Below are 41,395 nucleotides of genomic sequence, written 5' to 3'. Positions count from 1 at the left end.
AGGGCGTCTTGTCATAGAGTAACTTGTGCAGGATTCAAACTAATTTCGATCAGTGATGGATAATTGGCCATTTTTTAAGCTTTTGAATTAAAAGAACTAAATTCAAGTTACTCAGAAGTTACTTCTTTTTTTAATATTTAGACAAGATTTTGAATGCGTCGTATCTGTTCTTTCAGACGTTTTGCTGAAACAGGGCCAAGGGCACCGACTTCCTGCGCAAAAACAGAGACCTTGAATTCTTCTATCATCCAGAAAAGATTTTCTGTTTCATTCTTTTTTTCTTCAGACACATGGGGACTCAGCTCCGAAAGGATCTCCCTGAGTGATTTTTCATAGGGTTTTATTTCAGTCTGTTTACGTTCATCCTTTGAAAAATCTTCGGAAGCTCTCTGGATTCGGATGATCATCGCTTTGAGGTAGCGGGGAAACTGCATCATCCGTTCCGCAGAATAAAGCTTTACAAAATTTTCCGGGATCAGGCGTTTCATCTCTTGATCCATTTCCGCAAGAAAAGAAATGGTCTTTACCCCCCCTTTTTTTCTGAAGGAATAAAAAACGTCACGGGTTTTCTGGGCTGCGTAAAGAACGGGGAGAACGGCTTCCATGAGCTTTCTGCCTTCCGGGATCAGACTGTTTTTTGCCTTTGACAGAGCATTGAGAAAGGCTTTTTCGGAACGGATGTCCAGTTTTGTCATGGGCGTGCAGACAGCCTCCTTCAGATTTTGTTCAAAGGCTTCCCTTCCTCCAAAATGGAGCAGGATTTCGCCTGTATCCGCAGGGAGGGTCAAGTGTTTTTTCAGTTGTGCCATCTCGGATTTTAATTCATTTTCCAGAAGACGGGCGATGGCCTTTTCATGGTGATATCTGGCTTCTGCTCTGGATGCAAAAAGGCTTCGTCCCACGCCTTTCTCCGTAGAGATAAAGGCTGTGAAAGCAGGTTCACTGGACGGATTTTCTGGATTTACGGGAATGGTTTCGGGCATTCCATCCAGATCCCTGATCGTGACGGTATCTTTTTCCCATTTTTCCCGGAGCCTTTCCAGATGCATATTTTTGCGGGTATTCTGAATGTTTTCCCTCAGAATTGAAGGATCCCTGGAGACAGACAGGACCTTTCCGCTGCTGTCCGTGAGGCAAAGCCTCATACGCAGGTGGTCAGGCAGATCGATTTCATTGAACCGTGCCGGTGCCACATCCACATTGTAGCGCTGGTAGAGGAATCTGCTTAAGGCAAGAGCCAAAGGCCTGCCAACGGGCTTCAGCTCCTTTGCAATCTCCTTTGCCGTATCTGGCAGCGGAACAAGGCGTTTGCGTATGATTTTAGGAAGACTCTTCAGCATGGCCTCAATTTTTTCGCAGAAGAGACCGGGGATCAGCCATTCTGTTTCATGGGGGTTGATTTCCGGGGACAGATCAATGGGTATCCGTACACTGATGCCATCGGAATCTTCTCCCGGACTGAAGGAATAGCTGCATGGGAAAAGTTCTTTTTTACCCAGTGAAACTTTTTCCGGGTAAAGATTCAGGGTCTTTGCATCCGTATCCCCAAGGAGGATGTCTTTTTCCTCCATACGCAGATAAGTGTCATCCCCTTTTTTTCTGATTTCACTCAAAAGGGTTCTGATGTCAAAGATACCTTTGATTTTTGGCGCGTAAAAATCAAAGACCGCATTTTCTCCGGCAAAAAGATCCCTTCTGCGCAGCCGGTCTTCCTTTGCAAGAACCTCCTCTACAACTTTCAGGTTATGGAGAAGAAAGGGTGGCCTCTGCTTCAGCTCTCCCTGGACCAGGGCGTTCTGAATAAAAATACGTGTTGCGGTTTCGGGATCTTCCTTTCCAAAAGCTACGGATTCTCTGTCCGTGAGAATGAGACCATAAAGGCTGCGTCTGCGAAAGGCCATGACCCGGCCTTTGTTTTTTTCCCAGTGGGGGTCATAAAGGCTTTCAGTAATCATGTTTCCACCGGCCTCCACCACCCACAATGGATCTATGGAAGCAAGGCAGCGGGCAAAGAGTCTGGATGTTTCCACCATTTCCGCCGCAACAATCCAGTCAGGATTTTTATTGAAGAGCCCTGAGCCGGGAAAAATCATTACTTCCCGGTTTCTGGAAGCGAGCAGGGTGTTTTTTTCTTTTCTGCGGGCAATATTGGATAAATGTCCGGTCAGGATAGCCTTATGAATGGCTTCGTATCTGGGGCTGAAGGGGCTGGAAACATCAGGTGCTGTTTCCGGTGGCTGGGTTTTTTCGGCTTTAATATCCGTTTCTTCAAGCATTTCAAGAATCTGAAGGGATAAATCCCGCCATTCACGCATGCGCTTAAAGGACAGAAAAAATCGTTCCGTAAATTTTTTCAGGGGCGAGATCCCAAGGCTCCCCCGGCTTTCTTCGATAAATTTTTTCCAGATATTGAGCAGGGTGATAAAATCGGAAAGGGGATCCACAAAAGCTTTCTGGGCCTGAAGGGCCTGCTGTTTTTTATCTTCGGGTCTTTCCCTCGGGTCTACGGCTGTGATGCCCGCGGCAATTATGGCTACATCTTCAACACATCCGAGCTCTTCTGCTGCCACAAGCATGCGGGCAATTCTGGGATCCAGCGGGATGGATGCCATGCGCTTTCCAACAGAAGTCAGGGCAAAGCCGGAAGCTTCTTTTTTCGTGGATTTTACAGGAACGATGGCACCGAGTTCCTGCAGAATATCGTATCCGTCCTTGATTAATCTGTCTGCGGGTCTGTCCACAAAGGGAAAGTCCCGTATATCCCCCAGACGGAGGGCTGTCATTTTTAAAAGAACATCGGCAAGGTTTGCCCTGAGGATTTCAGGGGTGGTAAAGCGTTCTCTGGCTTCGTAGGATTCTTCGGAGTAAAGGCGGATGCAGATTCCGTTGGCAACACGTCCGCAGCGTCCTTTCCTCTGGTCCGCACTGGATTTTGAGATGGGTATAATGGGAAGGCTTGTGCTGCGCATACCCGGAATGTACCGGGGAACTCTGGCCACACCCGTATCCACGACATAGCGGATGCCGGGAATGGTAAGGGAGGTTTCCGCAACATTGGTGGCAACCACAATTTTTCTGCCGCTGGCTGGCTGAAAGACCCTGCGCTGCTGTGAACCTGTCAGGCGGGCATAGAGGGGAAGGATGACAGCTCCCTTATAATTCCGTCCGCTGAGCAGGTCACAGGCTTCCCTTATATCGTATTCCGTTGGTAAAAATACAAGAATATCTCCAAACGGGCCTTCCGTCACAAGGTCATCAATGGCCCTTGCCACCTGATCGGCAAGGGAGGGGCTGTCTTTTTCTTCTTCTTCGGGCTGGGGCTGATAACGGACCTCAACGGGATACATGCGACCGGATACGCTGATAATGGGAGCGCCACCGAAGGCAAGGGAGAATTTTTCCGTATCAATGGTGGCGGATGTGATGATGACTTTCAGGTCTTTTCTTTTCTGGGTAACACGAATGAGAAAACCCAGAAGAAAGTCAATATTCAGGCTGCGCTCATGGGCTTCATCGATGATAAGGGTGTCGTACTGATTCAAAAAAGGGTCCGACAGGGTTTCCGATAAAAGCATGCCGTCGGTCATAAGTTTGATGATGGTGTCTTCTCCGGTCTGGTCCCGGAAACGGACTTTGCAGCCAACGGCCTCACCCAGAGCTGTATGAAGTTCCTCGGCAATGCGCTCGGCCACACTCAAGGCGGCAATGCGGCGGGGCTGGGTGCAGCCGATGCGTCCGTAGTGGCCCCGGCCTGCTTCAAGGCAGAGTTTGGGAAGCTGGGTGGTTTTGCCGGATCCCGTTTCACCGGCAATAATGACAACGGAATTGTCCTGAATGGCCTTGATAATGGTATCTTTATGGGCGGTGATGGGGAGGTTTTCGTCAAAGGAAGGACGGGGAAGCTTCTTTTTGCGTCCATGAAAACGTTCTTTTGCCTCTTTCAATTGTTTTTCAAGGGAGAGGAGATCCTGTTCCTGTTTTTCAGGTGGCAGTTTTGTAATCTTATGGCGGAAGTGATGAATTTTTTTGCGGATTGCCATGCGATCCGCAATCAGGATTTCTGACGAGGCCCTGTGGATACGGTTCAGTTTTTTTTCTGTGGCGCTGTTATTTACTGGCTTATATGTTGACAATGTGAAGACCGCTTGTGTAGGTTAGAAGAAAAATAATTTTTGAAAACTATCCGTTCAAGTGGGGATGCATCTTGTTTGGGATCGTCCCAAAAAAGACGGGGCAAGTCTAATATAGCATTCAGGTGAAAACCAGTCTTTTTAAGGTGTCCGTGGTATTTCAATGGCAAAGGTTCTGTAGCAAAGCCTTTTGGCTTACAAGTTTTTTGGATCGGACAGCATATGCTTAAAAAAATATATTTTTGTTTTTTATTGTTGTTTCTGGTCAGACCTGCCGGGGCAGAAGCCATGGAGAAACTTCATGTGGGTATCCTTGATCTGCCACCTCTCTATGAAGTGGGAGCGGATGGAAAGCCCGGTGGTGTTTTGCTGGAGTTTTTGACCCGTATACTGGATCAGGCGGGATACAGTTATGATATGGCCGTTTACCCTCCAAGGAGACTTTACTGGAACATTGCCGAAGGCCGGTGCCATGTCTTTCTCGGGGTCAAAAATGTTCCTGAACTGGAGGGCAGGGTACTTTACAGCAAAAAAAAAATAACAGACATTGATATGAGAGCCTATGTTCTTGGTGAAAGAAAACTGCCGGAAAAAAATGAAGATCTTTACGGGAGCCGGGTCATCGTTATCCGGGGCTACAGCTATGGCGGTTTTATTAATGATCTGAGAAACCCTGATAATGGTGTGGAACTGATGGAGGCATCGGATCATATCCATGCCTTTCGTCAGCTTGCTGCGGGCAGGGGAGATTACCTTCTGGATTATCGGCGTGCAGCAGAAAATGCCATCCGGGTCATGGCCATGGAAGAAGAGGTGCGGTCCACCTCCCTTGAATTGATAGGGGTTTTTCTCAAGGTGTCAAAGCAGGTAGAGGGTGCGGATATTCTGATGCAGAGGCTGGAAGCCGCATGGGATTATCTTGAATCCGACATTATTATTCCTGGGTCCGTCAACTGAATGGCAAGGCAGAAAAGGTGCTTTGCATCGAAGTTTTATTGGTTTCTTTCTGGCAATACGGATATTCCGGCCATTTCCATAATACGGCGATAATGGGCAGGGGATACGGGCATAACGGAAAGCCGGTTTCCTTTTTTAAGGAGGGCCATCTCCTGCATCTGAGAATCCTTCCTTAGATTCTCAAGGAGAACGGGGCCTTTAAATATGATTTCAAGGCGCAGATCCACCTGATACCAGATGGGGTTTTCAGGTGTGCTTTTCGGATCGGGGTGGGCCGAATCCCTGTGCCATGCGCTGGCATCGGGGTAGCCTTCGCGGACGACGGAACACAGGCCCACAATGGCAGGCTGTCTGATTCTGCTGTGATAAAAAAGGACAGGATCTCCTTTTTTCATACCATCCCTGAGGTAGTTTCTGGCCTGATAGTTGCGCACACCATCCCAGCCTTCGGTCTGCTTTGGACGCAGGGCCAGATCCTGAATGGAGAAGGTATCGGGTTCTGATTTTACAAGCCAGCAGTTTCCGGACATGGGACCTCTTTAAAAAAGGGCAGTGGCCGGAAAAAGCCACTGCCTGTGAGCATCAGGCGCTGATGCGGGCACAGATGGCATCGCCCATGCCAGCCGTATTGACAATTTTGGATGCGTCTTTTCCGAGATCCGCTGTGTAGATACCGTCATCAAGGGTTCTGGCTACGGCATTTTCAATGGCATCGGCAGCTTCGTTAAGATCCAGACTGAATCGGAGCAGCATGGCAGCAGAAAGAATCTGGGCAATGGGGTTGGCAATCCCTTTGCCTGCAATGTCCGGTGCAGATCCGCCAGCAGGTTCGTAAAGGCCGAATTTGTCCTCATTCAGGCTGGCAGAAGCCAGAAGCCCCATGGAACCAGTGATCATGGCGCATTCATCGGAAAGAATATCCCCGAACATGTTGCCACAGAGCAGCACATCGAACTGATGGGGATCTTTGACCAGCTGCATGGCTGCATTATCCACATAAATGTGGGTAAGCGCCACATCGGGGTAGTCTTTGGCAACTTCTGTGACCACTTCCCGCCAGAGAACCATGGTGGTCAGTACATTGGCTTTGTCCACGCTGGCAACCCGGCCTTTTCGTTTGCGGGCAAAGTCAAAGGCCATGCGGGCAATGCGTTCGATTTCATAGCGGGAATAGACCATGGTGTCATAGGCTTTTTCTTCGGGACCGCTGCCTTCCCTTCCCTTGGGCTGCCCAAAGTAGATATCGCCTGTGAGTTCCCGGACACAGAGTATGTCAAAACCGTCTTTGACAATATCCGGGTGGAGGGGGCTGGCTGCGGTAAGGGAGGGGAATATTTTTGCAGGCCTCAAGTTGCAGTATAGGCCAAAATGTTTGCGCAGGGGCAGGAGGGCTGCCCTTTCGGGCTGTTGTGCAGGGGGGAGATGTTCCCACTTGGGGCCGCCGACGGAACCGAAAAGAACCGCATCGGCCCATTCACAGGTTTCAAGGGTGGACGGGGGGAGGGCTTCACCATGGTTGTCAATGGCCGCACCGCCGACGTCTGCCTGCCTGTATTCCAGTTTAAAACCAAATTTTTTCTGGACGGCATCCAGAACCTTGATGGTCTCCTGCATAACTTCCGGGCCAATACCGTCTCCGGCAAGGATGGCAATTTTTTTCAAAGGGTTTCTCCTTAGTTACAGCTTTTATGGATATGGTGAAAAGAAGCAGACTTTTTATACTTGAAATTTCTTTATCAGACTGTGCCTTTATTGCCAAGATTTTACCCTTCCCCAAATCTTTTATCAAAATCAGCCGCACCTCTTCTGTGGTGTTTATGGGGCATTTTTTAACTCTGTTTCCTCATCCATCCTGCTGACCCCATCCATGAGAAGCTTCATAAAATGGCCCATGGGTTTTTTATCCCTGTCCTGTTTGGGAAGGTCCGGGATATAGCTGAAGCGGCCCTTTTTTTCCTTTATGATCTCATAAAAAGCCTCTTTTTCGCTGTGCTCCCCATAGCGGGCGGCAACCATTTCTCCTCTGATCATGGAAATGGCCGCTTTTCCACGGGGCAGGGCAAAAACAAGCATTCCTGTTTTTTCTCCTGTTTTCAGCATCTGCAGGATTTCAGGGATCTGTGTACTTTCAAGGGAACCGCTCAGTTGTGCCGTAAGGGACTGGGTTCTGGCAAGGTCGGCTTTCTGCAGACGTCTGGCCAGTCTCTGGCTCAGGAGCTGGGCAAAATGCATCTGCAGGGCAGGAAAGGTTTCCAGCACGCGGATAAACTCCCGGCCTTCAAGGTAGAGGATATCCGTTTCTTCCATGCTTTTTATGGTGGCATTGACGGGTTCACCACTGATCAGGCTCATCTCGCCGAAAACATCCCCCCCTGACATGGTATCAAGAATTTCCCCATCCGCATCCAGTACGGCGACCTTACCGGAAACAAGAATGTAGAGGTTTTTCCCGGCCTCTCCTTTCTGCATCAGAACTTCATTTTTCTGGCATTTTCTGGTTTTTAGCCGGGTAAGGATGCTGTGAAGTTCCTGGGGGTTCAGGGTCTGGAAGATGGGGTAGCCGGAGAGGATATCCGGCAGTGTCTGGTCCCGGTGACCAACGGTCTCTGGCCCGGGGAGACGCTGCAGGGGAGCTGTTTCACGGTTTGCCAGTTGCGTTTTTGTGAAAAACTCCCGGATTTCTTTCAGTTCTGAGGCGATGGCGGCCATGCTGGCCGAAACTTCCCTCAGCAGGTGATTGGTTTCATGGAGCAGGGCAGGGGTATCCTCCCTGCGGGGTTGTGGGATCGGGTTTTCTTTATTTTCTGAATGGGGGGAAGGCTCTGGTTTTTCCGTTAAGGCCTGCGGGATTGCTGGGGCAGGCCGGGATGCAGGGGGATGATCAGGTATTTGGGTTTCAGCTTTTTCCGCTTGATCCGGGGACGGATCCTTGGGTTTTTCAGCATATTTTTTCAAAGGCCCCATGAGGAATTTCAGGAATTTTTCAAAAAAATCGGTTGGATACAGTTCTTTTTCTCCAAGATCCCTTTGCTGGATAAGATTCTGGGCTGCATTGCGGATGCATCGGGAGGCAATGCTTTGGGGGTAGCGAAGAATAAAGGCTTCCTGCTCCGCAAGGGCATCGGGTACGGCATTGTCCTTGGGAATGATGCCAATGGGGTGAATTTCCATAGCCAGATGGTTTTTGACAGCATTGACGAGTTTCAGAAGAACGTTTCTGGCCCTGTCCATGCCGGGGGCGTTGTTGACGATGACACGGACCGGAGTCTGAAACCCGTTGAGCTTCAGAACCTTGAGCAGGGCATAGGCATCGGTGAGGGAGGCGGGGTCCGGCGTGATGACAATGAGCAGCTCCGATGATGCCAGACAGAAGGCCAGCACATCCCTTGCAATGCCTGCGGCTGTATCTATGATGAAATAATCATAGGTATCCAGGGTGGAGAATTCCTGAACAAGGTAGAGGATCTGATCGCTTCTCAGGTTGGCCATGGCCTCAATGCCGGAGCTTCCCGGAAGAATATCCAGCCCTTCCGGTGCTTTAATCAGAATCTCCCTGAGGGGAATTTTTTCCAGAAGAACATCTTTGAGGGTCTTTTCAGGATGGAGCTTTAAAAGGATATTCACATTGGCAAGGCCGAGGTCTGCATCCAGCAGGCAGACTTTGTAGCCAGACCGGGCAAGATGCAGCGCAAGGTTGGTGCTGATCTGGGTTTTGCCGACCCCTCCTTTGCCGCTGCTGACGGTGATAATCCTTGTCATGGTGTGCTGATGCTCCTTGGCCGGAAGAAATAAAGAGACTCCTTAAAGACTTTTGAAGGATTCCCTTTGTTTTTTAGTAATTATTCAGTACATTTTATTTAAAAAAAATTGTTCATTATTTTGAAAGTATTCAGCACAGTTTATTCCGAACTGCCAATGCTGTAGTTGCAGCAGCGTCTTACGGCTGCAAGGCTCCGTGGCTATTTGCAAGTGACATTGCAATCGTTTCGGATCAGAGCTTTGTCCGGCACTCAAGCCAAAAACCCAAAGCCTATAATATAAACGATGCCGCCTTTTCAGGCTTTAGTGCCGGAGTGCTAATAAGAAGCGGCAAACTGTCTGAGCCGCCACAAAGGCAGCGTACCAAGGCCTGCCATGGTAATAAAAAGCTTATCCTGCCTGTGGCGGGGGGTTTTTTCCGCTTCCGCACAGGGCAAGAAGCTCTAAGAATAAGATTGCGTCACGGGCAAATAGCCTGGGGCCTGTGCATCTGCCTTGCAGGTATGGTATCTGAAAAACTGTGCTGAACAGTTACGTTTTTTATTGCATACCCGTTCCTGCGGGGGGAAAGAAAAGCGTCTGTTTTGCCCCCTTTAAGCCATAGGCAATGGTGTAAATGATCTGATCCGTATTTTCGTAAACAATCTGGTTGTTGACGGGAACACCGCCATGGGCCTGAATTTTACCTGTATCCCTGAAGCCCAGCACAGAGACTTCCACATCAAAGACCTTGGCGTCTCTGGCCCGGATGTAGGGCGTTTCCACGGGCTGGGTACTCATGGGGGTGGTGCGCACGGCAGGGTTGATGAAGTCTTTCATGAGGTTGGAGGCAAACTGGAGATACACAGGGGGCATTTCCGTGGGCGGGTTGTCTCCGGCCTGGGTGACCATGCGGAGAATACGGGCCTGGCTGGTGATGGCTTTAATGGCTTCCTGATCCGGTCCTACGGGAAGATTGACGGGATAGCCTGCAATCTGAACCAGAGTGACACTCCTTTCGCCTTTCTGGGATGCCGTAAAGTTTTCCACTTCAAGGGTTACGAGATCCTGCTGGACATCAATGACCTTTGTGGTGCTGAGGATACGGTCTCCGTCGGGGTTTCTGTAGCGGGCAAGGGTGGTCACCCACTGGCCTTTGGCAAGGGGAATTCTGACATGGCCCGGTGTGTTGATGTTCTGGGGATTTTTAAAGGCAATTTCTGCGGCCATTTTTTCAATGGCCTGCTGGGCATGGGGATCTGCCGTCGGTGTGCTGCGGACGCCGCCACAGGCGGAGAGCAACAGCAGGAGAATACAGGCAGAGGATACAAGAAAATGACGTAACATCTGGTACTCCTTTCTGAGGTTTTTTTGTTCTTTATGCGCCCAAGGTGCCATTTAAGGAAAAAAGCGGATGGATCTGCCTTTCTGCTTGTTTATCCAGATGTTTTCCCCTTACAGCCAGATCCAGCGTGGCCCTTCCAAGGGCTTTGTACAGGTCGCTGCGTAAGGGGCGTTTTTCGCTGATGGCTTCAAGGTGTCTTTTGAGGGTGCTGGTGTCTCCCCTGACAACGGGACCCGTGAGGGCAGCTTCCGCAGGCATTTTTTCCAGATTGGCAAGGGTGCCGGAAATAAGGGGAGCAAGAAAGGCCATGGCATGGCTGCCCTCAATGCCCGAGGCTTCCAGAAGGTCAAAGGAAAAATCCAGAAGGGTGACAAGGTAGTTGGAGGCCACCACCGCCGCCGCATGGTAGAGGACCTTGGCATCTGCTGCGATGGGGATTCCCTTTGCCCCCAGATCTTCTGCCATGGCAAGGCCGGTTTCTACGGCTTCGGGCATGCCCTCTGCCGTCATGAGGATATTTTTGAAGGGGTGGCCCCTGTCCAGGCTGGGAGAGAAGCTCTGCAGGGGATGCAAGGAGGCCGTAAAGGCACCTTTTTTTGCAGCGGATACAAGGAGTGCCGCAGGCTGGGAACCGCTCAGGTGAAACACCCGCTGGCCGGGGTGGAAGATGCCTTTGGCTGCAAGGCTGTCACAGGCGGATGCAATGGTATCATCGGGCAGTGCCAGAACCAGAATGTCTGCTTTTTGGCCCATTTCTTCGGGGGAAAGCAGGGGGATTTCCGTAAGCGCTGCAATCTGTTCTGCTTTTTTTATTTCGGCGTCCCAGATACCGCAGACGGACCAGCCTGCTTTTTTAAGGTGAAAGGCAAGGTGGCTTCCTGCTCTGCCGCAGCCGATGATTCCTGTTTGTTGTGTCATTTTCATTCTCCCATGTTCAGGGCGGATGATAAGGGCAGCAGATCATGATGGCAATATTTTTTTCCTGTGGCTTTGTCCTTCGGGCAAAGGAAATCGTCTTATGCTTGCTGTTGCGTCAGAATCACTCTCTTTTTTCGTCAGAATATCCGGAAGTCTGCTCCCTGATAAACTGCTCTTTTATTTTTTCATATTTTCCTTTTTCCACAAAATTTTCAAAAATCCTCTGGAGGTCTTCCACCAGATCCGGATCACTTTTTTTGCCCGTAACAAGGTAGAGATCTTTATAAAGATCGGGAAAAGCATAAACCACCCGCAGTTCTTCCGGGTCATGGCCCAGATCCTTTGCCAGCTGGAAAGCAGCGATGATATTGCCAGCCCATATATCCATGCGTCCCGCCATGAGTTTTCTCATGTTCTGCCTGTAGCTCGATGTTTTATCCAGCGTGAGCCCAAGCTCCTTCTGCCTTGCGGAAAGGTGCTGGTCCACCACGTCCTCGATCACCGTACCGATGCGATAGACAGCCATGTCCCTATCCGATTCAATGCGGATGTCCTTTCTTGTGCTGAGGGCGATGAGTCCTTCATAGGAGGGGCCTACGGGGCCTATCCAGTGAAAAAGTTCTTCCCTTTCCGGTGTTCTGGCCACACAGAATTCAAAGATGTTTTTTCCGTCACGGGTGGCGGCATAGGCTCTGGCAAAGGGAAAAAGCTGCACATGGAAGTCATAGGCCGTATCCTGAAATACACTTTGGATGACATCCATGCAGATGCCGGATATGCGGCCATTTTCCTGAAAACTGTAGGGCGGGAAATCGTCCGTCAGCATATCAAGGGTTCTGGCCGGAGAAGAAAGGGGCAGTATCAGGATAAGCATTAAAGGTAAAAAAAATCTGTGCATCTAAAATACCTCCATATTTGCGTGGTTTGTTTCTGTCAGTCCCGGCCCCCTGTATCTGGCGGTGTGCCTATGATTCATCCATGCACTCCTTAAGCTCGGCCATGGCCTGCTGAAGGTGCCCCAGTATCTTGCGGCATCCTTCAAGATCCCCGGCCTTTGCTTTTTTTTCCATATCAAAGGCGATACCAGAAAGGGTTTCTGCCCCCATATGGGCAGCAACACCTTTTAAGCTGTGGGCCTCAAAGCGTACGCCACCCGTATCGTTTTTGGTAATGAGATCCCTGATCTCAGCGATCTGGGCAGGGGCGGTTTCCATGAATTCCTGTACGATGATGTTTATGGTTTCCCTGTCGTCACCAAGGAATTCTTTCAGGGTTTTTTTATTCCATATTTTATTTTTATCATCTTCATCGGACAGGTCTAAGGCTTCATTTCCCGATCCCGCCGGGGTTTCCGGCAGCCATTTCATAAGGGCTGCCGTGAGGGCCTCCGGGTTCAGGGGCTTGGTCACATAATCGTTCATTCCCGCATTCAGGCATCTTTCCCTGTCATCCTGCATGGCATGGGCTGTCATGGCAATGATGGGTATGGCAGGATTCCGTACGCCGGACTTGGGGTGTCTGATGCATCTTGTGGCTTCCAGGCCATCCATGAGGGGCATCTGGATGTCCATGAGGACAAGGTCCCATGGTGCTTTTTTCAGGGCTTCCAGTGCTTCCAGTCCATTGGATACGGCTGTTGGTGAAAATCCGAGATTCTGCAAAAACCCGATGGCCACCTTCTGATTGATCACATTGTCTTCCACAAGAAGAATGCGGGCATGGGATTTTGCAAGGAGATCCTTTCCTGTGACGGTTTCCCTGTTTTCAGTTACCGGGTTTTCTTCTTCATCGGTTTTTTTCAGGCGGATGTAAAACCAGAATCTGGAGCCCTTTCCCGGACGGCTTTCCATGCCGATATCACCGTCCATGAGCAGCACCAGATGTCTGGAAATGGCCAGGCCAAGACCCGTCCCACCGTATTGCCTTGTGGTGGATCTGTCCACCTGACTGAATTTTTCGAATAAAAGGGGCTGTTTGTGTTCGGGAATGCCGATACCCGTATCTTCTATGGTAAAATGCAGTATGATCCCGCGGGCATCCTGCTGACCCTTTGATATGGAGATGGATACGCTGCCCTTGTCCGTAAATTTGATGGCATTGCCCACAAGATTGGTGAGGATCTGCCGGAGACGGCCCGCATCACCTGCCAGACGGGAGGGTACCTCATCTTCCTTTGAGCAGCGAAAGTCCAGGCCCTTTTCCCGGGCCTGGGGAGCCATGGCAGCCATAAAATTTTCAAGCAGTCCGTCCAGACTGAAGTCATGGATTTCCATTTCCATTCTGCCGGCTTCAATTTTTGAAAGATCCAGAATATCGTTGATGATACCCAGAAGGGAAACGGCACTGCTGCGGAGGGCCTCTGTATAGTGCCTCTGTTTTTCTGTCAGAGGGGTTTCCATGAGAAGATTGCTCATGCCGATAACCCCGTTCATGGGGGTGCGGATTTCATGGCTCATATGGGCAAGGAACTCGCTTTTGGCCATGTTGGCCCTTTCGGCCTTCAGGGCCATTTCTTTGGTTTCAGCAATGGCTTCGCTTAAGGCTTTGTTTGTTTTTTCCAGAACAGTCCGGGATTCCTCAAGGGCAATTTCCGCCTGTTTGCGCTCACTGATATCCACCATCACCGTAAGGAGGTAATGTTTGCCATGGCTGGAAATCACATCCCCTGAAAAGATCCCGTCCTTTCGCTGCCCTTTGCTGTCCTGAATCCGTATTTCCGTGTTTGTCACCCGCCCCGTTTCATTCAGGCGCAGGGTAAGGGCTTCTAGCTGTTCGGGAAAGGGGAAAAGATTCAGCTCCTGCGGGGTTTTGTTCAGGATGTCTTCTTTTCTGTAGGAAAGGGTTTGTAAAAAGGTGTCGTTGACATCGCTCAGGCGGCTTTCAGGTAACAGCCATAGGGCCATAAGTGCTGGATTGTTCTGGAAAATACGTTCAAAGCGCTTTTGGGCTTCCACCTGAACACGAATGTCTTTGGCAAGGCCGAAAATGCATTCTTTCCCGTTCCATTCTCCCCGCCAGATTCTGGCCTCCACAGACAGTTTTTTACCGTTTTTTTGCATCAGGGGGAGGAGGCAGCTTTCCTGCTTTCCCTCCAGCATGGCTTCCAGGGTGGCCCTGGCTTCTTCCCGTATTTTTTCGGGATACAGGTCGATGATATACATGCCATGGCATTCCTCCCTGCTGTATCCAAGACTCTGACGCAGGTTTGTATTGGTATAGATGATCCTGCCGCTGGGCCTTGTGACTGCCACAAGATCGCCGATGCTTTCAAAAAAATTCCGGAAATTCATCTCCCTTTCACGGATCAGTCTGCCTGTGATGAGGGAGAGGATGAGGGCGGCAGCAATGATGAAAAAGGTGTTGCGCTGGGAACTGAGGATGTCACTGATGTAATCGGTTTCGGGGATAATGACGCAGATCAGCCAGTCAATGCCGCTGTTTTCCTGAAGGGGAGAAACCTGAAGCATGTATTTTTCTTTGCCGCTTGTAAACTGTATGCTGACAATCTCCCTTATCTTGTCAGGATGATCAAGGTGGCTGTATATGGCGCGTCCTGCGTTTTTTATCCTGTGGGAGTTGCTTTGCAGAACCTTGGATTTTTTCGGGACAGAATTTTCGTTTGTCTGGAAGATGCTGGCGTCTGGTGCTGATGAGGCAAGGAGATAGCCGGATCTGTCCATGATAAAGGCTTCCCCGGTTTTTCCTATCTGCATGCCCGATAGAAAATCATGGATATGGTCCAGAAAGATATCCACGGAAACGACCCCAAGAAGTCTGTCGTCCCGGTCCCGGACAGGCTGGCTGGCGGAAAGGGCCAGCCCGTCTCCGGTAAAGAGAATGTAAACCTCGCTCCATACATGGGTTTCATAGGCCAGAGCCTTTTTATACCATGGCCGGGTTCTCGCATCAAAGTTTTGAATACGATGGAGAATCTCCCCCCTTTCTTCTGCGGTGCCCAGTCCGTACTTGTTGAACGGTCCGGCTCTGAAATCTTCCGTGGCCATGAAATAGAATCGGCCGGGCTCCCTGCCACTGTGGGCCAGTCCGCCTTCGGTATTGCCGAAATAAACGCTGCTGATCTGTGGGAAAAGCTGGAGCTGATTGTAGAAATGACGTTCAAGCACCTTCTGATCACTGACGGGGAGCAGCCCCCGCTCCATGGCATCCGCATTGATTCTGTTCACGATCTGAGGAAGGGAGAGAAAGTGGCGCAGGTGGTCTGCAATGCGCAGGGTGGTTTCTGCGGAAAGCCCTTCCATGGCTGTGCGCAGGGTGCCGGAAGCCCGGTACTGATAAAGGGTGCCAGCCGTAAAAACAGCGGTTACCATGATCAGAAGCAGGGGGATGAGGGGCGGAATCCGGAAGAAAGGGTGCCGTTTGTTTTTCATACGAGGTTCTCCGTCATGCATGGATGCGGGGTGCCGCCGTTTCATCCAGCACCTCCCGGACCTTGTTTCCCAGAATTTTTCGGGTAAAGGGTTTCTGGATGAAGTGTACCCCCGGATTCAGCACGCCATGTCTGTCAATGACATCCGCTGTGTAGCCTGAGGTGAAAATGGTTCTGAGTTCAGGGTGGATCTTTTTCAGGGTGTCGGCAAGATCCCTTCCGTTCATGTCCGGCATGATAACGTCTGTGATGAGGAGATCGATTTTTTGGCCTTTGGCAAGGCTCAGGGCTGTTTCGGGGTTCGGTGCCGCCACAACGGTGTAGCCGAGACCTTCAAGAACCCGCTGGTTCATTTTAAGTATGGCGGGTTCGTCTTCTGCAAGGAGGATAGTTTCGTGGGGACTGCCGGGGGGAACATGGGATTCTTCCGGATGGCTTTCTTCGGGCATCCCCTCGTAGCGGGGCAGATATACGGCAAAGGAAGTGCCTGCGGAGGGCCTGCTCCGGACATCTATATAACCGCCGTTCTGCTTGACAATCCCGTAGATGGTAGCCAGTCCCAGTCCCGTGCCTTTACCCGGCGCCTTGGTGGTAAAAAAGGGTTCAAAAAGGTTACGCAGGATTTCAGGCCCCATGCCCGTGCCGGTGTCATGGACGCTCAGCACCACGTATTCTCCGGGGATAAACCCCTTTTCCTGCGGGATATGATCCATGTCAAAAAGGCCTTTGCCGGTACGGATGGTGATTTCACCCGTACCGTCTATGGCGTCTCTGGCATTGACGCAGAGGTTGGCCAGAATCTGATCAATCTGGCCGGGGTCCATCATGACGGGCCACAGGCCTTCTTCGGGAAGCCAGTGCAGTTGAATATCCTCACCAATGAGGCGGTGCAGCATTTTCAGCATGCCGGAAATGGTCTTGTTCAGATCCAGAATTCTTGGAATGGCCGTCTGTTTCCTTGCAAAGGCCAGAAGCTGGCGCGTCAGATCCGCAGAGCGGTGGGCTGCCTGACGGATCTGCAGCAGATCGTTATGTACGGGACTTTCTGGTGAAAGATCATCCAGAGCCAGCTCCGAGTGTCCCAGAATGACGCTGAGCATGTTATTGAAGTCGTGGGCCACACCACCGGCAAGCCGGCCAACGGATTCCATTTTCTGGGCCTGCAGGAGCTGGGCCTGCAGCAGCTGCTGTTCTTTGTCCGCCTGTTTTCTTAGGCCGATATTGACCAGCATCTGGGCAAAAAGGGTAAGGAGTTTCTGTTCCCTGTCTGAGTAGTCGTGGTGTTTGCGTACGGAATCAAATCCGATGAAGCCAAGACATGTTTCCCTGTGCATCATGGGGACGGCCAGCAGGCTTTTGATGTCCTGGGGTTCCAGCACATCCCTTGCGCCGCCCCTGGGCAGGGCGCTGACATCGGGAATATGTACGATGGCACCTTGGGTATGGGCTTCTATCCAGTCTTCCATGGCAGAAAAGGGAACTGCCTGCAAAAGATGGATCTGTGGCTCTATGCCTTCGGCACACCATTCATGGGTGTTGGTACAGATCTGACTCTGGAAATCATAGGTGCAGATGTAGGAGCGGTCCGCTTCAACAAAAATGGCCATGTCCCCAAGGGAGATCTGGATGGCTTCATTGAGATTTTCAAGGGGAAGGTTGATATAGGTGGCTGCAATTTCCATGAGGAGTCCCTGCAGGCGGGACTGGAGGTGCAGGGCTTTTTCCGCATGCTTCCGGGATGTAATTTCTGTGCAGAAGCCTTCAATAAGAAGGGTTTTATCTTTGCGTTTTTGCATGCGGGCGTTGATGTTCAGCCATATCTGTCTGCCGTCTCTGGTTTTTGCCTGAAATTCAAAATCCTGGATTTTTCTCTTTTTCAGGAGAATCTGCAGAAGCGTTTCCCTCATTGCCGTTTGAAGGTAGAGTTCCGATGCCAGATCAAGATAGTGATCGAGAACGTCTTCGGGCTGATCAAAACCCAGCATCTGCGCCATGGCCATATTGACTTCAAGGGGTCTGCCCTCGGCTGTGGTACAGAAGATACCCACGGGGGCGTGGTGGAAAAAATTTTTGCTGAATGCCGTCCCGGCTTCCGGGATTTGATTCCGCTGGGATGGATGGGGGGCGGGGCTGGATTTTTTGTTTTTATGCCGAAGAAAATACAGGGACCTGTTGAACCAGCCCGAAGGTTTTTTCCGTAGAGAAGTCGTATGGAGAGGCTTTTTTCTGATGGACATGGGAAAGCTCCTGTGTATGCGGTTTGGGGCACCAGACAGGATTCAGGGCTCAGCTTGGGGGCTGGTCCTTTTCAGCGTGTCGAGGGGGGGCATTCAGCAGCGCTGCGGAAAGAATGCATTTTTTATATGGGCATCAGAACTTTTTATAAAAATAACCTGTTTGGGGTATGCAGGGCAAGATCTTTTTGAAAAAGCCAAAGGAACAGGGGGCGGGAAGGCGGACGGGGGAAGGTGGCATGTCAATGCTCTTGTATCCTAAATCAAAAACTCCCTGCCGGAAAACCGACAGGGAGCGTATAAAAACCAACTGCACACGTTTTAAGGTGTGCAGGGATTATCGAGTGGCTCCCCAGCACGGACTTGAACCGCGGACCCAGTGGTTAACAGCCACTTGCTCTGCCGACTGAGCTACTGGGGAGCATCTGGGTTCCACCTTGCGGTAGAACGAGGCAACTTATACGGGTTTCGTTTCTCTCTGTCAATTAAAAAAAGGTTAAAATATGTTTTTTTTATCCGCCCCTTTGCATGGGCTTGTTTTTTAAAGCCTAATTTTTTTGTTTTGTCTGTGTATCCATCCCGTCTTGCCATCTTTTTTTAAAATTCATGCCTTGTTTTCAGGAAGTAAAACTGCCGTTGCGCATAAAAAGGCTGGCGATATAAGCAGTATACAGGAAAAGCATGAAGATTCCTTCTCCCCGGTCTATGGAACGTCGTCTGCCTGTGAACATGAAAATAAAGAGCAGGATATTGGAGAGAATGACAACGGCAATATCCATATTGTTGTGCATGGAAAAGGGAAGGGCTTTGATGGATGCGCTGATGCCTAAGACAAAAAAGATGTTGAAGATGTTGGAACCCACCACATTGCCCACGGCAATGGCGGCATTGCCACGCCAGGCGGCTAACGCAGAGGTGGCCAGTTCTGGAAGGGATGTGCCGATGGCCACAATGGTCAGGCCGATGATATCCTCTGCAACATTGAAGTTTTCTGCAATGATGACTGCAGCGTCTACAATCCAGTCTCCCCCCAGCCCCAGCCCCACCATCCCTGCAATGATATACACCCAGGATTTGAAGGGTCCGTAAAAGGCTTCGGCAGGCGGTTCCAACGGGCGGTCGTTTCCCTTGCTCTGGGAAAGGTTGAAGGAATAATAGGAGAAAATGAGAAAGAATCCCAGAAAGGCAAGGCCGTCGGTACGGGTCAGCTCATTGCGAAGGGCACCGTCAAAAAAGACATCGTTTACGGCAACGGCCAGCATGATACCGGCGAGAAGGCTTAGGGGGATTTCTGCCCAGACCGTGCCCTTCTGCACTCCCAGAGGAGAAATGGCCCCAGCCAGTCCCAGAACCAGAAGGGTGTTGGCGATGTTGCTGCCCAGCACATTGCCTACGGCAATGCCGGAGTTGTCCGTGATACTGGCGTAGATATTGACAAAAAGTTCAGGCAGGGATGTGCCCAGAGCAACAATGGTCAGGCCGATGACAATGCTGGGAATCTGAAAACGGCGGGCAATGCTGATGGCGCCATTGACAAGGAGGTCGGCCCCCTTGAGGAGCAGTGCCAGACCGATGACCAGTTGCAGATAGACCATGATACATCCTTCAGGGAAAAATCATAAGGCAGCATAAAAATCCACAGCCTGCCAGGGATTCCTTTGGCAGGTCATGGATTGATATTTATGCTGTGGCCCGGAAACAGGCCGCAGGCACAGGGCAGGAAATCAGGTAGTCGGAAGATAGGGCGTCAGGTCTTTTACATGACGTGTAAGTACGGAAAAGCCTCCGGATTCAAGGCTTTTTACCGCCGGATCCAGATCCCTTGCAGCCACCCGCATCACCAGCTGAAACACACCGGGATGTTCTTCCACGGGCCAGGAGATAAGGCTTTGGATATTGATGCTTTCCGAAGACAGGATGCGGGCAATTTCCGCAAGGGCCCCCAGACGATCCCGGATCAGCACCTGAAAGCGAACGGAACCTTCGGCAATGCCGATGGCATCCAGCAGTACTTTCAGGACATCGGTACGGGTGATAATGCCCACCAGTCTGTCATTTTCCATGACAGGCAGGGAGCCGATGCGTTTTTCCTGTATGATCATGGCGGCACGCTCGATGGTGGTATCCGGCGTGACCGTTACGATTTTTTTGCGCATGATCATGGCCATGGTCACCTTACTGAGCAGGTAGTTCAGCTCATGGCTGGAAAGGGTCGTGGCAGAAGAGGCCCAGTTCTGGCGGATGTCCCTGTCTGAAACCACACCCACCAGTTTTTCTTCCCTGTTCACCACCAGAAGGTGTTCAATCCCTTTCTGGTCAATGAGTTCCCTTGCTTCGGCAAGGGGCATTTCCGGTGGAACCGTGACAAGATTTGTGCGCATGATGCGGCCGATGTACATGCAGTCCTCCTCGGGCTTTTTATTTTTATCCCAATGGCTCGGTTTCAACCCGGACCCCAAGCTCCTGAAGCTGGGCCGGTGCCGCTGTGCTGGGGGCTCCCGTGAGCAGGCAGGCGGCTTTCTGGGTTTTGGGGAAGGCGATGACATCCCGGATGGAGGTCTGGCCGGTGAGAAGCATGATCAGGCGGTCAAAGCCAAAGGCCATGCCTCCATGGGGGGGGGCACCGGAGTTCAGGGCATCCACAAGGAAGCCGAACTTGTCTTCGTAGTCCTCACGGGAAAGGCCCAGTACATCAAAGATTTTCTGCTGCATTTCAGGCTGGTGGATGCGGATGGAGCCGCCACCGATTTCATTGCCGTTCAGCACCAGGTCATAGGCCCGGGATTTGGTTGCAAGGGGTTCGGTATCAAGCTTTGCAAAATCCTCCTCCTCGGGGGCTGTGAAGGGGTGGTGCAGGGCCACAAGGCGTTTTTCCGTTTCATCGTATTCAAACATGGGAAAACGGGTGACCCAGACAAAACGGAAGGAGCCTTTGTCCACAAGGCCCAGTTTTTCAGCCAGATGGTTGCGGAGGTTGCCTAAGGCTTCATTGACCACAGAAGGGGTGTCCGCCACAAAAAAGAGGATATCATCCTTTTCCATGTTGAGGATGCGGACCATTTCAGCCTTTTCATCATCGCTGAAGAATTTGGCTATGGGAGACTGCCATTCCCCGTCTTCCTTCACCTTGATCCATGCCAGCCCCTTTGCCCTGTAGATCCCCACAAAGCGGGTAAAGTCATCAATTTCCTTGCGGCTGAAATCCGCACAGCCCTTGGCATTGATGGCTTTGATCATGCCGCCTTTGGAAGCCACATCGGCAAAGACCTTGAAACCCACGGTCTTCATCATTTCCGTGAGGTCCACCAGCTCAAGGCCAAAGCGCAGGTCGGGTTTATCAAGGCCATAGCGTCCCACGGCCGTGTCGTAGTCCATGCGTTCAAAGGGTGTCTGGATTTCCATGCCCAGTACCTCTTTAAATACGGCGGACACAAGGCCCTCGCCCACGGCCATGACATCCTCTTCGCCGACAAAACTCATTTCAAGGTCAATCTGGGTGAATTCGGGCTGGCGGTCTGCACGCAGGTCTTCGTCCCGGAAGCATTTGACAATCTGGTAATAACGGTCAAAACCGGAAATCATGAGGAGCTGTTTAAAAAGCTGGGGACTCTGGGGAAGGGCATAAAAATGTCCTGTGTTTACCCGGCTGGGTACCAGATAGTCCCTGGCACCCTCGGGCGTGCTGCGGGTGAGGAAGGGGGTTTCTATGTCCAAAAATCCCTGATTGTTCAGGAAATTTCTGATGGCCTGTCCGGTTTTATGGCGCAGGATGATATTTTTCTGAAGGTTGGGCCTTCTCAGGTCCAGATGACGGTTCTGCAGCCGGATGGTTTCGGAAACATCCGCGTCCTCTTCAATGAGAAAGGGTGGTGTGGCAGCGGTGTTCAGGATACGCAGCTCATCGGCCATGACCTCAATGCTGCCGGTCTTAAGGTCGGGGTTTGCCATGCCTTCGGGTCTTTCCACCACAAGGCCCCGGATGGCCAGAACATATTCCGAGCGTATGCCATGGGCCTTGGCATGGACCTCAGGACTGCGTTCCGGGTTGAAGACCACCTGAGTGATTCCTTCCCTGTCCCTTAAATCCACAAAAATAACGCCGCCATGGTCCCTTCTGCGCTGTACCCAGCCCATGAGGGTAACGACGGTACCTGCATCGCTGCTGCTGAGGGCTCCGAGGTGGTGGGTTCTTCGCATGTTACCGAGTATATCAGGCACGAAAAATTCTCCTTGATGAATGATCTGAAATAATAATTGAAGGATCTGTGTAATTATTCAGCACAATTTTCCTATGGTAAATCGAATGCCTATAATCAGATGCATAGACAACCGGACCATTTGTTCGTGACGCAATCCGGCACTCAATCTGAAAAACTCAAGCCCTTTACGGGAGCAAAAATGCTTCAAGGATCTTGAGTGCCGGATTCGGGAGCTTCTTGCCCTGATATTTCAAGGCTCAGAATTTCCACAAGACTGTCCAGGGGAACGGGGCGCTGTTCTCCCGTGGCCATGTTTTTAAGGCTGACCTCACCGGCTTGAAGCTCACTGTCTCCCATGATGACCACAAAGGGGGCCGCCAGTCTGTCTGCCCGTTTCATCAGGGCCTTGAGGCTTCTTCCCGAATAGTCCGTATCGGCCTCAATGCTTTTTTCCGCCAGTTGCAGGCAGAAATCAAAGGCCTTTTCCATGGCACTCTCTCCTAAGGGGATGAAAAAAACCGAGGGTGCCGGGGTCTCCGGGGGCTTTGCCTGTGTAATGACTTCAACCAGACGGTCAAAACCGATGGCAAAACCGATGGCCGGTATGTCCGGACCCCCCAGGGTTTTTACAAGGCCGTCATAGCGGCCGCCACCGGCAACGGCACTCTGGGCTCCCAGCATGTCCGTCTGCAGTTCAAAGGCCGTACGGGTATAGTAATCCAGGCCCCGGACCAGACGTTTGTTGATCTTATAGTCAAGATTTCTCCGGTCCAGTTCCCTGCGTACCAGAGCAAAATGGTCCGCACAGGCCGTGCAGAGCTGATCCAGCAGTTCAGGGGCCTCTGTCATGGCTTTTCTGCAGGATTCATTTTTGCAGTCCAGTACCCTTAAGGGGTTTTTATCTTTGCGGCGCAGGCAGTCTTCACAGAGTTCTTCCGTATGCTGATGGATAAAGGCTTTCAGGTTTTCCCTGTAAAGGGGTCTGCACTCAGGGCAGCCCAGAGAATTGATATGGGCCGATATGCCCGTGACGCCTAAGCGTTCCATGAGCTTTGCCAGCATGAGAATCATCTGTGCATCGGCATAGGGTGAGCTGATGCCGAAAACTTCCGCATCAATCTGATAAAACTGACGGTAGCGGCCTTTCTGGGGCCTTTCCCTCCGGAACATGGGACCGATGGTATAGAGTTTTCTGATGGGCTCTGTGCCAGAGAGCTTGTGCTGGATATAGGCCCTGACCACAGAAGCGGTGGCTTCCGGTCTCAGGGTAAGATGATCGCCGCTCCGGTCTGCAAAGGTGTACATTTCTTTTTCCACAATATCTGTGGTTTCACCGATGCTGCGGGCAAAAAGCTCTGTTTTTTCCAGGATGGGCAGGCGAATTTCCCGGTAGCCGTGGCTTTCAAAAAGCCTGCGGGCTTCATTTTCAATGTGCTGCCAGAGGCTGGCCTCGGGTTGAAGAATATCTTTAAAACCTCGAATCAGTTGAATCATGGACTCCCATCCTTAACAATCCGCATCCCCGAAAAAAGGGGTAAAACATAAATAAAAAAAGCCTTAACCTTTTTTTCTTATCGCAGGCCCCCGAAAGCGTCAACCGGATTCCGATAAATCCCCAGTCTTTGCCTTTGGACTTTTCTTGCCTTGACAGGGGCGGCCAGCGGAGATAGGCACAGGAAAACAGGGTTTCAGATCTTAAAGAAGCAGTTAAAAAAACGAAGGAGAAAGAAATGGCACCGGTAAGCACCAGACACCTGCTGAAAATGAAGACTCAGGGAGAAAAAATTGTTGCGGTTACGGCCTATGACTATCCCTTTGCCCGTCTGGCGGATGCGTCCGGAGTGGACATCATTCTTGTGGGAGATTCTCTGGCCATGGTGGTTCAGGGGCAGAAAACAACCCTTCCCGTTACCATGGAAGAGATGCTTTACCATACCCGCATGGTGAGCCGGGCAGCAGAAAGGGCCCTTGTGGTGGGAGACATGCCCTTTCTGTCCTATCAGGCGGACATTGGAGAGGCTGTGCGTAACGCAGGGCTTTTTCTTAAGGAAGCCGGTGCCTCTGCCGTGAAGCTGGAAGGAGGGGCCGGTGTCTGTGCCACCATCAAGGCCATGGTGGATGCGGGAATACCCGTTCAGGCCCACATCGGACTTACACCCCAGAGTGTCCATGCCATGGGAGGCTACAGGATACAGCGGGATGAGGAAAGGCTGGTGGAGGATGCCCACAGGGTAATGGAAGCCGGTGCTTTTTCCGTGGTGCTTGAAGGTATTCCTGCACCCATTGCCCGGCGGATCACAGAGGAGATCGCCATTCCCACCATCGGTATCGGGGCGGGTGTGCATTGTGACGGTCAGATTCTTGTCATGCATGATCTCCTTGGCCTGAATCTGGGGTATATGCCCAAGTTTACAAAGCTCTTTGCCGACCTGAAGGGGGAAGCCGTCAAGGGCTTTAAGGCCTATGGGGATGCCGTTCGGGAAGGCTCCTTTCCCGGTCCCGAACACAGCTATGAATAAATGCTTTCCGGGGGCCTGCTGGCAGCATCCGGAGGTTGGCCTTTCAGGCAGCCTTGGATGATATTTTCCGGATCATGTCTTCAAGGCTTTCGTAGAAGGTGCGCCATTCCTTTTCCGGCATATCCCCTGTGAGAATCCATTCAAGGGCGTAGTTAAAGCCCAGATAGTCATAGGTATAGATGCCGTGTTTCTCCCTGAGGGCATCAATGGCCGGTCTGCACATGAAACTTAAGCATACGGGGCTTTTGTGGTCTTTCAGCAGGCATCCTGTGGCCGTATGGTATTCGCAGGGGCTGACGCCAGAGTTTTCCGGCTGATCTGCGGGGCTGCCGTAAAGGCTTTCCCTTTCCCGGCGGAGCAGGTCAAAGGACGGGTGATCCAGATCATAGACCTGATAGTATCTGTCTTTGCAGCAGGCGGCCACGGGTTTCCCGGGGGAGGCTGCAATGAGTTTTGGAATGCACACGCGGGAGCAGTAATCAAAAAAGGTGTAGAAGTGGTGCAGAAGGCTTTCCGTTTTCAGGTAACGCTGCAGGCAGGCTTCGGGGCGTGTATCCATGGCTGAATCCTTGGGGCATGATATTTTTACACATTGAGGGGAGAAAACTGTTTTTTCCCTTGGTACATCCGTGGGGGGAGTATCCGGAAGGCAGGGGGGATTGTCAAGGAAAAGCCTGAAAAGAGAACCCCTGAGACCATCGGGGAGAACGGTCTCAGGGGTCAGGGTGGAGATGGCAGGAAAATCACCTGACTGCCGGTCTGGAGGGTACCGGGCAGCCGGGTGGGGGTGTTCTGCCGCAGAAGGTATGGGGAGAAAAAACCGCCTGCGGCAGGGGTGAGAAAATCAGGCAGCCCTGTGCTGCTGGCTGCAGCAGATGCCACCGCCTGCACAGCCGTTTTCACAGGAGCAATGGTCTCCGCAGTGGGCAGTCTGGGCTTCTTCGTCGGCGAGTTCCTTTTCAAGGGCTGACATAAGGTGGGGTTTGGGCAATGTGTCTGCTTTTTCAGCGATAAAGCCTTTGCCTTTGCAGTGCTCACATACACAGCCGGCCAGAAGAATGCGTGTGACGCCTGCTCCCAGAGGGATTAACTGAAAAGGAATCTGATTGTCTGCCATATAGCCCACAAGCCATTTGACAAAGAATTCATTTTTCAGGTCAATGGATGAAAAGGTTCCCTGACTGAGCTGGGTAATCATCCGTATCTGAAAACTTCGCATCACCTTGGACTGTTTTTTAGTCATGTAAGTATCTTCCTTTCCCTGCGTATGTGGCCCTGTTCTTTAAGGGTTAAGCAGCGGCTCCCACCTCATCTGCCCATGAAAGTATGTCTTCTCTGGCGTCTTCCGGCTCGCCGTCAATCTTCAGGCCTTCAGCAATAAGAAGGCCGCCGTTTTCCTTTACTCTGTCCTCAATGACATCAACGGCACCGCAGAAGTAGATGTAGGAACTGTCACCGCATCCGAATACGGCCACTTTTTTTCCTTTAAGACCTGCATTCCCGAGGGACTCGTAAAAGGGGATAAAATCATCCTGAAGCTCTATCTCCTCTTCCCCCCATGTGGAGCATCCCAGCAGCACCATGTCAAATTTTTTAAGTTCGTCAATTTCCGTTGCCGTTACATCCTTGCAGGTGACTGTAAAGCCTTTGGCAGCCAGTTGTTTTTCAATCATCTGGGCAACGCTTTCCGTGTTGCCTGTGGAGGAACCGTAAACAATGAGGGCTGTGGTCATGATACCGTCCTTTTTGGGTTGTTTTATGCGAGCCTTTGTTTTTTAGCCATGGCGAAAGTAGCAGGGCCGTATTGTGGTGTCAAGTAATTTTTTTCGGCTTGACTAAAAATAGCTGCTCAACACAATTAATCAGGTGCATAGACAACCGGACCATTTGTTCGTGACGCAATCTTATTCGGGAGCTTCTTGCCCTGTGCGGAAGCGGCAAAAACTCCCCGCCACAGGCAGGATAAGCTTTTTGATTATCATGGCAGGCTTTAGCACGCTGCCTTTGTGGCGGCTCAAACAGTTTGCCGCTTCTTTCGCACAGGCCTGCAAAGCTCTGATCCGAAACGATTGCAATGTCACTCACAAACAGCCCGATTGCCTTTTGCTGGAACCAATATTTTGAAATTAGGGCATAATCATGCAAAAAAAGGTGCTGAATAATTACGACTAAATAATCTTCTAGCGACGACTGATCCCGGTTTTTTTGCGGTGCGCAGGCTTATTCTTTGCAGGTCATGGATGAAGGGGCAAAGCGGTTGCCCGCAATAAGGGGAAGATCCGTGGGGCCTTCATCGGAGGGTGCAGGATCTGCAGCCTTTGCCAGAGCGGAGGTGATGGCGGAACGGCTGGATGAGTCCAGCATGCGGAGGCATTTACCGTGTTTTCTGCAGATATCCTTGACAAGACCGCAGGCGCCATGGCTGTTGCAGGTGACGGGGCAGAGGACGAGGTCTGAACGGCGCACACGGGCTTCCAGGGTTTGTCGGCCGCCATGGATGCAGCCGTCATGGTACTCAAAGCGACCTCCTGATTTTTCTACGGCGTGGCGGTAGAGGGACTGCATGCAGGGCCTGCCGCCGACCACGAGAATGCGTTTATCCTCCAGGGAGGGGATCTCTTTTTTTTCCGCAGATGAAATGGCCTGCCGTTTGATGGGGGCCTCTTTCTCTGTCCGGGACGGAATTTTTTCGGTCTCCGTATCGCAGCGGTATGCTTTTCTTTCTTCTTCAAGCTTTCTCACCCTCTGTATCAGGGCCTGATTTTTTTCCTGTGCGCGGCGGAGGCGTTCGCCAAGGGTTTCAATGATCTCTCTGGACGTTTCATCCTTTTCCGTTACAGCCGTGGTGCAGGCCTGCCTTGTACGGGCCTCTTTTTTCAGGGTTTGAATTTCCGCACGCAGAAGATCCTGTTTCTGCCGCTCTTCCTTCTGTATCCGCCGGGCTGTCTCCCTTTCTTCGGCCAGAAGTTTTTCAAGCCTGGCCATGGATCTCCGGGCTGCCAGCAGATCCCTTTTTGCTGTATGGCCCAGCATGTGCAGGGTGCCGAAGGCTTCTGCATGCAGGGAGGGAGAAATGTCGGACCTTGAGGCGATGATATAGAGGGGAAGCTCAAGATCTCCTGTTTCAATACCTTTGCGCCAGAGTTTACGGACTTCCTGCTCCGGCGTATGCAGCCATTCTCTGGACAGGGCATCAAATTTTTTTTTCAGGAAAGTATCAATTCTGCGGGCCACCCGTGTTTCCGTGTCAATGTTTTCCATGACAGCGGCATGGAGTCCTGCGGGACAGAGGCGGCTGACGCAGATGCCAGCTTTTTTGAGCAGTTTCTGATGATCTTCCACGGAAAGGCAGGTGCCCACCAGAGGGCATTTCATGGTCTGGGGGATTTCCCAGAGGGCAAGGAAACGGGCTTTTTGGCATATCCATGTCTGTTCCGTAGAAAAGGGGGCCAGAAGGGAGAGGGGATTGTTCGGGGGCATGGGTGTCATGGCTGCTCCTGAAAAGGGTTAAGTTTTTCAGGAATAATCCTATCAAAAAAAGTTTGTGTCAACTAAAAAAATGCGTCTGTATTATTTTTGGAGCATGAATGATGAAAATTGTACTTAAGGAAGGGCCTGTGCAGGGGGCAAAATGGCCTCATGGGGCAAATCAGCATCATTTTTTGCCTTGTCCCCCAGGCTGGGGAAGAAAAAGATTCGTCCCAGATCATCGCTGGTTCCGGGAATACCGTCCCTGCCGGAGCTGCGCAGGGAAAATCCCAGCCTGTCCTCTGTGGTTTCATAGTGCAGGGCGTTTCCCCAGCGGTCAATGGGCAGATGGTATTGGGGCTGACCGGCAAACACCTGCTTCAGCCACCGGTCCATTTCTTCCGGGGCCGGGAAGGTGCCCGTTTCCCTGTGATGTTTCTGCAGGGCCAGAGCAATTTCCTGTAAATCCTGTTGGGTGTTGATTTCATGCAAAACATCCAGGGCAATGGCCTGTAGATCATCTGCGGTGCGGGGCCACAGCACAAAAAAGGCCAGAAGCAGTGCTGCATAGGCAGGAAAGCGTAGCCATCTGATTTTTGAAGTTAAGATTTTTTCCATAAAATAAAGAATAGCAGGATGTTTTTTTTTATGCCAGCAAAAACAAAAAAACGCCCCGGAAGGGGCGTTCATTATTTCTTAGATACTGTCAGGGCTGCTTACCGGGTTTGTTTTTCATCTGTATCCGATAAAGCAGTCCGTCAACCTTACAAACTCAGCAACCGTAAGGGTTTCTGCCCTGCGCCTGGGGTCAATTCCCGCTTCAGTCAGAAGCTTTTCCGCATTTTGGGGCGTCAGTTCTTTCAGGCCGGAGGCAAGGCTGTTTCTTAAGGTTTTGCGTCTCAGGCCAAATGCCGCCCTGACCACATCGAAAAAAAGTTTTTCATTTTTTGCCTGCAGCACAGGTTTTTCAGTAAAAGTCACTTCAATGATGGATGAATCGACCTTTGGCTTCGGGTAAAAAAGATGAGCTTTGACAGAAGTAAGGATGCGGACACTTCCGCAGTACTGCATGGCCACGGAAAGTCTGCCGTAATCCCGGCTGCCCGGAGCTGCCACAATACGTTCGGCCATTTCTGTCTGTAGCATGAACACACCGCGTGCAATACGGTGGCGGAAGGCAAGCAGGCGGATAAGAATCTGGGATGAAATATTGTAGGGAAGATTTCCGATCACAAGCGTGTTACGGCCTTCGGCCAGCATGGGTTCCAGGTCCACCTTGAGAATGCTGCCGGAATGTACGGTAACATTCTTGCAGTCTGCAACACGTATTTCTGTTTCCAGCAAAGGGATGATTTCCCTGTCCAGCTCAATGGCATGGACATGAGCTGCCCTTCGGGCTGCGGGAAGGGTCATGGCGCCAAGGCCGGGTCCGATTTCAATGATTGTCTGGCCGCAGGCTTCACGGATACCCGCCCGGTCCAGAATCATTTCCGGGGTGGAGGGGTCTGTGAGAAAATTCTGCCCCATTTCTTTTTTAGGTTTCAGGTTCCAGGCTTTAAGGAGGGTCTGGGGTGCTGTCATTCTTAGGGTTGTCCTCACTGGGTAAAAGTCTTTCGGATGCAGATGCCCGTAACAGGCGCAGTGTTAGATAGTAGGTACCAATGGCCACGGGAATACCCATGATGACGCCGCCAAGGAGGGAGGCCCATAATACAGGAACTTTGCCATGAATAAGATGACCGGCTTCATGGATTTTTTCCTGCAGGGTGCCGGGACCGTTGAAATGGTAGGCAAGGGTAAGGATTTCATCAAAGCTTACACCCTGTACCCTGGTTACTGTGACACCCAGCCAGTATGCGGCGTAATAAAGAAAAGGAATGGTGACGGGGTTGGATATCAGGGTGCCTATAAAGGCTGCGGGTATGCTTCCCCGAAGCAGAAAGCCAAGGATAACGGCCAGGATGGTATTTAAGGGTATGGTGGGGGTCATGGAGATAAAAACACCGATGGCAAATCCCCGTGCAACATAGGGCTTTTCACCACTAAGCTGCTCAAGTTGTCGATAAATATGAATGAGGCGTTGTTTCGGCGTCATGGTGCCTGACAGATTGGGGTTGAACGGAAGCTTTGTTAGTGCTGCTGTCGTAACTGTTCAGCACAGCTTTCCAAGTACCATAGCTGCAAGACAGATGCACAGGCCCCAGGCATTTGCCCGTGACGCAATCCGGCACTCAAGCTGAAAAACCCAAGCCCTTTACGGGAGCAAAAAAGCCTATGGATCTTGAGTGCCGGATTCGGGAGCTTCTTGGCCTGTGCGGAAGCGGCAAAAACTCCCCGCCACAGGCAGGATAAGCTTTTTGATTACCATAGCAGGCCTTGGTACGCTGCCTTTGTGGCGGCTCAGACAGTTTGCCGCTTCTTATTAGCACTCCGGCACTCAAGCTCAATAAAGTTGTATTGTTCTAAATGATTGGCTTTTGGTTTATGGCTTGAGTGCCGGACGAAACTCTGATCCGAAACGATTGCAATGTCACTTGCAAATAGCCACGGAGCCTTGCAACAGTACGAAGCTGCTGAATAATTACCTGCTGTCTTTGTTTTTATTAAGCGGTTGTGGAACAAGGGGAGGGCAGGATCCGCAGCATTTAAAAAAACCTGATATGGTTAACATGAAATCTCTGGGCGGGCAACTGAATCTGCTGAAAAAATCTTATGTATCCCGCCGGTTCACCGCCTAAGGGATCGGTGGTGGTTTTTGCAGGTTTTCTGGGGATGATTTCTGATTGTGTATCGGAATGTGTGATAATTTTATGCGGAGGATGTTTTTACTTGATGGGCTGACTGAAAACAGGGTTTTTGGTTGCTTTTTTAGGTTTATGGGCTCTTCCTTTTTTGGTGTGAAGCAGATTTTTGTAGATGTTTTTTGGGTATAAAGAATTCTTTACTTGAATTTTTTACAGGAAAACGTATTTTTATTTCATGTCTTCTTTTGATTGCTTATATGAATTATAACCCGCATGGTATGAAGGAGTGCCCCATGGCCAGAAAGAAAGCCGCACGTCCTGTTTTAAGCGATCTTATTGAGCAGGTTCTGGATCAGCATGATATCCCGAAACGAAAAGATCTCACAGATCTGATGGGCAGGATGATTCAACTGGAAAACCTTTTAAAACAGATTCATCTGACGGTGGGGATGGATACGGCCAGTCCCCGGAAAAGCAGCAGCCGCAAGGGGAAACGTTCCGGTCTTAATGCAGGCAATGTGGTTCTTTCTGTCATGAGGGAACATGGCGGGCTGATAGAGTTTAAGGAAATCCGTGAAAAAACGGGATACGATGACAAAAAACTCCGCAACATTGTTTTCCGTTTATATAAGACAGGGAAAATACACAGGGAGAAGCGGGGAACCTACCGGGTAATTACCGACACCATAGGAGAAGATTCCCTGGAGAGCTTATGATTTTTTGTAATTATTCAGCATATTTTTCCCTGAAAGATTGTGCTTTAATTTCAAAATTTTTGTTCCAGCAAAAGACAATCGGGCTGTTTGTGAGTGACATTGCAATCGTTTCGGATTGCGTCACGAGCAAAAGGTCCGGTTGTCTATACTCCTGATTAAAGGTATTCGATTTACCAAAGGAAAATTGTGCTGAACAGCAGCTCACGCCCTGCTAGGGCGTCTTGTCATAGAGTAACTTGTGCAGGATTCAAACTCATTTCGATCAGTGATGGATAATTGGTAATTTTTTAAGCTTTTGAATTAAAAGAACTAAATTCAAGTTACTCAGAAGTTACTATTTTTTTAAGTAATGATTCAACACCCTTTTATTCTGGTAATCAGGATACCTGTCAGGCAGTGTCTTGGGTGTTGTTTTATTGTTTTGAACCTAGACTTTTTTTTATGTCTGAAGCTTTTTCTATGAGACCTGTTCTGATTTGAACAGATGAAAGGATTTTCTTTTTTCATGGATATGATAAAAGATAGAGATATAAATGGTTTATGTGAAGGCCAGCGCATTGGCGGTTATATTGTAAAAAAAACAGCCTCTCTTCCGGAGATCCGGGGAGAATACTATGCTCTGGAGCATGAATCAACGGGTGCACGGCATGTGCATATCGCCTGTGATGACAGTGAAAACACCTTTGCCGTAGGTTTTAAAACCGTACCTGCGGATGAAACGGGTGTGGCTCACATTCTGGAGCATACGGCCCTCTGCGGTTCTGCCCGGTATCCGGTGCGGGATCCTTTTTTTTCCATGATCAAGCGCAGTCTCAATACCTTCATGAATGCCTTTACGGCCTCGGACTGGACCATGTATCCCTTTGCCACCCAGAACAGGAAAGATTTTTACAATCTTTTGGGGGTTTATCTGGATGCGGCCTTTTTCCCGAAACTGGATGTCTTAAGTTTCCGGCAGGAGGGACACCGTCTGGAGTTTGATGAAGAAGGTATTCTGCAGCGTATGGGGGTTGTGTACAATGAAATGAAGGGTGCCATGAGCTCACCTTCCCAGATCATGGGCCGGGGGCTGCTCAAAGCCCTGTATCCGAATGTGACCTATGGGCATAACTCCGGTGGTGACCCGGCCTTTATTCCTGAGCTGACCCATGAAGACCTGCTGGCCTTTCACAGCCGTCATTACCATCCCAGCAACGCCTGGTTTTTCACCTACGGCAACATGCCCCTGAAAGATCATCTGGCAGTGATTGAAAAAGAAGTGCTCTCCCGTTTTACACGTCTGGATCCCAAAACCGATGTGCCTTCCCAACCCAGATGGGAAAGCCCCAGAAAGATCCGGGAAACCTATCCTGCCATTGCAGGGCCGCATCTTGAAAGGGAATGTCAGGCAGCCCTTGCATGGCTGACGCCGGATATTCTGGATACCCGTTCTGTGCTGGGATTTGTTCTTCTGGAGCAGATTCTTCTGGGGAATGCGGGAGCGCCTCTGCGTAAAGCCCTCATGGATTCCGGACTGGGAACGGCCATCTGTGACGGTGCGGGGTTTGACGGTGACAACAGGGATACGGCTTTTTGCTGCGGCATGAAGGGAATGGCAGAAGCGGATGCGGCGGCACTGGAGACGCTGATCATGGATACCCTGAAGGCCCTTGCGGAAAAGGGGATTGAAAGGGAGCTTGCGGAAGCGGCCATTCATCAGCTGGAATTTCAGAAAAAGGAGATTTCCAACAGTCCCTATCCCTATGGTCTCAAAATGATCATGGGCATGGCAGGTACCTGGTTCCATGGGGGCGATCCTCTGAAGGTGATTCAGTTTGAAGAGGATCTTGAAGCCATCCGCAGTGAGCTGGACAGGGGGTATTTTGAAAATCTGATCCGTCACTACCTTCTGGAAAATCCCCACAGGGTGCTTTATATTCTGGCCCCGGATACGGAAAAACAGCGCCTCATGGATGAAAAGGAGCGCAGGGAACTGGACGCCCTTGCTGCATCCCTTCAGGAAGAAGAAAAGAAGAGAATTCTTGAGGAGGCGGAAATACTGAAGAACCTTCAGGAGGCCGAAGAAGACCTTTCCGTTCTGCCCACCCTTGACCGTGAAGATATTGATCCGGGAATCCGCATTGTAGATCCCCTTGAACAGCAGGGGAGCCTTATGTGTTACGATGCGGCAACATCCGGCATTGTTTATGTGAATCTGGCCTTTGGCCTTGCGGGGCTGGAACCGGAAAAAGAGGCCCTTGTGCCTTTGTTTTCCCACGTTCTTACCCGTATGGGTACAAAGAAGATGGATTATGTGGCTGTGGCCCGCAGGGTGGACGCCTGCACGGGGGGAATCGGAGCCATGGGCCATGCCCGTACCCGTATGGATGATGGCAGGCTGTCTCCCTTTATCACCCTTTCGGCCAAGGCACTGGAGAGAAACCTCTCGCCCATGCTGGAGCTTCTGGAAGATTTTACCGTATCCTATGATTTTTCTGATACGGAGCGCTTGAAAAAGCTTTTGTTTGAATACAGGGCAGCCATGGAATCTGCCGTGGTGCAGAGTGGTCATCGTCTGGCCATTTCCCTTGCCTCAAGAAACTTAAGCCCCGGCTGTGCCCTTTCCGAAGAGTGGGGAGGGGTACATCAGCTCAGGCGCATCAAAGAGATCACGGATCAGATCAAGGCCGGTAAGGATGATATCCTGAACCGTCTGCAAAATGATTTCAGGGATATGGCGGAAAAGATTTTTACAGGGAACAATCTCCGTGCAGCCCTTGTATCGGAAAAGGATATCCGGGATGGGGCCCGTAAAGGACTGGAAACCCTTCAGGGGAATCTGGGAAGCAAGGGCGCTCTCACTTTCACCTCGTCCCGGTCTTCGGAAATGTCCGGAGAAGGTATCCGTGAAGCCTGGACAACGGCAACGGCGGTGAATTTTGTGGCCTCAGCTCTGGATACTCCCGGAATGGATCATCCCGATGCGCCTGTACTGGCCGTGATTGCCAAGCTGCTGCGCTCGGCGTATCTGCACAGGGAAATCCGGGAAAAAGGCGGGGCCTATGGTGGTTTTGCCCTTTTCAATGCCGAAGAAGGTGTTTTTGCCATGGCCTCCTACAGAGATCCCCATATCAGAAGAACCCTGGATGTTTTTGCATCTGCAGCAGATTTTCTGGCTTCGGGCCACTTTGATGAGAGGGACATTAACGAGGCCATTTTACAGGTGTGTTCTGAAATTGACAGGCCGGATACGCCCTCTGCCGCAGCCAGAAAGGCTTTTATGCGGAATCTGGCAGGTCTTTCCGATGGGGCCAGAGTGCGGTTTAAGGAACGTCTGCTGCAGGTGAACAGAAATGCCGTATGCGAGGTGGCTTCCCGTATCTTTGTGAAAGACAGGATACTGCAGGGAGTGGCGGTTATTACGGGTGAGGATATTCTGGCAAAGGAAGAAGTGAATCCGCCACTGGTATCCCATAGAATCTGATGGGCAATGGGTGGAAAAATGATGGCGGCTTTACCTTTGTGACGTTTCTGATAATATCGTTTTCAGTGTTTTACAGATAAGGAAAGCGGTGCATGTCAGATCTCAGGTCTGCCCGCTCTGCGGTGGTTTTTCAGAAGGTTTCGGACTGCTGGAAAATCGCCGTTTGTTTTTCTGCTCGCCCCTTTTGGGTGGAAGGAGGATATGAAATGGCTCAGGAAAGAAAAATTTATATTACGGAAAAGGATCTGGAACGTCTGGAACGTCTGGTGGAAGCCACGGATAAGCGGGGAAAGCTGGGGGAACATCTGGAGCGGCTGATGGATGAGCTGGATCGTTGTGAAATCGTGGAGCCCCAGGAGGTTCCTGCGGATGTCATTACCATGAACTCAAAGGTTCTTTTAAAGGATCTGGCAACGGAAAAGGAAGCGGAATGGACCCTGGTTTTTCCCGGCAAGGCGGATATTGCCCAGAACCGGATTTCCATTCTGGCACCCGCAGGGATTGCCATGATCGGTCTTTGTGTGGGAGATGTGGTTACCTGGCCCACACAGGATGGGGAAAAGCGGCTGAAGGTGGAGGCTCTTTTGTATCAGCCGGAAGCGGCAGGGGATTATCATCTGTGAAATTTCATGGTTCGTCCCCCGGATGGAGTCCGGGGAACGAACCTGTGTCTGGGAATCATCGCACGGATTCAAGATACCTGCCTTGCCTGCCCTTTCAGACCACGACGGACGCAGGTTTATTACCCATGCTGTCTTTTATGCCAGTGCGTCCAGTGCTTCCAGTGCCGCATCAAAGTTGGGGTCCTGACCGATTTCCGGCACAAGTTCCGTATAGGCCACCCTGCCGTCCTTATCAATGATCACCACCGCACGGGCCAGAAGCCCCCGCAGGGGACCCTCCGTAAGGGTGACGCCATAGGCTTCACCGAACTCAGGGTTGCGGAAGGTGGATGCGGAATGAACATCTTTTAAGCCCTCACTGCCGCAGAAACGGCTGTGGGCAAAGGGAAGATCCGCAGAAATGCAGAGGACAACGGCTTCGGGTCGTTTTCCTGCTTCGGCATTGAAACGTCTGACCGATGCAGCGCATACCCCCGTATCAATGCTTGGGAATATGTTCAGTACCCGTTTTTTTCCTGAAAAGTTTTCAAGACCTGTTTCGCCCAGATCCGCTGAGGTGAGTGTGAAATCCGGTGCTTTGCTTCCTGTTGCAGGCAGGTTGCCTGATGTCTGGAATGGGGAACCTTGAAGGGTAACTGTGGCCATGGGGTAAGCTCCTTTTGTCCTGGGTTGAAGGATACATGTATCTTATTGTGAAACATGGGGACGGGACAGGCTTTCGTCAAGGCTGGGCAGCGTTTTTAAATGAATCGGCAAAAGCCTGCGGAAAAAGCGCCATGACTGCTGCCATGTTCAGAGAATGCCAAGGTCCATGGCTTTTAAAATCTGTCGTGCCTCCTTAAAGTCTTTTTTTATTGCCACAGCCCTTTCAAAGAGGACCCTTGCCTTTTCCATATCCTTCATATCCATACAGATTCGGCCCATATTGTAATAGATATTGGGTTCATGGGGGTGAATTTTTAAAGCCTTGGTATAGTGGGCCATGGATTTTTTGTGGTCCCCCCGTTTTCTGTAGATGATCCCAAGGGAGTTGAAAACGTTGAGGGACTCATATCCGAGTTCCAGCATTTCCTTTAAAATATCCTCAGCATGGCCATCCTGTTCCCGCTCCATGTAGATCTGTGCGGCATGATGCATGTAGGTATCCGCAAGATCCTCCCTGCCCATGGCAAGATAGGCCCTTGCCATGGCTTCATAGGCCTTTGCAAAAAGCCGGTCCATCTGGGTGGCCTTTTTAAAGGCATCAATGGCTTCGGGGTATTTTTTCTGGATACTTCGAATGTAGCCTATGTTGTAGTGGTATTCCGGTCCTTCCTTCTGGTCCAGCACGGATTTGAGTTCCATGATCCCCTCTTCATTTTTGCCTGCATTGATGAGGGCGGTCCCTTTTTCCACCTGTTTTTCTGTTTTCTGTATGACGGGATCTTTTTTTACCCCCATGTTTTTAAACAGCTTTTCCTGAAGGGTTTTTGTGGAAAAGGGGAGGACAATGAGACCACTGACACCGGCATAACCGGCCTTCATGACCTTGAGGCTTGTAAACTGATCATCCGTAAGGAAAAAAGGTGTGTAGATGAAATCCTGTTTTTTCCGTATCCGGTTTAAAAAGCGCAGGCCCTCAATATTTTCTGTTTCATAGGCACAGATAAAACAGGATATTTTTTTTCTCCTGCTTTCCTCCATGGCTTCTTCAGAATCCTTAAGGGGCAGGATGTTGATAAACCCCAGAGAATTTACGGAACGGGTTAATTCCGCAAGTATGACGGGATCTTCATGGAGTATGAGAACAGGGGCACTGGCATCGGAAGCGGACCGGGATGGCATGGGCATGTCATATGATGTCAAGGCGCACGTTCCTTTGAAGGGGAGTCTTGGCTTTATGTTTTTTCATGCTGCGGGAATCTTCAATGAGGGTTCTGATTCGCCCGATGGTCTGTGGCATGGCCTCAGGGGATATATGAAAAAGAAAATAGTGGCTGTCTTCTCCATGGTATTCCAGAACTTTCATTGCCAGATGATAGCACCTGTCTTCTTCTGTATCAAGCGGGGCAAGGGGAAGGGCTTCAAAGAAAATTTCTCCCCATGAATTGCGTAGCAGAAGCCCTGCCTTATACTTTTCAGGAGATCCGTATAAGGCAACGATGATTCTTTCCCAGACAGGTTCCTTAAGAAAGACCTCATCGGAGATGGGCATCCAGGGCTGCAGAGCCAGAAAAATTGTGGTGCAGTTTTCTTCCTTTTCCAGAGAACCGAAGATTTTAAAACCACCCGGCATGTTCAGGGTGTTTTTTCCCGGTTTGTAAATACCGTTGGCCATGGCCCAGCCCAGAACCCGAAGCAGGCAGGTATCAGAGAACAATAGTTTTGTGCCGGCACATAAACACCAGAGAGCATCCGGATTTTCCGGCATTTTTATGCCGAGACAGGGGAAGGAAAGGCTTTTTAAAAAAAGGGATGAGCGGGGCAGGCGGTTTTTCTGGTCCTGTTGCATGACGCAGCGGGCTTTGTTGGCAAGGATGAGGCCATCTCCATTGTCATGGGATTTTTCCCCCTCGTTTTCCAGGGAGTGCAGATACAGCCGGACAATGGTCCGGATCATGGCCTGGTCCAGAAGTTTTTTTTCCTCTTCATGCCAGAGCGTATAATTCAGAAGTTTCTGGAGGCGGGGAGCGGTCAGCTGCCATTTTTTTACATAATGGTTCAGTATCTTTCTTTTGGGGGAACCGTCTTCCGGCAAGGCAACGGCAGGAAAACCGGATAAACGGAAAAAGATGGCAACTTTAGCTTCTGCCAGACTTGCGCTGTCTCCCCGTTTCCCATGGAAGGTGAGAACCCTGTCAAAGGCCTTTACATAGGGGTCTTTGGTGTAATCATCCATATGGGGATGATTGAAATTCTGTCTGATTTCATTGCAGAGCAGAGGAAGTGCTGCTTTTTGACCGCTGCCCTGATAGCTGGCTGTGATACTGGCTTTAATCAGGGCCTTGGAAGGATCTTCCGACGCTTTGCATATCTGCCAGAGAAGTCCCTGCTGAATGACACGGTGGGGAAGGGGTTCGGGGGGGCAGCCCAGATCAAGGTATTCTTCACAGGACTCCGTATATTTGCGAAAAACTTTTTTTTCCTCATCTGTCAGGCCGGGAGGCAGAATGGCCCACAGCGGAATTTTGCCGGTAATCATGAGAAAGGTTCTGTAAAATTCTTCCTTGATCAGAAAAGGAGGGGGCTTGGCCATGACCTCATCTGTCATATCCAGAATGTTTTTTTGCAGTTTTTCTGCCGTATGTATGAAAAAGCTGATTTCCTGGGAAAATTTTTTTTTACCATAGGTGGTGATGCGCTGCAGTTTTTCCTGAAAGGCAGAGAGCTGATGCCTGTCTGTTTGGCTGGGATCAATAATTACCCAGAAGTCAAAGTCGGATTTGGCTGACTGGGTGAAGGTTCCGAGACTTCCGATGTGATAGAGTGCCTGTACCAGAGGATTTTGTGATGGAAGGCAAAGATGTTTTTTTATTTCAGGTCTGTTTTTTTGCAGCTCCTTTGCCATGCCTGAATTTTCGTAGTGCCATAATCCGGGATGGCCCTTGAAAGAGGGAATATGGGCTGGAAATTCCGGGTCATTTATGTGTATAAGAAAAGGAATTTCTATGAAAAGGGCGAGTTGGGCCGGGGACATATAGCGTAGCATTTCCCTTAACCGGGATATGTTATAAAAAATAAAATTGTTTTTATTCTGCTCCACCATACGCTTTATATTCTGCATGGCAGATCTCCTGTCTTTTTGCTTTTTTATGATAAAGACCATGGTTTAATGATTTTGCAGGAAGATTTTTGGTTTGTCCATATCCTGTGGGTGTGTCTGTCTGCTTTACAGCTGATTTTTTGTAAGATTTAAAAAAATAAACTGAAATCATTCGTGGGGAGAAAAGCAATGGGGAAGGAAGGTAAAACAGGTTCCGGTATTGAGCTTGACAAACTGGATTTACCGGACATTCCCGAGCTGAATGCCCTGGATGTGTCAGGTGAAGGAACGGATGGTGGGATAGCGCTGGATGCCCTTGATCTTCCGGATATGCCTGAGCTGAATGATCTGAATACGTCAGGGGAAGGAACGGATGGGGGGATAGTGCTGGATACCCTTGGCCTTCCAGATATCCCTGAACTGAATGTCCTTGATGAAGCTGGCGAAGGGGGGGAGCAGGAAGGGGCTGACCCGCTGAAGGCTATGGGGGAAGAAGACAGGGCTCAGGAAACGGCAGATGAGGGAATGCTGGATGGGATACTGGAAAGCCTTGATAAACAAATGCGATCCGGCAGCTTTCTCCATACCTTCATGGCCCAGATCAGCGAAATTAATGAGGTTGTAAAAAAAGAGTATGCATCCAGCCATGACATTGCCCAGGTGATTCTAAAGGATGTGTCCGTTGCTTCCAAGGTACTGTCACTGGTGAATTCCGCATATTACGGGCGCTTCGGTAAGGAGGGTATTTCCAGTATTTCCGAAGCCATGGTGGTTCTGGGTACGGATACTGTACAGGAAACCGCATCCTCACTGCTTTTGTTTGAGTTCATGCAGGATATTGCAAAAAGTGATCTGCTGAAGGAGCGGTCCCTGACCAGCCTCATGCGGGGGATCATGGGCAGACAGATGGCGGAGAAGGCAGGGTATGGAGAAAAATTTTCCTTTCATCTTATCTGTATGCTCTATGATATCGGTGAACAGGTGCTGATTTTCTGTAAGCCCGATGTTTACAGAAGAATGGAGATCTTTGCCATGCGTCATCGGATGGACAGGGATCAGGTGGCCAAGAAAATGCTCGGGGTTTCCTGCAGTGAGATTGGCAGGGGAATTGCCATGGGCTGGGGGTTTCCCAGAGCCATCCTGGAAGGTCTTTATCCTTTTAAGGAATTTGAGGACAGGGGAAAGCTGACAACCCGGGACCTGAAACGCATTGTGGCATCCTTTACCTATGAGATGTGCAATATGGATTCTTTCACGGATCTCAGGGAAAGAAGACTGAAAATAGAGGAAATTGTAAAACGTTACAGCGGCCTCATTGCCATGGATGCGGCATATGCGGAGTCTTTGCTGACCCATGCCATGGAGCAGGTGGAAAGGCATGCCCGTGTGCTGAAGATCCGTTTGACAAATACCCGGTTTGACAGGGGAGTGGGCAGCCTTTTTGCATCAATGGAGTCAGATGCTCCGCTGGATATGCCCGAAGAAGAGATGCCGCCGGTGGAAATACAGGCCTCATGGATAGCCGACAGAATTCTTGCCATTGAAAAACTGCTGGCTGCGGAGTTTCGTCTGGGGGATGTGCTTTTACAGATTATTACGACAATCTATAAGGGATTTTTTTTCTCAAGGATTGCCATCTGCATTCTGGACAAGGCAAGTGGTCTTATGAAACCCCGTTTTGTCCTTGGGGATGATATGGCGGAGTTCAGCCGTGTGTTTACATTCCCCCTCCGGCAGGATGGGCTGGATATTTTTAATAAGGCACTGCGAACCGGATTTGATATGGTGGTGGAAGATACGGATCAGGCAGACAGGAACAGCAGGGTGCCGGACTGGTATCTGAAAGCCGGTTTTGCCAAATCCTTTGCCCTTTATCCCCTGATTCTGCAAAAAAAAGTGGTGGGGCTGATTTATGTGGACTGGAACAGGGAGTCGGCACAGCGCTATTCCGGCGAGGTGAAGGAGTGGATGTACAGGTTGAAAAATCTTACCCTGATGGCCATTGATAAAAGCAGAAAATAATATGAAGTTCTTTTTGCTTATATAAATGTTTCCTAAATTCCCGATAAATTATACACCTACAAACGTTATACAAAGTGCTAAAATTGGATGTATGGCTTTGAGATTAAAGTTTTTATTTGTTGTTTTTGGCTAAAAATAATTTTCAAAAATTTTAAAAAACTGCTAGTTTTGCCCCCTTGAAGGTATAATA

30 protein-coding genes and 1 tRNA gene are annotated in these 41,395 nt (G+C 50.4%); 6 read left to right on the top strand and 25 right to left on the bottom strand.

All coding sequences use genetic code 11. The features are described 5' to 3' along the window. Positions 1-137: 137 nt before the first annotated feature. Positions 138-4,133 carry an ATP-dependent RNA helicase HrpA gene (gene hrpA, locus LZ24_RS14150; protein ID WP_144686260.1) on the bottom strand — a complete coding sequence of 1,332 codons (3,996 nt, stop codon included), beginning with the start codon at positions 4,131-4,133 and terminating at the stop codon, positions 138-140. A 285-nt stretch (positions 4,134-4,418) separates the two neighbouring features. On the opposite strand from hrpA, the gene LZ24_RS14145 reads away from it, so the two are divergent. After that, a complete protein-coding gene (locus tag LZ24_RS14145) occupies positions 4,419-5,087 on the top strand; it encodes a substrate-binding periplasmic protein (protein ID WP_186443167.1) in 669 nt (222 codons plus the stop codon). A gap of 35 nt (positions 5,088-5,122) precedes the next feature. On the opposite strand, the gene LZ24_RS14140 is transcribed toward LZ24_RS14145, so the two are convergent. From LZ24_RS14140 to hisS, 13 genes are all read right to left on the bottom strand, one after another. Then, on the bottom strand, positions 5,123-5,617 hold the full coding sequence (locus LZ24_RS14140) for an EVE domain-containing protein (RefSeq protein ID WP_144686256.1): 495 nt from the start codon (positions 5,615-5,617) through the stop codon (positions 5,123-5,125). 52 nt (positions 5,618-5,669) lie between these two features. Then, on the bottom strand, positions 5,670-6,749 hold the full coding sequence (gene leuB, locus LZ24_RS14135) for a 3-isopropylmalate dehydrogenase (RefSeq protein ID WP_144686254.1): 1,080 nt from the start codon (positions 6,747-6,749) through the stop codon (positions 5,670-5,672). Positions 6,750-6,902: 153 nt separating this feature from the next. Next, positions 6,903-8,846 carry a P-loop NTPase gene (locus LZ24_RS14130; RefSeq protein WP_144686252.1) on the bottom strand — a complete coding sequence of 648 codons (1,944 nt, stop codon included), beginning with the start codon at positions 8,844-8,846 and terminating at the stop codon, positions 6,903-6,905. Between the two features lie 540 nt (positions 8,847-9,386). Beyond that, entirely contained in the window at positions 9,387-10,172 is a 786-nt protein-coding gene (locus LZ24_RS14125) for a hypothetical protein (protein ID WP_144686250.1), read from the bottom strand. A gap of 31 nt (positions 10,173-10,203) precedes the next feature. Then, positions 10,204-11,088 (bottom strand): Rossmann-like and DUF2520 domain-containing protein, encoded by an 885-nt coding sequence (locus LZ24_RS14120; protein ID WP_186443166.1) that lies wholly within the window; start codon positions 11,086-11,088, stop codon positions 10,204-10,206. A 121-nt stretch (positions 11,089-11,209) separates the two neighbouring features. Beyond that, on the bottom strand, positions 11,210-11,986 hold the full coding sequence (locus LZ24_RS14115; RefSeq protein ID WP_144686246.1) for a substrate-binding periplasmic protein: 777 nt from the start codon (positions 11,984-11,986) through the stop codon (positions 11,210-11,212). Positions 11,987-12,053: 67 nt separating this feature from the next. Then, positions 12,054-15,476: an ATP-binding protein gene (locus tag LZ24_RS14110; protein ID WP_186443165.1), complete on the bottom strand. Its 3,423-nt coding sequence runs from the start codon at positions 15,474-15,476 to the stop codon at positions 12,054-12,056. A gap of 13 nt (positions 15,477-15,489) precedes the next feature. Continuing rightward, on the bottom strand, positions 15,490-17,712 hold the full coding sequence (locus LZ24_RS14105; protein WP_144686241.1) for an ATP-binding protein: 2,223 nt from the start codon (positions 17,710-17,712) through the stop codon (positions 15,490-15,492). 342 nt (positions 17,713-18,054) lie between these two features. Continuing rightward, positions 18,055-18,130 (bottom strand) — tRNA-Asn (locus tag LZ24_RS14100). A gap of 196 nt (positions 18,131-18,326) precedes the next feature. Then, complete coding sequence (locus LZ24_RS14095) at positions 18,327-19,304, bottom strand: calcium/sodium antiporter (protein ID WP_144686238.1); 978 nt, start codon at positions 19,302-19,304, stop codon at positions 18,327-18,329. Positions 19,305-19,433: 129 nt separating this feature from the next. Next, positions 19,434-20,108: a CBS and ACT domain-containing protein gene (locus tag LZ24_RS14090; RefSeq protein ID WP_144686236.1), complete on the bottom strand. Its 675-nt coding sequence runs from the start codon at positions 20,106-20,108 to the stop codon at positions 19,434-19,436. 25 nt (positions 20,109-20,133) lie between these two features. Further along, positions 20,134-21,927, bottom strand: coding sequence for an aspartate--tRNA ligase (aspS, locus tag LZ24_RS14085; protein WP_144686233.1), 1,794 nt, complete (start codon positions 21,925-21,927; stop codon positions 20,134-20,136). A gap of 185 nt (positions 21,928-22,112) precedes the next feature. After that, a complete protein-coding gene (gene hisS, locus LZ24_RS14080) occupies positions 22,113-23,402 on the bottom strand; it encodes a histidine--tRNA ligase (RefSeq protein ID WP_144686230.1) in 1,290 nt (429 codons plus the stop codon). 236 nt (positions 23,403-23,638) lie between these two features. Here hisS and panB point away from each other — a divergent pair, with 236 nt between their 5' ends. Further along, complete coding sequence (gene panB / locus LZ24_RS14075; protein WP_144686228.1) at positions 23,639-24,427, top strand: 3-methyl-2-oxobutanoate hydroxymethyltransferase; 789 nt, start codon at positions 23,639-23,641, stop codon at positions 24,425-24,427. A gap of 43 nt (positions 24,428-24,470) precedes the next feature. On the opposite strand, the gene LZ24_RS14070 is transcribed toward panB, so the two are convergent. From LZ24_RS14070 to LZ24_RS14035, 8 genes are all read right to left on the bottom strand, one after another. After that, the gene (locus tag LZ24_RS14070) at positions 24,471-24,986 is read right to left on the bottom strand and encodes a hypothetical protein (RefSeq protein ID WP_144686226.1); all 516 of its coding nucleotides are present in this window, start codon (positions 24,984-24,986) and stop codon (positions 24,471-24,473) included. Positions 24,987-25,271: 285 nt separating this feature from the next. After that, a complete protein-coding gene (locus LZ24_RS14065) occupies positions 25,272-25,670 on the bottom strand; it encodes a hypothetical protein (RefSeq protein WP_144686224.1) in 399 nt (132 codons plus the stop codon). A 46-nt stretch (positions 25,671-25,716) separates the two neighbouring features. Continuing rightward, the gene (locus LZ24_RS14060; RefSeq protein WP_144686222.1) at positions 25,717-26,160 is read right to left on the bottom strand and encodes a flavodoxin; all 444 of its coding nucleotides are present in this window, start codon (positions 26,158-26,160) and stop codon (positions 25,717-25,719) included. 79 nt (positions 26,161-26,239) lie between these two features. After that, on the bottom strand, positions 26,240-26,572 hold the full coding sequence (locus tag LZ24_RS14055) for a hypothetical protein (protein WP_144686220.1): 333 nt from the start codon (positions 26,570-26,572) through the stop codon (positions 26,240-26,242). A 75-nt stretch (positions 26,573-26,647) separates the two neighbouring features. Beyond that, positions 26,648-27,916, bottom strand: coding sequence for a DUF2325 domain-containing protein (locus LZ24_RS14050; RefSeq protein WP_144686218.1), 1,269 nt, complete (start codon positions 27,914-27,916; stop codon positions 26,648-26,650). 114 nt (positions 27,917-28,030) lie between these two features. Further along, a complete protein-coding gene (locus LZ24_RS14045) occupies positions 28,031-28,513 on the bottom strand; it encodes a type II secretion system protein GspG (protein WP_186443164.1) in 483 nt (160 codons plus the stop codon). A gap of 114 nt (positions 28,514-28,627) precedes the next feature. Then, positions 28,628-29,476 carry a 16S rRNA (adenine(1518)-N(6)/adenine(1519)-N(6))-dimethyltransferase RsmA gene (gene rsmA, locus LZ24_RS14040; protein ID WP_144686214.1) on the bottom strand — a complete coding sequence of 283 codons (849 nt, stop codon included), beginning with the start codon at positions 29,474-29,476 and terminating at the stop codon, positions 28,628-28,630. Continuing rightward, positions 29,451-29,990, bottom strand: a complete 540-nt coding sequence (locus LZ24_RS14035; RefSeq protein WP_144686212.1) for a DUF2062 domain-containing protein — start codon at positions 29,988-29,990, stop codon at positions 29,451-29,453. The genes rsmA and LZ24_RS14035 overlap by 26 nt, the downstream gene beginning before the upstream one ends. 942 nt (positions 29,991-30,932) lie before the next feature. On the opposite strand from LZ24_RS14035, the gene LZ24_RS14030 reads away from it, so the two are divergent. From LZ24_RS14030 to rnk, 3 genes are all read left to right on the top strand, one after another. Beyond that, complete coding sequence (locus LZ24_RS14030; RefSeq protein WP_144686210.1) at positions 30,933-31,355, top strand: hypothetical protein; 423 nt, start codon at positions 30,933-30,935, stop codon at positions 31,353-31,355. Positions 31,356-31,860: 505 nt separating this feature from the next. Then, complete coding sequence (locus tag LZ24_RS14025) at positions 31,861-34,818, top strand: insulinase family protein (protein ID WP_246118605.1); 2,958 nt, start codon at positions 31,861-31,863, stop codon at positions 34,816-34,818. Between the two features lie 206 nt (positions 34,819-35,024). Next, the gene (rnk, locus tag LZ24_RS14020) at positions 35,025-35,441 is read left to right on the top strand and encodes a nucleoside diphosphate kinase regulator (RefSeq protein ID WP_144686208.1); all 417 of its coding nucleotides are present in this window, start codon (positions 35,025-35,027) and stop codon (positions 35,439-35,441) included. Positions 35,442-35,576: 135 nt separating this feature from the next. Here the strand turns inward: rnk and tpx are convergent, their stop codons facing one another. The 3 genes from tpx to LZ24_RS14005 all read right to left on the bottom strand — a co-directional run bounded on the left by tpx (position 35,577) and on the right by LZ24_RS14005 (position 39,204). Further along, positions 35,577-36,086: a thiol peroxidase gene (tpx, locus tag LZ24_RS14015; RefSeq protein WP_144686206.1), complete on the bottom strand. Its 510-nt coding sequence runs from the start codon at positions 36,084-36,086 to the stop codon at positions 35,577-35,579. A gap of 147 nt (positions 36,087-36,233) precedes the next feature. Next, positions 36,234-37,286: a tetratricopeptide repeat protein gene (locus LZ24_RS14010; protein ID WP_144686204.1), complete on the bottom strand. Its 1,053-nt coding sequence runs from the start codon at positions 37,284-37,286 to the stop codon at positions 36,234-36,236. Further along, on the bottom strand, positions 37,273-39,204 hold the full coding sequence (locus tag LZ24_RS14005; protein WP_186443163.1) for a class I adenylate cyclase: 1,932 nt from the start codon (positions 39,202-39,204) through the stop codon (positions 37,273-37,275). The genes LZ24_RS14010 and LZ24_RS14005 overlap by 14 nt, the downstream gene beginning before the upstream one ends. A 168-nt stretch (positions 39,205-39,372) precedes the next feature. Here LZ24_RS14005 and LZ24_RS14000 point away from each other — a divergent pair, with 168 nt between their 5' ends. Next, a complete protein-coding gene (locus LZ24_RS14000) occupies positions 39,373-41,205 on the top strand; it encodes an HDOD domain-containing protein (protein WP_144686200.1) in 1,833 nt (610 codons plus the stop codon). Positions 41,206-41,395 lie beyond the last annotated feature (190 nt).

Origin of the sequence: Desulfobotulus alkaliphilus (assembly GCF_007830435.1) — a bacterium.
GTDB classification, from domain to species: Bacteria; Desulfobacterota; Desulfobacteria; order Desulfobacterales; family ASO4-4; genus Desulfobotulus; species Desulfobotulus alkaliphilus.
This window is presented reverse-complemented; position numbering and strand designations above follow the sequence as displayed.

Excerpts from the sequence above, each read along its gene's own strand:
- LZ24_RS14105 (WP_144686241.1), bottom strand. The coding sequence starts at position 17,712 with ATGTCCATCAGAAAAAAGCCTCTCCATACGACTTCTCTACGGAAAAAA.
- LZ24_RS14000 (WP_144686200.1), top strand. The coding sequence starts at position 39,373 with ATGGGGAAGGAAGGTAAAACAGGTTCCGGTATTGAGCTTGACAAACTG.
- LZ24_RS14035 (WP_144686212.1), bottom strand. The coding sequence starts at position 29,990 with ATGACGCCGAAACAACGCCTCATTCATATTTATCGACAACTTGAGCAG.
- panB (WP_144686228.1), top strand. The coding sequence starts at position 23,639 with ATGGCACCGGTAAGCACCAGACACCTGCTGAAAATGAAGACTCAGGGA.
- tpx (WP_144686206.1), bottom strand. The coding sequence starts at position 36,086 with ATGGCCACAGTTACCCTTCAAGGTTCCCCATTCCAGACATCAGGCAAC.
- LZ24_RS14030 (WP_144686210.1), top strand. The coding sequence starts at position 30,933 with ATGGCCAGAAAGAAAGCCGCACGTCCTGTTTTAAGCGATCTTATTGAG.
- LZ24_RS14045 (WP_186443164.1), bottom strand. The coding sequence starts at position 28,513 with ATGGAAAAAATCTTAACTTCAAAAATCAGATGGCTACGCTTTCCTGCC.
- LZ24_RS14065 (WP_144686224.1), bottom strand. The coding sequence starts at position 25,670 with ATGACTAAAAAACAGTCCAAGGTGATGCGAAGTTTTCAGATACGGATG.
- LZ24_RS14090 (WP_144686236.1), bottom strand. The coding sequence starts at position 20,108 with ATGTACATCGGCCGCATCATGCGCACAAATCTTGTCACGGTTCCACCG.
- LZ24_RS14110 (WP_186443165.1), bottom strand. The coding sequence starts at position 15,476 with ATGAAAAACAAACGGCACCCTTTCTTCCGGATTCCGCCCCTCATCCCC.
- LZ24_RS14050 (WP_144686218.1), bottom strand. The coding sequence starts at position 27,916 with ATGACACCCATGCCCCCGAACAATCCCCTCTCCCTTCTGGCCCCCTTT.
- LZ24_RS14095 (WP_144686238.1), bottom strand. The coding sequence starts at position 19,304 with ATGGTCTATCTGCAACTGGTCATCGGTCTGGCACTGCTCCTCAAGGGG.
- LZ24_RS14070 (WP_144686226.1), bottom strand. The coding sequence starts at position 24,986 with ATGGATACACGCCCCGAAGCCTGCCTGCAGCGTTACCTGAAAACGGAA.
- LZ24_RS14125 (WP_144686250.1), bottom strand. The coding sequence starts at position 10,172 with ATGTTACGTCATTTTCTTGTATCCTCTGCCTGTATTCTCCTGCTGTTG.
- LZ24_RS14120 (WP_186443166.1), bottom strand. The coding sequence starts at position 11,088 with ATGACACAACAAACAGGAATCATCGGCTGCGGCAGAGCAGGAAGCCAC.
- hisS (WP_144686230.1), bottom strand. The coding sequence starts at position 23,402 with ATGATTCAACTGATTCGAGGTTTTAAAGATATTCTTCAACCCGAGGCC.
- LZ24_RS14115 (WP_144686246.1), bottom strand. The coding sequence starts at position 11,986 with ATGCACAGATTTTTTTTACCTTTAATGCTTATCCTGATACTGCCCCTT.
- LZ24_RS14140 (WP_144686256.1), bottom strand. The coding sequence starts at position 5,617 with ATGTCCGGAAACTGCTGGCTTGTAAAATCAGAACCCGATACCTTCTCC.
- LZ24_RS14005 (WP_186443163.1), bottom strand. The coding sequence starts at position 39,204 with ATGCAGAATATAAAGCGTATGGTGGAGCAGAATAAAAACAATTTTATT.
- LZ24_RS14025 (WP_246118605.1), top strand. The coding sequence starts at position 31,861 with ATGGATATGATAAAAGATAGAGATATAAATGGTTTATGTGAAGGCCAG.
- LZ24_RS14145 (WP_186443167.1), top strand. The coding sequence starts at position 4,419 with ATGGAGAAACTTCATGTGGGTATCCTTGATCTGCCACCTCTCTATGAA.
- LZ24_RS14060 (WP_144686222.1), bottom strand. The coding sequence starts at position 26,160 with ATGACCACAGCCCTCATTGTTTACGGTTCCTCCACAGGCAACACGGAA.
- LZ24_RS14130 (WP_144686252.1), bottom strand. The coding sequence starts at position 8,846 with ATGACAAGGATTATCACCGTCAGCAGCGGCAAAGGAGGGGTCGGCAAA.
- rnk (WP_144686208.1), top strand. The coding sequence starts at position 35,025 with ATGGCTCAGGAAAGAAAAATTTATATTACGGAAAAGGATCTGGAACGT.
- rsmA (WP_144686214.1), bottom strand. The coding sequence starts at position 29,476 with ATGACAGCACCCCAGACCCTCCTTAAAGCCTGGAACCTGAAACCTAAA.